This is a genomic window from Streptomyces sp. O3, assembly GCF_054788135.1.
This window is the reverse complement of the sequence record NZ_JBTVYK010000017.1, coordinates 55,443-103,451: the sequence shown is the minus strand read 5'-3', so window position 1 is coordinate 103,451 and position 48,009 is coordinate 55,443. Positions and strand designations below refer to the sequence as shown.

The window sequence follows — 48,009 nt, the reverse complement described above, 5'->3', positions numbered from 1 at the left end:
GTGCGGGGGGGGGGGGGGGGGGGGGGGGGGGGGGGGGGGGGTGTTTCACCGTGCCCCCCCCCCCCCCCCCCCCCCCCCCACCCCGATATCAGGCCTGCGCCGCCCACCACTCCTTGAGTGCGGCGACCGCCGCGTCGCGCTCCATGGGGCCGTTCTCCAAGCGCAGCTCCAGCAGGAACTTGTACGCCTGACCGATCACCGGCCCCGGCCCGACCCCGAGAATCTTCATGATCTCGTTGCCGTCCAGGTCAGGGCGGATCGAGTCCAGCTCCTCCTGCTCCTTCAGTCGGGCGATGCGCTCTTCCAGCCCGTCGTAGGCGCGGGACAGCGCACCGGCCTTCCGCTTGTTGCGGGTCGTGCAGTCGGAACGGGTGAGCTTGTGCAGCCGGTCCAGCAGCGGGCCCGCGTCCCGGACATAGCGCCGTACAGCGGAGTCCGTCCACTCACCGGTCCCGTAGCCGTGGAACCGCAGGTGGAGCTCGACCAGGCGCGAGACGTCCCGCACGAGCTCGTTGGAGTACTTGAGCGCGGTCATGCGCTTCTTGGTCATCTTCGCGCCCACCACCTCGTGATGGTGGAACGAGACCCGGCCGTCCTTCTCGAAGCGCCGCGTCCTCGGCTTGCCGATGTCATGGAGCAGCGCGGCGAGCCGCAGCGTCAGGTCGGGGCCGTCCTCTTCCAGGTCGATCGCCTGCGCCAGAACGGTCAGCGAGTGCTCGTAGACGTCCTTGTGCCGGTGGTGCTCGTCGCTCTCCAGGCGCAACGCCGGAAGCTCCGGCAGCACTCGGGCGGCCAGACCAGTGTCGACAAGGAGCGCGAGGCCCTTGCGCGGGTGGGCGGAGAGGATCAGCTTGTTCAGCTCGTCACGGACCCGCTCGGCCGAGACGATGTCGATCCGCTCGGCCATCTCCTTCATGGCGGCGATCACGTCCGGAGCGGGCTCGAAGCCGAGCTGCGCGCCGAAGCGCGCGGCCCGCATCATGCGCAGTGGGTCGTCCGAGAAGGACTCCTCGGGGGTGCTGGGTGTCCGCAGGACCCCCGCCTCGAGGTCCCCGAGGCCGCCGTGCGGATCGATGAAGCGCTTCTGAGGAAGCGCGACGGCCATCGCGTTGACCGTGAAGTCCCGCCGGACGAGATCGTCCTCGATGGAGTCGCCGTAGGACACCTCGGGCTTGCGCGAGGTCCGGTCGTACGCCTCCGAGCGGTACGTCGTCACCTCGAGCAAGTAGCCGTCCTTCTGGCAGCCGACCGTGCCGAAGGCGATCCCGACCTCCCATACCGCGTCCGCCCACGGCCGGACGATCTTCAGTACGTCCTCGGGGCGGGCATCGGTGGTGAAGTCCAGGTCGTTGCCGAGTCGGCCGAGCAACGCGTCCCTGACGGAGCCGCCGACCAGGGCGAGAGAGAACCCGGCCTCCTGGAAGTGGCGGGCGAGGTCGTCGGCGACAGGGGACACGCGCAGCAGTTCGCTCACCGCTCGGCTCTGCACCTGGTTCAGGGCGCTGGGATTGTCTTCGTTGGCGTTCGGCACAACAGAAAAGGGTACGTGCCCACAGCCGCCCGAGCTTCCTCGTTTCCCGGCGGTCATGTGGCGCAGTCCGCGGCACTTCGCTCCTGCGGGGATCGTTACCATGCGAGGACGCGAAGATAGCGACCACTCACGACGACCACTGACGGCAAGGGACGAACGCGTGGCCGAGGCGCCAGACTTTCCGGGGATGGCTCCCTCGGCTGCCCGCCGACGGCTGCTGCGCTCGGCGGCACTGCTCGTCGGAGCCCCCCTGCTGGCCGCTCTGCTGCAGATTCCGGCCGAGGCCCCGGCGCACGCCGCTGGCGCCAGTGCCCAGACCGCCCATGGCACCGTCGACGTGTCCGTGGACTCGCTCAGCCCCAGCGTTCCCACCGAGGGCGACACCCTCACCATCTCCGGCCGGATCACCAACGAGGGCCAGCAGGACGTCATCGACGCCGAGGCCGCCCTGCAGGTGGGGCCGATCATGGCGGCCCGCAGCGCCATCGACCAGACCGCGAAGAACAGCGACTCCCCCCGGCAGACCACCGGCAGGAAGATCGACGGCGAGTACGTCGAGAAGATCGACAAGCTCGCCCCCGGCGTCTCGCGGAACTTCTCCCTCTCGATCCCCGTCGACGAGCTGGAACTCGGCGCCGACGGCGTCTACCAGGTCAGCGTCGCGCTCTCCGGCAGGCCCACGGGTCAGCGGTACGACCAGGTGCTGGGGATCGAGCGGACGTTCCTCCCCTGGCAGCCGGAGGCCCCGGCTGAGAAGACCAGGACGACCTACCTCTGGCCGCTCATCTCCCAGACCCACCTCACCGCGGAGACGGGTCCCGGTGAAGAGCAGGCCCCGGTCTTCGCGGACAACACGCTGGCCAAGGAGATCTCTCCCGGCGGACGGCTCGAACGGCTCCTCGCTCTGGGGCGGGACCTTCCCGTCACCTGGGTCATCGACCCGGATCTCATCGCATCCGTCGATGCGATGAGGGAGGACTACCAGGTCATCGGCCCCGACGGCACCCCGGTCGCGGGCAAGGACCAGGCCGTGGCCAAGCGGTGGCTGAACACCCTCGAAAAGGCCGTGCAGGACAAGCAGGTCGTGGCGCTGCCCTTCGCCGATCCCGATCTCGCGTCGCTGGCCCACCAGGGCAAGCGGGTCTCGGGATCGCTCAGCCATCTCAAGGACGCCACCGACGCGGCCGCGATCACCGTGGAGACGGTGCTGCACGTCGAGGCGAGCACGGACTTCGCGTGGCCCGTGGACGGCGCGATCGACCCCTCGATCATCGACGTCGCCACCTCAGCCGGTGCGCATACCGTGATCGCCCGCAGCGACAGCCTGCGGGAGACCGGCAACCTGCCGTACACGCCCACAGCCGCCCGCCCGATCGGCGGCGGTACCACGGCCGTGGTCGCCGACACCCGGCTGTCGACCGCGTTCCAGGGCGATATGACCACCGCCGAGAACTCCACGCTCGTCGTGCAGAAGTTCCTGGCCCAGAGCCAGATGATCAACCTTCAGGACCCGGAGAAGCAGCGCAGCATCGTCGTCGCCCCTCAGCGCATGCCGACCGTCAGCCAGGCCCAGTCCATGGCCAAGGCCGTACGCGCGCTTGAGGACGGCGGCTGGTCGCAGGCCGACGACCTGGTCTCGGCGGCCAAGGCCAAGCCGGACCCCCGCGCCACGACCCAGGTGCCCGCCGCCCGCTCCTACCCCTCCAAGCTGCGCAAGCAGGAGCTGCCGGAGGACGCGTTCCTCGCGGTCCAGAGCACCGGGAAGACGCTCGACAGGTTCAAGGTCATCCTCAGCAGGCCGGAGCGTGTGGTCACGCCCTTCGGCCGGGCTATCGACCGGGAGATGTCCACGTCCTGGCGCGGACGGCCCGAGCAGGGCGACGCCTATCGCGCTGGTGTACAGGATTACCTCGTCGGGCTGACCGCACAGGTGAAGCTGATCGAGAAGTCGGAGGCGAAGCTCTCCGGGCGCAGCGCGACCATCCCGGTAACGGTGCAGAACAACCTGGTGCAGGATGTCGAGCACCTGGTGCTGCGGCTCACCTCGACCAAGCCGAACCGCCTCAAGATCGGTGACAGCCCCTACGCGGAACAGCAGATCAAGGTCTCCGGGGAGCACAGCCAGTCGGTGAAGTTCACGACGACGGCTAACGCCAACGGCCCGGTGCCGGTCATCGCCCAGCTCTACACCGCGGACGGCGAGCCCTACGGCCGGGAAATCCGCTTCGATGTGAACGTCACCGAGGTGACCGCCGAGGTCATGCTGGTCATCGCGGGCGGAGTGCTGCTGCTCGTCCTCGCCGGATTCAGGATGTACACCCAGCGCAAGCGCGCGGCTGCCCGGCAGGCCGCCGAAGAGGCGGCCGGGGACGGCCCAGACGGCGGGGACGGCGGGAACACGACGCCGGACACCGCTCCGGAAAACACCGACCCGTCGGGCACGGGTGAGAGAGTGGACCGTTGAGCGACGACTTGGCCGGTGGGCCGTGGGACCCGATGAGGTGGGGTAAGCATGAACGCGCCGTACGACGGTGACCGCGGCCAGGGCGCGACCCGCGGCGACCCGGCGGGGCAGCAGGTACCGCCGCAGCAGCCGACCCCGGATATGTACCTCCAGGACGCCTACGACCAGGATCCGTACCGCGCCCAGGACCTCACCGCCCAGGACCCGGTGACCGAGGCCCTCTACGACCGCGCCGCGCACCCACCGCCGCCTCCTGGCGCCTACGGGGAGCCCCAGCCGGCCTACGGCCAGCCGCCCGCGCCGCCGCACGCGCCCGACCCACGGCTGTGGGCCCAGACCCCGCCGCCCGAGCCCGACGGCCCGTCCCGCCATCTGCCGTACGGCGACGACGCCCGCACCACCCAGTTCGTCGGCGTGGACGACCTGGTCACCCAGGCCAGCGAGGAGCGCCACGAGCCGGACGCGTTCGCGCACCTCTTCCGGGACCAGCAGGGCAACGGCACTCGCCCGCCCAGCGAGCCTCCGGCCGTGCCCGCGCCGTCCCCGCCACCGCCGCCGCCCGCCCCGAAGCGTTCGGGCGGCCGCGCCTCCAGCCTGCTGAAGTCCAGTGCGGTGATGGCGGCGGGCACCATGGTCTCCCGCGTCACCGGCTTCATCCGCTCGGCGTTGATCGTCGCGGCGCTCGGCCTCGGTCTCCTCGGCGACAGCTTCCAGATCGCCTACACGCTGCCGACGATGATCTACATCCTGACCGTCGGCGGCGGGCTGAACTCGGTCTTCGTTCCGCAGCTCGTCCGTGCCATGAAAGAGGACAGCGACGGCGGCCAGGCCTACGCCAACCGGCTGCTGACGGTGGTCATGGTGGTGCTCGGCGCGATCACGGTGGCGGGAATGTTCGCCGCGCCGCTGTTCGTCCGCATGCTGTCCATGCCGGTCGCGAACAACCCGGCGGCCAACGAGGTCGCGATCACGTTCATCCGCTACTTCCTGCCGTCGATCTTCTTCATGGGCGTCCATGTGGTGATGGGGCAGATCCTGAACGCCCGCGGGTCGTTCGGCCCGATGATGTGGACCCCTGTCCTCAACAACATCGTCATCATCTTCACCCTCGGCACCTTCCTCTGGGTGTACGGCACCTACGAGACCACGCAGATGACCGCCGAGACCATGCCGCCGGAGGCCGAACGGCTGCTCGGCGTCGGCGTCCTGCTCGGCATCGTCGTGCAGGGCCTGGCGATGATCCCCTACCTGCGGGAGTCCGGGTTCACGATCCGGCTGCGCTTCGACTGGCGGGGCCACGGCCTCGGCAAGGCGGCGAAGCTCGCCAAGTGGACCGTGCTCTTCGTCCTCGCCAACCAGGCGGGCGTCCTCTTCGTCACCCAGCTCTCCACCGCCGCGGTCGTGGACTCGAACGTCAAGGGCACCGGCTACGCCGCCTACGCCAACGCCCAGCTCATCTGGATGCTGCCGCAGGCCATCATCACCGTGTCGCTGATGGCCGCCCTGCTGCCCCGGCTGTCCCGCTCGGCGCACGACGGCGACACGGGAGCGGTCCGCGACGACATCTCCCAGGGGCTGCGCAACACGGCCGTCGCCATCGTCCCGATCTCCTTCGGGTTCATCGCGCTCGGCGTCCCGATGTGCACCCTGATCTTCGGCGGCTCGGGCGCCGACAGCGCCACCAACATGGGCTACATGCTGATGGCCTTCAGCCTCGGCCTGATCCCGTACTCCGTGCAGTACGTCGTCCTCCGCGCCTTCTACGCGTACGAGGACACCCGCACCCCCTTCTACAACACGGTCATCGTCGCCGCCGTGAACGCCGCCGCCGCCGTGGCCTGCTACTACCTGCTCCCGGCCCGCTGGGCCGTGGCCGGGATGGCCGCGTGCTACGGCCTCGCCTACGCGATCGGCGTGGGCGTCGCCTGGCGGCGGCTGAGCAGGCGGCTGGACGGCAGCCTGGACGGCGCACACGTCCTGCGCACCTACGCCCGGCTCGCCATCGCCTCGCTCCCCGCCGCACTCCTCAGCGGTGGCGTCGCGTACGCGATCACCCAGGGGCTCGGCCAGGGAGTGCTGGGCTCGCTCACCGCTCTGGTCATCGGAGGGATCGTGCTGCTCGGCGTCTTCTTCGTCGCCGCGCGGCGGATGCGGATCGAGGAGATGAACGCCTTGGTCGGTATGGTCCGCGGACGTCTCGGCCGCTGAACGACGCGGCGATCCGGCCGAGTCAGCGCAACCATCACCGGCCTCCGCGTGTCGTGCATACCGGCAGAGTGTGGGCACAATTGGCTTTGGCGTCGTACAGAGCGCAACGGATGGGGAGGCAGGAACGACGGTGGCGGAACGGAGCACGGCTGCCGTCGACGTGGCAGCAGGGAGCAATGGTGAGTCACTGACCGCCAAGGCGGACCAGCCCACGGCCGACGGGGCGCCCCAGAGCCGGGAAACGGCGACGGGCCAAGGGGACCAGCAGTCCGACGACGGTACGGAGAAGAGCAGGCCACACGCCCAGCCGCCCGAACTGCACAGCGGCCACAAACTCGCCAGACGCTACCGGCTCGAGGAGTGCGTCACCCGGCTGGACGGATTCAGCAGCTGGCGCGCCGTGGACGAGAAGCTCCGCCGGGCCGTGGGCGTCCATCTCCTGCCCGCCGACCACCCGCGCGCCCGCTCGGTGCTCGCCGCCGCCCGCTCCTCCGCCCTGCTCGGCGATCCTCGCTTCGTCCAGGTCCTCGACGCCGTCGAGGAGAACGACCTGGTCTATGTGGTGCACGAGTGGCTGCCCGACGCCACGGAACTGACGGCCGTGCTCGCCTCGGGCCCGCTCGAGCCGCATGACGCGTATCAGCTCGTCAGCCAGGTGTCGCAGGCCATGGCGGCCGCGCACCGTGAGGGTCTGGCCCATCTGCGGCTCACCCCCAGCGCCGTACTGCGCACCTCGTCCGGGCAGTACCGCATCCGCGGCCTGGCCGTGAACGCCGCCCTGCGCGGCATCAGCTCCGACACCCCGCAGCGCGCCGACACCGAGGCGATCGGCGCACTGCTGTACGCCTCGCTGACCCAGCGTTGGCCATATCAGGACGACGCGTACGGCATGACCGGGCTCCCCAAGGACATCGGTCTGATCGCCCCCGACCAGGTACGCGCGGGGGTTCACCGCGGGCTGTCCGAGCTCACCATGCGCGCGCTGGTCAACGACGGCGCCACGGCCTCCCGGCAGGAACCTCCGTGCACCACTCCGGAGGAGCTGGCCAGGGCCGTCGGGGAGCTGCCCCGGATCCGCCGCCCGGAGCCCGCGTTCACGGCGCCGCCCGAGTACCAGCACACCACATACCAGCAGGGGACCTACCGACGTCAGCCGGTGCCCCCTGAGGTGACCCAGCCGGTGCCGCCCGTCCCGCTCCAGGGCCGTACCGGCAAGGCGCTCAAGTGGGCCGTGTCCGCCCTGCTGATCGTGGCGCTCGGCCTGGGCAGCTGGCAGCTGGCCGATGCCCTCATGGACCGCGACAAGCCCAGCGACGACCCCGGCACCAGCACCCCGCCGAACAAGGGCGACGAGGGCACGGAAGGCGACGGCAAGTCCGACAACGGAGGCAAGGGCGACACCCCGCAGCCGCTCGCCATCAAGACCGCCCAGGAGTACGCACCGGACGGCCCCGCCCAGAACGCCGCCAACGTCGACAAGACCTACGACGACAGCGCCGACACCTTTTGGCGCACCAAGAGCTTCCTGGAAGGCCCGAAGCTCGCGCCCTACAAGGCGGGCGTCGGCATCGTCTACGACCTTGGCTCCGAACAGGACGTCTCGGCCGCGTCGATAGCGCTGCGCTACGGCGGCGACCGCACCACGGTCTCGCTCTACGCCGCGGACTCGCTGTCGCCGCCCTCGTCGGTGGCGTCGATGCGGCAGATCGGGACCGTCACGACCTCCGCCACGACGGCGGACATCACGGCCGAGGAAGCGGTCGCCACACGCTATGTCGTGGTCTGGCTGACCGAGGTGCCGCTGTCCCCCAAGGATCAGTTCAGCAGTGCGGGGTACAAGCAGGCCATCACGGACGTGACGTTCAAGGGCTGATCGGCTCACCGGGGGAGGGCGCGCGACGGTGGACCACGCCGGACACGACGGGAGAAGCGACCAGGATCTCCTGGCAGACCATGTCGCCGGGGCCCCGGACGCCTTCAGCGAGCTGGTACGGCGCCACCGGGACCGGCTGTGGGCGGTGGCCCTGCGCACGCTGGGGGACCGGGAAGAGGCCGCGGACGCGGTGCAGGACGCGCTTGTCTCCGCGTACCGGGCCGCCCACACTTTCCGCGGGCAGTCCGCCGTCACCACCTGGCTGCACCGGATCACCGTCAACGCCTGCCTCGACCGGGCCCGCAAGGCCGCCTCTCGGAAGACCTCGCCAGTCGACGACCCGGAGCGGCTTGAGCAGCTCCTGGAGCCGCATGAGTCGGCGTCCGCTCCGGCCGAGCGTCACGACCTGCATCGGGAGCTGATCGAGGCGCTGAGTACCCTGCCAGCCGATCAGCGGGCCGCCCTCGTTCTGGTGGACATGCAGGGCTATCCCGTGGCCGAGGCCGCCCGTGTGCTCGATGTCCCCACCGGAACCGTGAAGAGCCGCTGTGCTCGCGGCAGAGCCCGGCTGCTGCCGCTCCTGCGCCACCTGCGTCCGGACAGTAACGAGGGCAAACCAGACCGTAGTGAGAACAACCAGGGCGGTGCGGGCGTAAGCGGATCAGGCACGGGAAGGAACCGGACGCAGGGGACATCCGTCCCACCTGCAGCGGGCCCGCGTGATACCGGGCCACAAGACACCGGACCAGGCGATTCAACTGCCGTGAAAGACGGAGGTGGGCGAGCGTGACAGCCACGCCCGACGCGGCCGAGCACCCCGAGGTATCGGAAATCTCCGACCTCACCGAGGATCTGCTCTCCCCCTCCCGTGCCGTCGATGTGCGGCATCATCTCGACGGCTGCGCGCTGTGTGCCGATGTCCACAGTTCACTGGAGGAGATCCGTGGCCTACTCGGTACGCTTCCCGGTCCGCCGCGGATGCCCGCCGAGATCGCCGGTCGTATCGACGCCGCCCTGGCCGCAGAGGCGTTGCTGGACGCCACAGCGCCACAGGCCGCGGCCCCTCAGTCCGCGACACCAGCGGCCCCGTCCCCGGATTCCGCACACGCCGTCGAGCGGACCGCGGGCGGTGTTTCACGTGAAACAGCACCCGTGCCGCCCCTTCCGGCCTCGGCCACCGCGGCGTCAGACGACGGCCCACCGAACCGCCCCGCAGGACACCCCCGAGCCGCCACCGGCCCCGGTCGCCCGAGCCCTGGGCCGCGCCGACGCCGCCGCGGTGCGGCCGTCGCTGTGCTGGGAGCGGCCGCCACGGTGGCGGCCGTGGGACTGGGCGCACTGCTGATCCAGTCGGGCGGCGGCAGCGACACACGGGACGGCGCTGGCGCCCAGAAAGCGAAGCAGGAGGAGTCGGCAGCGGACGCGGACACGTTCTCCGGCGACGGTCTGGACGATCAGGTGGCGGCTCTGCTCGCCAAGGGTGTCGATGAGAAGGTGGACTCCACACCCTCCACCGCGTTCGGCCCCGACACTGAATCCCATCCCCGCACTCCGCACTCGCCCCTGCTCACGTCCGAGCCCGAGGTACCGGAGTGTGTCCGGCGCGGTATCGACCGGGCGGCACCTCCCCTCGCCGCCGAGCTGGGCACCTACCAGGGCACCAGGGCCTATCTCGTCGTGCTGCCGCACACGTCCGACGGCTCACGTGTCTCGGCCTATGTCGTGGACGCTTCCTGTGCCGATCAGGGCTCCTCGGGCACGGGTGATGTCCTGCTGACCCGCTCCTACCCTCGCCGCTGACCAGTCCGGGAATGCACGCCCCGTAGTATCCGTTGGGTGGGGTGAGAGTCCTGAGACGGGGCTCCTCCCGAGGCAGTAGGCAGTCCGCAGAGACGAGGAATCAACCCGTGAGCGACGTCCGTAACGTGATCATCATCGGCTCCGGGCCGGCCGGCTACACGGCGGCGCTGTACACCGCGCGCGCGTCGCTGAAGCCGCTGGTGTTCGAGGGTGCGGTGACCGCCGGCGGTGCGCTGATGAACACCACCGACGTGGAGAACTTCCCCGGCTTCCAGGATGGCGTGATGGGCCCCGAGCTCATGGACAACATGCGCGCCCAGGCCGAGCGTTTCGGCGCCGAGCTGGTCCCCGATGATGTGATCTCGGTCGACCTCTCCGGTGACATCAAGACGGTCACCGACACCGCGGGCACGGTGCACCGCGCCAAGTCCGTGATCGTCACCACCGGGTCCCAGCACCGCAAGCTCGGTCTGCCCAACGAGGACGCCCTGTCCGGACGCGGTGTCTCCTGGTGCGCGACCTGCGACGGGTTCTTCTTCAAGGACCAGGACATCGCCGTGGTCGGCGGCGGTGACACAGCGATGGAGGAGGCCACCTTCCTCTCCCGCTTCGCCAAGTCCGTGACGATCGTGCACCGTCGGGACAGCCTGCGCGCCTCCCAGGCAATGCAGGACCGCGCCTTCGCCGACCCGAAGATCAAGTTCGTCTGGGACAGCGAGGTCGCCGAGATCCACGGCGAGCAGAAGCTCACGGGTCTGACCCTCCGCAACACCAAGACGAGCGAGACCTCCGAACTGGCGGTCACCGGCCTGTTCATCGCCGTGGGACACGACCCGCGTACGGAGCTCTTCAAGGGCCAGCTCGAACTGGACGACGAGGGCTACCTCCAGGTCGACGCGCCTTCGACCCGGACGAACCTCACCGGGGTCTTCGGCGCCGGTGACGTCGTGGACCACACCTATCGGCAGGCCATCACCGCGGCAGGCACCGGCTGCTCCGCCGCCTTGGACGCCGAGCGCTTCCTCGCCGCCCTGACCGACGGCGAGACCGCCGCCGCGGCCACGGCCTGACTGCCCCCGTCTCCCCCTCTCTGATCCCCGTTTAGTTCTGAAGGAGAAAACCATGGCCGGTGCCACGATCACTGTGACGGACGCCAACTTCGACGAGCTGGTCCTCAAGAGCGACAAGCCTGTGCTCGTTGACTTCTGGGCCGCCTGGTGCGGGCCGTGCCGCCAGATCGCCCCCTCGCTGGAGGCGATCGCGGCCGAGCACGACGAGATCGTCGTCGCCAAGCTCAACATCGACGAGAATCCGGGCATCGCTGCCAAGTACGGCGTGATGTCGATCCCGACGCTGAACGTGTACCAGGGTGGCGAGGTCGCCAAGACCATCGTGGGTGCCAAGCCGAAGGCCGCGATCGTCAAGGAACTCGACGGCTTCGTCGCCAAGTAAGCGCACCACAAGCTCCACAGCGCGCGGATGCGCGAGCACTGTTTCACGTGAAACGGGCCCGCTCCCCTCAGGGGGGATCGGGCCCGTTCTCGTATGTGCCCTTGGCCGTCCCGCCCACTAGAGCGGCCGCGGCACCGGCTCCTTCTGTACCGCTCCCAGCAGCCGGTCGATCGCCAACTCGACGTCCTCCTTCCAGGAGAGCGCCGTACGCAACTCAAGCCGGAGCCGCGGATAGACCGGATGCGGGCGGACCGTCTTGAAGCCCACCGCCAGCAGGTGGTCGGCGGGCAGCACACACGCCGGTTCTTTCCAGCGGGCGTTCCCGAAGGCCTCCATCGCCTTGAAGCCTCTCCGGAGCAGATCCTTCGCGACGGTCTGCACGATCACGCGCCCCAGCCCCTGTCCCTGATACTCCGGGTCGATCCATGCCGTCATCAGGTGCACCGCGTCCGGAGCGATCGGACTGGTGGGGAAGGCCAGGGAGCGGGGCACATAGGCCGGGGGCGCGTACAGCACATAGCCGACCGGGATCCCGTCGACATAGACGACGCGGCCGCACGATCCCCAGTCCAGCAGCACCCCGGAGATCCAGGCTTCCTTTTCCAGTTCCGGGGTGCCCGCCCCTATCGCCGCCTGTCCGCTGACCGGATCGAGTTCCCAGAAGACGCACGCACGGCAGCGCTGGGGGAGGTCCGGGAGATTGTCCAGCGTGAGCGGTACGAGCCGACGCCCCATGTAGGCGGTTCCTCACTTCCTTCGCCCGCCGCACCACGGGCGGCGGCCAGAGCGCCCCGTTCCCTGATCAGGCTGCCGACGAACCCGCCGACTGCCCCCAGCCCCAGACCCGCGGTCACCAACCCGGTGCGGCTCACCGATCGCATGACCCCCGCCTCCCTCACATGAGGTGTTGTCAGGTGGATGCGCCATACCCGAACGCATCGTATCCATCCTGCGATTCCCTCGATACCGCCAAAAAGCAAAGAGCGGGCTGTTTTCCGGCATACACCGGACACAGCCCGCTCTCCCCGCCGCTTGCGGCTCAGTTCTCCTGGTCCGCGGCGTCCGTTGTGTCTCCGGTGTCCCCGGCGAGGCCCTGTTCCAGGACCGGCCCCTCACCCGGCGCCAGGCTGTCCAGGATGCGTTCCAGGTCATCCATCGAGGCGAACTCGACGACGATCTTCCCCTTCTTCTGTCCCAGATCGACCTTCACCCGCGTCTCGAAGCGATCCGAGAGACGCGAGGCCAGATCCGTCAGGGCAGGAGAGACCCGCGCGCCCGCGCGAGGACCCTTACTCTTCGGCGGACTCCCCGGACGCGACCCCATCAGGGTCACGATCTCCTCGACGGCCCGCACCGACAGCCCTTCGGCGACGATGCGGTGCGCCAGGCGCTCCTGCTCCTCCGAGTCCTCCACCGAAAGCAGAGCCCGCGCATGACCGGCGGAAAGCACCCCAGCGGCAACCCGACGCTGAACCGCCGGGGACAGCTTGAGCAGCCGCAGGGTGTTGGAGACCTGCGGGCGGGAACGGCCGATCCGGTCCGCCAGCTGATCGTGGGTGCAGTTGAAGTCCTTCAGCAACTGGTCGTAGGCCGCGGCCTCTTCCAGAGGGTTCAGCTGAGCGCGGTGCAGGTTTTCCAGCAGCGCGTCCAGGAGGAGTTTCTCGTCCTCGGTGGCCCGCACGATCGCGGGGATACGCTCCAGGCCCGCTTCCCGGCACGCACGCCAACGGCGCTCGCCCATGATGAGCTCATACCGGGAGGCCTCCACCTGCCGTACGACGACCGGCTGGAGCAGTCCCACCTCCTTGATGGAGACGACAAGCTCGGCCAGCGCGTCCTCGTCAAAGACGGCACGCGGCTGCTGCGGGTTGGGAGTGATCAGGTCCAGAGGCAGCTCGGCGAAGTGCGCCCCGTCAGGGCTCTTCAGCTCGTCGACCGCTACGGCGGCCTCCCCTGTCGGCTCATCCGTTTCACGTGAAACGGTGCCCGCTCCCAGATTGGCCACCTTCGCGGCCGCTACTCCCCGCTCGCCGGTGAGAACCGGCACGGCACCCGGGGAAGTCGTAGCACCCCCCACGGTGGTCTGGTCTCCGGTCGGGGCAGCGGGGATCAGCGCACCGAGTCCGCGCCCCAGCCCTCTACGTCGCTCGCTCACTGCATGCCCTCCGCCATGTTCCGCTGATCGTTCTGGGTCACCGCCGGGGCATGCTGCGCCTCATAGCGCACACCGACACCGCGCAGCGCCATCTCACGCGCCGCCTCGAAGTACGAGAGCGCACCGCTCGATCCGGGATCGTAGGTCAGTACGGTCTGCCCATAGCTGGGAGCCTCGGAGATGCGCACCGAGCGGGGAATGCTCGTCCGCAGGACCTCGTCGCCGAAGTGGCTCCGCACCTCGTCCGCCACCTGTGAGGCCAGCCGGGTCCGGCCGTCGTACATGGTGAGCAGGATGGTCGACACATGCAGGGCCGGATTGAGGTGACCGCGCACCAGGTCGACATTGCGCAGCAGCTGCCCCAGGCCTTCGAGCGCGTAGTACTCACACTGGATGGGGATGAGCACCTCGGCGCCCGCGACCAGCGCGTTGACAGTAAGCAGCCCCAGCGAGGGCGGGCAGTCGATCAGGACATAGTCCAGCGGCTGCTCATAGGCCTGGAGGGCACGCTGCAGCCTGCTCTCCCGCGCTACCAGAGACACCAGCTCAATCTCCGCACCGGCGAGATCGATGGTGGCGGGCGCGCAGAAGAGCCCCTCGACATCGGGGACCGGCTGGACGACCTCGGCGAGCGGCTTGCTCTCTACCAGGACGTCATAGATCGAAGGGACTTCGGCGTGATGATCGATCCCCAGCGCCGTGGAAGCGTTGCCCTGGGGGTCGAGGTCGACCACCAGGACGCGCGCACCGTGCAAGGCCAGAGAGGCGGCCAGGTTGACCGTGGTGGTGGTCTTGCCGACCCCGCCCTTCTGGTTGGCGACCACCATGATCCGGGTCTGTTCGGGTCGCGGCAGCCCCTCGCCCGTACGGCCTAGGGCGTCCACCGCAAGTTGGGCCGCGCGACCGATAGGGGTGTCATCCATCGGGGTCGATGTTTCACGTGAAACATCTTCTCCCGCCGATTCGGTACGGGGACCGGGGACCGGATCGGTCATCGGCCCCGCGATGTTGGCGTCGGACCGCACGGGTTCACCCTCCTCGACTTCAGGCTCACAATGAACAGAGCCTCCCATGTCTTCGGGGTCGTGAACCAGCGAGGCCCGGTCTTCTGTGGACGAATCCGCCTCTGTGGACAACTCTGTCCCCCTCACGGGGGATGTGCGATCACGCGGAGCCGCTGCGCGTCCGCGACTGATGATCCCTTGCAGCAGTGAGCGACGTTTCACGTGAAACACGATGCATAGCCGTCATGGCTGGAACGCTCCGACACTCCGCGTGCGTAGGTCGGACAGCTTGTGTGGCCTACGGCTAGGGCCTGTCCGGCGGAACAGGCCCCAGGCCAGCGGGACGGATCAGCGGCGTCGACGGGCCCGTCCCGCTCGGGCGGCCTTGGCGCGCTTGGCCGCGAACCGCACGCCGCCGGGGCTCTCCCCGACCTCGACGCGCACCACGGTCGAGAGCGGGTCCACCACTCCCTCGCCGACATGCAGGACAGAGGTTTCCACGGCGCCCAGCTTGTGCAGCGCGGCAGTGGCCGCCTTGACCTCTTCCTCGGCCGTATCTCCCTTGAGCGCCAGCATCTCCCCGTACGGGCGCAGCAGCGGCACCCCCCATCCCGCGAGCCGGTCCAGCGGAGCCACAGCCCGCGCGGTGACCACATGGACGGGTGTCAGCGTGCCCAAGACCTCCTCAGCACGGCCGCGCACCACCGTCACGTGGTCCAGGCCGAGCAGTTCGACCACTTCAGTGAGGAAGGTGGTGCGCCTCAGCAGCGGCTCCAGAAGGGTGATCTTCAGGTCTGGCCGTACTAGTGCCAGCGGAATGCCGGGCAGCCCGGCGCCGGAGCCGACATCGCACACCGTCACGCCCTCGGGCACGACCTCGGAGAGCACCGCGCAGTTCAACAGATGCCGCTCCCACAGCCGAGGGACCTCGCGGGGGCCGATCAGGCCGCGCTTGACTCCCGCGTCGGCCAGCAGCTCCGCGTACCGGACCGCGTCCGCGAAGCGTTCGCCGAATACCGCTCGGGCCTGTTCCGGCGCCGAGGGAAGCTCTACTGCCTCCGTCACGGGGACCGTCCTTCCATACCGCACTCAGTGCTGCCTATCAGGCTGACAAAGACCGGCCCCGCCTGCGCACAGACGGGGCCGGGAAGAGTACCTGTCGTTCAGGCGGGGAGCACGACGACGAAGCGCTGCGGCTCCTCGCCTTCGGACTCGCTGCGCAGGCCCGCGCTCTTGATCGCGTCATGCACGACCTTGCGCTCGAAGGGCGTCATCGGCTGGAGCTTCATCGGCTCACCGGAGCTCTTGACCTCGGCTGCGGCCTTGGCGCCCAGTTCGGAGAGTTCCTGGCGCTTCTTGGCACGGTAACCGGCGATGTCCAGCATCAGTCGGCTGCGGTCGCCGGTCTCCCGGTGCACCGCGAGCCGTGTGAGCTCCTGAAGCGCCTCGAGCACCTCGCCATCGCGACCGACCAGCTTCTGCAGATCACGACTGCCCGAGTCGCTGATGATCGAGACAGCTGCCCGGTCGGCCTCGACATCCATGTCGATGTCGCCGTCCAGGTCGGCGATGTCCAGCAGACCCTCAAGGTAGTCCGCCGCGATCTCACCCTCCTGCTCAAGGCTGGTCAGGGTGTCGCCGGCCTCGGCGGCGGCCGAGGGGGTGGTGCCTTCCTTCACGGGATGGACTCCTTCTTACTTCTTGGACGGGTGCTTGGGCCGCTGCTGGCCCTTGCGCTGTCCGGACTTGGCTTGGCGTGCGGAGCCGGAGGCGGACTTGCCGCCCGTGGACTTGCCGCTGGCAGGCTTGTCCTGCTGCTCAGCGTCCGGCGAGGCGCCTTCCGGCTTCTCCTTCTCCAGGGAAGTCTTCTCCGCCCCGCTCTTGTCAGCGGACTGAGAGGACTGCGCCCCGGACTGGGCACCGCCGCCGGAGTGGCGCCGGGCCTTGCTCTGGCGCTTGGGCTGCTGGCGCTTGGGAGCACCTCCGGCCGAGCCGTCGCCCGCGTCCTCGGTCTCGGGCGCCTCGCCCTTCGCCACCGAGCCGTCGGTCTGGGCCACGAGCCCCGCCTTGGTCAGGGTGGTGATGAACTTCCGCTCGTTGTCGTTGCGGTCGCGGCCCTTGGCGACGATCGCCTTCACGTTGTTGCGCTGGCCGCGGGTCAGCCTGCCGCCCTCGTGCCGTACGAGCTTGGCGCCCAGCCGCTCCAGGAACGCGCCCTGCGCCTTGCTGCCCGGAGTGGGGTTCTGGCGGATGACGTACATCTGCTGACCCATGGTCCAGACGTTCGTGGTCAGCCAGTAGACGAGGACACCGACGGGGAAGTTGATGCCGAAGACGGCGAAGATGACCGGGAAGACGTACATCAGCATCTTCTGCTGCTGCATGAACGGCGTCTTCACGGTGGTGTCGACGTTCTTCGTCATCAGCTGGCGCTGCGTGTAGAACTGCGACAGCGACATCAGGATGATCATGACCGCGGTGACGACGCGGACATCGGTCAGCGAGGAGCCGAGAGCTTCGAGCTTGTCCGCGCTGTCCGTGAACTTCGCGGCCAGCGGGGCGCCGAAGATATGTGCCTTACGGGCGCTCTCCAGGAGCGGCCCGTCGATGGAGCCGATCTCCTTGCCCGTGGCGATGCTGTTCAGCACGTGGTACAGGGCGAAGAAGAACGGTGACTGCGCCAGGATCGGAAGGCACGAGGAGAGCGGGTTGGTGCCCGTCTCCTTGTACAGCTTCATCATCTCTTCGGACTGGCGCTGCTTGTCGTTCTTGTAGCGCTCCTGGATCTTCTTCATCTCGGGCTGCAGCGTCTGCATGCCCCGTGTCGCCTTGATCTGCTTCACGAAGAGCGGGATCAGGCAGATCCGGATCAGGATCACCAGCGAGACGATGGACAGTCCCCAGGCCCAGCCCGTATCCGGGCCGAAGATCGCGCCGTACAGCTTGTGGAACTGGACGATGATCCAGGAGACAGGTGTGGTGATAAAAGCGAAGAGACTGGCAATCGTGTCCACTAATCAGGCTCCTTGAGCATGGGGCGAGGTCTCGGCGGCCGGGCTGGACTGCTTGTCCTCAGCAGCGGAGGGCCCGCCCTTGTTGCGCCAGGCGTCGCGCAGCATTTCGTGCCACCGCGGACGCTTGCGCGGCGGTACGTGATCGACACCGCCGTGCGACCACGGGTTGCACCGCAGAATGCGCCAGGCGGTGAGCGCCGTCCCCTTGATCGCACCATGCCGGTCGATGGCCTGGAAGCCGTAGTGGGAACACGACGGGTAGTACTTGCACACCGGCCCCAGCAAGGGGCTGACGGTCCACTGGTACAGCTTGATCAGAGCCAGCAGCGGGTACTTCATCGCGCGCCCCCTCCCAGCAGCCGCCGCAGGGCGGCGTCCAGGTCTCGGGCCAGCTGTGCATGGTCAGCGCCGCCCGCACCGGGCAGCGCTCGTACGACTACCAGGCTACCGGGGGGCAGCAGGGCCAGCCGCTCTCGCATCAAGTGACGCAGTCTGCGCTTCACCGTGTTGCGTACGACCGCTACGCCGACGGCCTTGCTCACGACGAAACCCGCACGCGTCGGGGGAACGCTCTCCCCAGGCGCGTGCGGGTCCGTTTCACCGCTGCGTAGATGGACCACGAGGAGCGGGCGGCCTGCCCGGCGTCCTCGTCGTACCGCGGTCGCGAAGTCTTCGCGCCGCCTCAGCCGGTTCTCGGTAGGCAGCACGACGTCATGACCTGTTTACGGTCAGGCAGACAGGCGGGCGCGACCCTTGCCACGGCGGGACGCCAGGATGGCGCGGCCGGCACGGGTGCGCATGCGCAGCCGGAAGCCGTGGGTCTTCGCGCGACGACGGTTGTTCGGCTGGAAGGTGCGCTTGCTCACTCGGGGGCTCCAGAAATGATGTGTGTGGTGGCGGGACATCGTCTGGCTGTCACCGTGCGCCCACGAGTAGCTCGCAACGCCCGAGTGCACCGCTTCCAGATCGTGTGATCCATGCCCATCGGAGGCAGGCGGCAGCAGCCATCGACAACTCGACCTGGTCACGGTACGCGCCGCTACGCCATCCGGTCAAACCGACCTGAGCCGAGGAGACACTGTGCACAGCCTGTGGACAACAACTTGAACCGCGGCGGTCGCCCTGACTACCGTGGCCGAACTCCGATTCGTTACCTTCCCGCCCCTTCCGCGGCGTCATCCGACTTCCCGTCGCGCCCCGTCCCGACCCGTCCCGAGAACCACACCTTCGTGGGACCCATGAGAGAGCGTGCCCTGTGGCTGACGTACCTGCCGATCTTGCCGCAGTGTGGCCACGAGTGCTGGAACAACTCCTCGGTGAGGGGCGCGGCCAGGGGGTCGAGGCGAAGGACGAGCACTGGATCAGGCGCTGCCAGCCGCTGGCCCTGGTCGCCGACACCGCGCTGCTCGCCGTGCCGAACGAATTCGCCAAGGGTGTTCTGGAGGGGCGTCTCGCGCCGATCGTCAGCGACACCCTGAGCCGGGAGTGCGGCCGCCCGATCCGGATCGCCATCACCGTCGACGACTCCGCGGCCGAGCCCTCGATGCCCTCGACGCCCGCTCCGCAGTCCCCTGAGCCGTACCAGGACCAGCAGCCGTACGAGGAGGCCGAGCCCCCGCAACGGGAGCAGCTCCCGACCGCGCGCCCGGCCTACCCCGACTACCAGCGCCCGGAGCCCGGTGCCTGGCCCCGTCCGGCGGAGGGCGAGTACGGCTGGCAGCAGCAGCGGCTCGGCTTCCCCGAACGCGACCCGTACGCGTCCCCCGCTCCACAGCCGTCGCACGAGTACCGGCAGCAGCAGTCGGAGCACCCGCAGTACGAACAGTCCCCGTACGAGCAGCCGGAGCGCCCCCCGTACGAGCAGCGCACCGAGCACCGGGAGCACCGGGAGCACCGGGAACGCCCGGAGCCCCCAGCGGGCCACGGCGCCTATGGCGCGCACACCAGCGGCCCCGGCGGCCCCGGCAGCCCCGCGCTGCCCGCCGCCAGCGGCGCACCGAGCCCGCTGGCCGCGCAGCCCGCGCCCGCGACAGGACCCGGCGAGCCGACCGCCCGCCTGAACCCCAAGTACCTCTTCGACACGTTCGTCATCGGTGCGTCGAACCGCTTCGCGCACGCCGCGGCGGTCGCGGTCGCCGAAGCGCCCGCGAAGGCATACAACCCGCTGTTCATCTACGGCGAGTCGGGCCTCGGCAAGACCCACTTGCTGCACGCGATCGGGCACTACGCGCGCAGCCTCTATCCGGGCACGCGGGTGCGCTATGTGAGCTCCGAGGAGTTCACCAACGAGTTCATCAACTCCATCCGCGACGGCAAGGGCGACAGCTTCCGCAAGCGCTACCGCGAGATGGACATCCTGCTCGTCGACGACATCCAGTTCCTGGCGGACAAGGAGTCGACGCAGGAGGAGTTCTTCCACACCTTCAACACGCTGCACAACGCGAACAAGCAGATCGTGCTGTCGTCGGACCGGCCGCCCAAGCAGCTGGTGACGCTGGAGGACCGGCTGCGGAACCGCTTCGAGTGGGGCCTGATCACCGACGTCCAGCCGCCCGAGCTGGAGACCCGGATCGCGATCCTCCGGAAGAAGGCGGTGCAGGAGCAGCTCAACGCGCCCCCGGAGGTACTGGAGTTCATCGCCTCCCGGATCTCGCGCAACATCCGTGAGCTCGAGGGCGCGCTGATCCGGGTCACGGCCTTCGCGTCGCTCAACCGGCAGCCGGTGGACCTGGGGTTGACCGAGATCGTCCTCAAGGACCTGATTCCGGGGGGCGAGGACGCGGCCCCGGAGATCACCGCGCCCGCCATCATGGCCGCGACGGCCGACTACTTCGGACTCACCGTGGACGACCTGTGCGGATCCTCGCGCAGCCGGGTGCTCGTGACGGCCCGACAGATCGCGATGTACCTCTGCCGGGAGCTCACGGACCTCTCCCTGCCCAAGATCGGCGCGCAGTTCGGCGGCCGCGACCATACGACGGTGATGCACGCCGACCGCAAGATCCGCGCGCTGATGGCCGAGCGGCGCTCCATCTACAACCAGGTCACCGAGCTCACCAACCGCATCAAGAACGGCTGACGGAGCACCACCGACAGAGGCCGGCCGCACGCACCCGCCGCACCCGCTGTACCCGCTGTACGCACCCGAAGGCGCCCCCGGTCCCCTCCGCGGGGCGCCTTTCGCGCGCCCGCGGCCCTCGCGGCGTTCTCGTACGGGACGACACGGCCCGCTGACGGCGCGCGCACTGTTCGAATACGCCCTGGTCACATCCCGTTTTCCACAGATCTGTGACCAACTCGCCGTCCACACCCTGGGGACTGGGAAGTTGTCCAGACTGTGTCCACAGGAGACCCTGAGGATCAACCATCAACCCAGCTCAAGGGGTTGTGGATTAGTGGATAACCGTTGTCCACAGATTGTGGACAACGGGCGGGCCCGCAAAGCGCTCATCGAGTTGTCCACCGGCCGCCCACAGGCTGAGGCCGGTTGTCCCCAGCTTTACCCTGCTTCTCCACATCGCCGTCCACTGTTCGGCAACGCAACGCGCCCACTCACCGAGTCGAGTGAAAGGCGTCACACCAAGATGCCCGGTTGGCCTGTGGGGAACCTGGGTAAAGCTGGGGACAGACCTGGGGAGAACTCCCCCTGCCCTGTGCACGGCCTGTGCACAACTTTCCCGTGTCCACAGACGACCGGAGTTATCCACCGTCTCCGCCCACAGGCACGGTGGATAAAAAACGTGCTCTGACCTGCGGATACGGAGTTATCCACGGTTTCCACAGGCCCTACTACTACCCCTACACAGAGAGAGCAGGGGATTCGTTCAGAAGACGGGGCTGTGCATAACTCGCGGTGCGTTGCCATCGGACCGACCGACCCGACTTGACCCCGAGCCGCACCGAGTGTCAGTGCCGTACGTCAGACTGGTCTCCGACGTTCTCCCCACCCTGGGGAGCAACCAAGCCCGAAGACGAAGAGCGAAGAGCTCGACAGCGCGAGCAGGGCGAGCAGTCAGCAACAGCAGGAGGCGGCGTACGGTGAAGATCCGGGTGGAGCGCGATGTACTCGCGGAGGCAGTGGCCTGGGCGGCCCGCAGCCTTCCGGCACGCCCGCCGGCGCCGGTCCTGGCGGGCCTGCTGCTGAAGGCGGAGGACGGCGCACTGAGCCTGTCCGGTTTCGACTACGAGGTGTCGGCGAGGGTCTCCGTGGAGGCCGAGGTCGAGGAGGACGGCAGCGTGCTGGTCTCCGGCCGTCTGCTCGCGGACATCTGCCGCGCCCTCCCCAACCGTCCGGTGGAGATTTCCACAGACGGTGTACGGGCGACGGTGGTCTGTGGATCGTCGCGGTTCACGCTGCACACCCTGCCGGTGGAGGAGTACCCGGCCCTGCCGCAGATGCCGACCGCGACCGGCACCGTCCCCGGCGAGGTCTTCGCCGCCGCCGCCGAGCAGGTGGCCATCGCGGCCGGACGCGACGACACCCTGCCGGTGCTCACCGGTGTCCGGGTCGAGATCGAGGGCGACACCGTCACGCTGGCCTCCACCGACCGCTATCGCTTCGCGGTCCGCGAGTTCCTGTGGAAGCCCGAGGTGCCGGACGTCTCCGCGGTCGCCCTGGTGCCCGCGAAGACCCTCCAGGACACGGCCAAGTCGCTGACCAGCGGCGACAGCGTGACGATCGCGCTGTCCAGCTCGGGTGCGGGCGAGGGTCTGATCGGCTTCGAGGGAGCCGGGCGGCGTACCACCACGCGGCTGCTCGAAGGCGACCTGCCGAAGTACCGCACGCTCTTCCCGACCGAGTTCAACTCGGTGGCCGTGATCGAGCGCGCGCCGTTTGAAGAGGCGGTCAAGCGCGTGGCCCTGGTGGCCGAGCGGAACACCCCGGTCCGGCTGAGCTTCGAGCAGGGCGTGCTGATCCTGGAGGCCGGTTCCAGCGACGACGCACAGGCTGTGGAAAGGGTCGACGCCCAGCTGGAGGGCGACGACATCTCGATCGCCTTCAACCCGACGTTCCTGCTGGACGGACTCAAGGCGATCGACTCGCCGGTCGCGCAGCTCTCCTTCACGACCTCCACCAAGCCCGCGCTGCTCAGCGGCAAGCCCGCCGTGGACGCCGAGGCGGACGACGCGTACAAGTACCTGATCATGCCGGTCCGGCTCAGCGGCTGAGGAACCCGCGGAACCCGCCGAACCCGCCGAACGCGCGGCGGGGCGCACGGGGGAGGTACACAGGCCGCTGTCCGGGTCCCGGCGTAGGCTCGGGCCCTGGGTACGACCACCCCCTGAGGGTCAGGCCGGGGCGCCCCCGCGGCACCCGGCCTCACCGCCGCACAGCCTCACCAAGCACGAAGGAACAGCACAGATGGAGCTCGGTCTCGTCGGCCTCGGCAAGATGGGCGGCAACATGCGCGAGCGCATCCGCCGCGCAGGCCACACCGTCATCGGATACGACCGCAACCCGGACCTCGCGGATGTCCACAGCCTCTCGGAGCTTGTGGGCAAGCTGAAGGGCCCGCGGGTCGTCTGGGTGATGGTCCCGGCGGGCGACGCCACCCAGTCGACCATCGACGAGCTGGCCGCGCTGCTGTCCCCCGGCGATGTCGTCGTGGACGGCGGGAACTCGCGCTGGACGGATGACGAGAAGCACGCGGCGGAGCTGGCGGCCAAGGGCATCGGCTTCGTCGACTGCGGAGTCTCCGGCGGTGTCTGGGGCCTGGAGAACGGCTACGCGCTGATGTACGGCGGCGACAAGGAGCACGTCGACCGGGTGCGCCCGATCTTCGACGCGCTCAAGCCGGAGGGCGACTTCGGCTCCGTACACGCGGGCAAGGTCGGCGCGGGGCACTTCGCCAAGATGGTCCACAACGGCATCGAGTACGCGATGATGCAGGCCTACGCCGAGGGCTGGGAACTGCTGGAGGCGGCGGACTCGGTCACCGACGTCCGCGAGGTGTTCCGCAGCTGGCAGGAGGGCACGGTCATCCGCTCCTGGCTGCTCGACCTGGCCGTCAACGCCTTGGACGACGACGAGCACCTGGATCGGCTCCGCGGCTACGCCCAGGACTCCGGCGAGGGCCGCTGGACGGTGGAGGCCGCCATCGACCACGCTGTACCGCTGCCCGCGATCACCGCGTCGCTCTTCGCGCGCTTCGCGTCCCGGCAGGAGGACTCGCCGCAGATGAAGATGATCGCGGCGCTCCGTAACCAGTTCGGCGGCCACGCGGTCGAGAAGAAGTAGCGAAGAAGCAGCACGACCAGAAGAAGCAGTACGACGACCAGCTGCGGTAGCAGCAGAAGAAGCAGTACACGCGAGCAGCAGCCGGGGGAGGTCGGCGTCACCCATGCACGTCACGCATCTGTCGCTGGCCGACTTCCGCTCCTACGCCCGGATCGAGGTCCCGCTCGATCCGGGCGTCACCGCGTTCGTGGGGCCGAACGGCCAGGGCAAGACCAATCTGGTCGAGGCCGTCGGCTATCTCGCGACCCTCGGCAGCCACCGGGTCTCAGCGGACGCGCCGCTGGTGCGGATGGGCGCCGACCGCGCGATCGTCCGGGCCGCCGTCCGCGAGGGCGAGCGGCAGCAGCTGATCGAGCTCGAACTCAATCCGGGCCGCGCCAACCGCGCCCGCGTCAACCGCTCCTCGCAGGTCAGGCCGCGGGACGTGCTGGGCATCGTCCGTACGATCCTGTTCGCGCCCGAGGACCTGGCCCTGGTCAAGGGCGACCCCGGAGAGCGCCGCCGCTTCCTCGACGAACTGATCACCGCGCGTTCCCCGCGCATGGCGGGCGTGCGCTCCGACTACGAGCGCGTACTCAAGCAGCGCAACACCCTGCTCAAGTCCGCGGCGATGGCCCGCAGACACGGCGGCCGCTCGATGGACATGTCCACGCTTGACGTCTGGGACCAGCATCTGGCGCGCGCGGGGGCCGAACTGCTCGCCCAGCGCCTCGACCTGATCGCGACGCTGCGGCCGCTGGCCGACAAGGCGTACGAACAGGTGGCCCCCGGCGGCGGCCCGCTGGGGCTCGAGTACCGGGCGTCGGCGCCGGGCCAGGGGCAGACCCGCGAAGAGCTGTACGAGCAGGTGCTGGCGGCGCTCGCGGACACCCGCAAGCAGGAGATCGAGCGCGGCGTGACCCTGGTCGGGCCGCACCGCGACGACCTGCGGCTGCTGCTCGGCGACCTGCCCGCGAAGGGGTACGCGAGCCACGGCGAGTCCTGGTCGTACGCGCTGGCGCTGCGCCTGGCGTCGTACGAGCTGCTGAAGACGGAGGGGCCCGAGCCCGTGCTGGTGCTGGACGACGTCTTCGCCGAGCTGGACACCCGGCGCAGGGAGCGCCTCGCGGAGCTGGTGGCCGGGGGCGAGCAGGTCCTGGTGACCGCCGCGGTGGAGGACGACGTACCGGAGGTGCTGCACGGCACGCGGTACGCGGTGGCCGCGGGCGAGGTGACGCGCGCGTGACCGAGCCCCCCGCCGGACCCGCACCCGAGCCATCCTCCGCGCAGCCGGGCCGGTCAGCCCGGTCAGCTCAGCCGGCCCAGCCGGCTCAGCTCGCCAAGAAGTCCCCCGAGCCCACCGGCGTGGACCTCGCGCGGGTGGCCCTGCGCGCCGCGAAGGAGCAGGCACGCGCGCGGGGCGCCGCGGCCCAGCAGAAGAAGCAGGCCAAGCGCGGCGGCCTGCGCTCCGGCGCGCGCGCCGACGGCCGTGACCCGCTGCCGCTCGGCGCCGCCATCAACCGGCTGATCACCGAGCGCGGCTGGGAGACCCCGGCCGCCGTGGGCGGCGTGATGGGCCGCTGGCCGCAGATCGTCGGCGACGACCTGGCCAAGCACTGCGTCCCGCAGAGGTACGACGAGGACGACCGGGTGCTGACCGTGCGGTGCGACGCCACGGTCTGGGCGACCCAGCTGCGGCTGCTCGCCCCGCAGCTGGTGGGGCGTCTCAACCAGGACCTCGGCCACGGCACCGTGCGCATGATCAAGGTCCAGGGCCCTGGCGGCCCGGCCCACCGCTACGGCCCGCTGCGCGCGCCGGGCAGCACGGGCCCGGGCGACACGTACGGCTGAGCCCGCTGAGCCTGGGGCGCCCGCTGAGCCTGGGGTGCCCGTACCGGCGCCCGTACAGGCGCCCGTACCGGCCGCCGGATCGGCGCGCGTACAGGCCTCGGATCGGTGCCCGTACAGGCCCCCGGAGAGGGTACGGATCAGGGCGTCTCGCACCGTAGCGGATGGTTGACAGCCCGAAGCGCTGAGTGCCGCTGTGAGCCCTTTGGGGGCCGGGTCTGCATATCGGGACTCGGGCGAGTCCGGTTCAGGGCGGCACATGCGGACTCAGGTACCGGCAAACCCCCATCACTGTCAGCGCTACCGGTAGACTGGAAGGTAATCAGCGCTCCCGACGTGGGAGCGCTGATCGAGACACGGCTTACCGCACAGAATCCCGTCCCACCCGCTGATCGATCGTCGACCAACGCTGAACGACGCAGCCGCTCCGGACCCCACCGGAGCTTGGCTTGTGCTGTGCCAGAAAGGGCGCTTCGTGGCCGATTCCGGCAACCCCAACGAGAACACCCCGTCCACCGCCGCTGGCGAGACCGGTACGACCGGTACGACCGGCGAGGCCCCGGCTTCGGCCCCGGCCTCGTACGACGCCAGCGCGATCACCGTCCTCGAGGGTCTGGACGCGGTCCGCAAGCGACCGGGCATGTACATCGGCTCGACCGGTGAGCGCGGCCTGCACCACCTCGTGTACGAGGTGGTCGACAACTCCGTCGACGAGGCGCTGGCCGGGCACGCCGACACGATCGACGTCACGATCCTCCCCGACGGGGGCGTGCGCGTCGTCGACAACGGCCGTGGCATCCCGGTGGGCCTCCACCCCGTCGAGAAGAAGCCCGCCGTCGAGGTCGTGCTCACGGTGCTGCACGCGGGCGGCAAGTTCGGCGGTGGCGGGTACGCCGTCTCCGGCGGTCTGCACGGCGTCGGCGTCTCCGTCGTGAACGCGCTCTCGACCAAGCTCGCCGTGGAGATCAAGACCGACGGTTACCGCTGGACGCAGGACTACAAGGGGGGCGCCCCGACCGCGCCGCTCGAGCGGCACGAGGCCACCGACGAGACCGGAACCTCGGTCACCTTCTGGGCCGACGGGGACATCTTCGAGACCACCGACTACTCCTTCGAGACGCTCTCGCGGCGCTTCCAGGAGATGGCCTTCCTCAACAAGGGCCTGACGATCTCGCTCACCGACGAGCGCGAGTCGGCCAAGGCCACGTCCGGCGCGGACGAGGCGGGCGCGGACGAGACCCCGGAGGTCAGGTCCGTCACGTACCACTACGAGGGCGGCATCGTCGACTTCGTGAAGTACCTCAACTCCCGCAAGGGCGAGGTCATTCACCCGACGGTGATCGACATCGAGGCCGAGGACAGCGAGCGGATGCTCTCGGTCGAGGTCGCGATGCAGTGGAACTCGCAGTACACCGAGGGCGTGTACTCCTTCGCGAACACCATCCACACCCACGAGGGCGGCACCCACGAAGAGGGCTTCCGCAGCGCTCTGACGGGCCTGATCAACCGGTACGCGCGCGACAAGAAGCTGCTGCGCGAGAAGGACGACAACCTCACCGGTGACGACATCCGCGAGGGTCTGACCGCGATCATCTCGGTCAAGCTGGGCGAGCCTCAGTTCGAGGGCCAGACCAAGACCAAGCTGGGCAACACCGAGGCGAAGACCTTCGTCCAGAAGGTCGTGCACGAGCACCTCACGGACTGGCTCGACCGCAACCCCAACGAGGCCGCGGACATCGTCCGCAAGTCGATCCAGGCGGCCACCGCGCGCGTGGCGGCCCGCAAGGCGCGCGACCTGACCCGCCGCAAGGGCCTGCTGGAGACCGCGTCGCTGCCCGGCAAGCTCAGCGACTGCCAGTCCAACGACCCGACGAAGTGCGAGATCTTCATCGTCGAGGGCGACTCCGCCGGCGGTTCGGCCAAGTCCGGCCGTAACCCGCAGTACCAGGCGATCCTGCCCATCCGCGGCAAGATCCTCAACGTGGAGAAGGCCAGGGTCGACAAGATCCTGCAGAACACCGAGGTGCAGGCGCTGATCTCGGCCTTCGGCACCGGAGTCCACGAGGACTTCGACATCGAGAAGCTCCGCTACCACAAGATCATCCTGATGGCGGACGCCGACGTCGACGGCCAGCACATCAACACCCTGCTGCTGACCTTCCTGTTCCGCTTCATGCGCCCGCTGGTCGAGGCCGGACACGTCTTCCTCTCCCGGCCGCCGCTGTACAAGATCAAGTGGGGTCGTGAGGACTTCGAGTACGCGTACTCGGACCGCGAGCGCGACTCCCTGATCGAACTGGGCAAGCAGAACGGCAAGCGCATCCGCGACGACTCCGTACAGCGCTTCAAGGGTCTCGGTGAGATGAACGCCGAGGAGCTGCGCGTCACCACGATGGACGTCGAGCACCGCGTCCTGGGCCAGGTCACCCTGGACGACGCCGCCCAGGCCGACGACCTCTTCTCGGTGCTGATGGGCGAGGACGTCGAGGCACGCCGCTCGTTCATCCAGCGCAACGCCAAGGACGTCCGCTTCCTCGACATCTGAGTCGGTCTCAGCTGACCGCACCGAAAGGACTGAAGACCAGCAATGGCCGACGAGATCACGCCCGATTCCTCCGCGTCCCCCACCGCACCCGTTCCGCCGGGAGCTCCCGGCGCTCCCGACGAAGAGGGCCCGATGCTGCGCATCGACCCCGTGGGGCTCGAGACGGAGATGCAGCGCTCCTACCTCGACTACGCGATGTCCGTCATCGTGTCCCGCGCGCTGCCCGACGTACGGGACGGCCTCAAGCCCGTACACCGCCGCGTCCTGTACGCGATGTACGACGGCGGCTACCGTCCCGAGAAGGGCTTCTACAAGTGCGCCCGCGTCGTCGGCGACGTCATGGGCAACTACCACCCGCACGGCGACTCCTCGATCTACGACGCGCTGGTCCGCCTGGCGCAGCCGTGGTCGATGCGGATGCCGCTGGTGGACTCCAACGGGAACTTCGGCTCTCCGGGCAACGACCCCGCGGCCGCCATGCGCTACACCGAGTGCAAGATGGCGCCGCTGTCCATGGAGATGGTCCGGGACATCGACGAGGAGACCGTCGACTTCACGGACAACTACGACGGCCGCTCCCAGGAGCCGACCGTCCTGCCGTCCCGCTTCCCCAACCTGCTGATCAACGGCTCGGCGGGCATCGCGGTCGGCATGGCCACCAACATCCCGCCGCACAACCTGCGCGAGGTCGCCTCGGGCGCCCAGTGGTACCTGGAGCACCCGGAGGCCTCGCACGAGGAGCTCCTGGACGCGCTGATCGAGCGCATCAAGGGCCCGGACTTCCCGACCGGCGCCCTGGTGGTCGGCCGCAAGGGCATCGAGGAGGCGTACCGCACCGGGCGCGGCTCCATCACCATGCGCGCGGTGGTCGAGGTCGAGGAGATCCAGAACCGCCAGTGCCTGGTGGTCACCGAACTCCCGTACCAGGTCAACCCGGACAACCTCGCGCAGAAGATCGCCGACCTGGTCAAGGACGGCAAGGTCGGCGGCATCGCCGACGTGCGCGACGAGACCTCGTCGCGCACCGGCCAGCGCCTGGTCATCGTCCTCAAGCGGGACGCGGTCGCCAAGGTCGTCCTGAACAACCTCTACAAGCACACCGACCTGCAGACGAACTTCGGCGCCAACATGCTGGCGCTGGTCGACGGAGTGCCGCGCACCCTCTCGCTCGACGCGTTCATCCGGCACTGGGTGGCCCACCAGCTCGAGGTCATCGTCCGGCGTACGAAGTTCCGGCTCCGCAAGGCCGAGGAGCGCGCCCACATCCTGCGCGGCCTGCTCAAGGCGCTGGACGCGATCGACGAGGTCATCGCGCTCATCCGGGCCAGCCAGACGGTCGATATCGCGCGCGAGGGCCTGATGGGCCTGCTGGAGATCGACGAGATCCAGGCCAACGCGATCCTCGAGATGCAGCTGCGCCGCCTGGCCGCCCTGGAGCACCAGAAGATCACCGCCGAGCACGACGAACTCCAGGCGAAGATCAGCGAGTACAACGCGATCCTGGCGTCGCCGGACCGGCAGCGCGCCATCATCAGTGAAGAACTCGCGGCGATCGTCGACAAGTTCGGTGACGACCGGCGGTCCAAGCTGGTGCCCTTCGAGGGTGACATGTCCATCGAGGACCTGATCGCCGAGGAGGACATCGTCGTCACGATCACCCGTGGCGGCTACGTCAAGCGCACCAAGACGGACGACTACCGCTCGCAGAAGCGCGGCGGCAAGGGCGTACGCGGCACGAAGCTCAAGGAAGACGACATCGTCGACCACTTCTTCGTGTCGACCACGCACCACTGGCTGCTGTTCTTCACCAACAAGGGCCGGGTGTACCGCGCGAAGGCGTACGAGCTGCCCGACGCCGGACGCGACGCGCGCGGCCAGCACGTGGCGAATCTGCTGGCCTTCCAGCCGGACGAGAAGATCGCCGAGATCCTCGCGATCCGGGACTACGAGGCAGTGCCCTACCTGGTGCTCGCCACCAAGGCGGGACTGGTCAAGAAGACCCCGCTGAAGGACTACGACTCCCCGCGCTCGGGCGGTGTCATCGCGATCAACCTCCGGGAGACGGACGACGGTTCGGACGACGAGCTGATCGGCGCCGAACTGGTGTCGTCCGAGGACGATCTGCTGCTGATCAGCAAGAAGGCCCAGTCGATCCGGTTCACGGCGACGGACGAGGCGCTGCGCCCGATGGGCCGTGCGACCTCGGGCGTCAAGGGCATGAGCTTCCGTGAGGGCGACGAGCTGCTCTCGATGAATGTCGTCCGGCCAGGTACGTTCGTCTTCACCGCAACCGATGGCGGGTACGCGAAGCGGACCCCCGTCGACGAGTACCGCGTCCAGGGGCGCGGCGGCCTCGGCATCAAGGCCGCCAAGATCGTGGAGGATCGGGGCTCGCTGGTCGGCGCGTTGGTGGTCGAGGAGGACGACGAGATCCTCGCCATCACGCTCGGGGGCGGGGTCATTCGTACGCGCGTCAACGGTGTCCGGGAGACAGGCCGTGACACCATGGGCGTTCAACTGATCAACCTGGGCAAGCGCGATGCCGTGGTCGGTATCGCTCGTAACGCCGAGGCCGGTCGCGAAGCCGAGGAAGTCGACTCAGACGTCGACGAGTCGGCCGACGGCGAGGCGGCGGTCGGCACGGACGAGGGCACAGCGCCCGCGGCCGAGTAGCGCGAGGAGTGTAGGTCGTGAGTGGAGCCACGGGCGCCGGAGCAAGCAAAACCGGAGGGGACGGCGGCCGTGGCCCCACGGGGGACCCACGGGGGACGCAGGGGCCGCAGGGGGGAACGACGGTGACGGACACCAGGCCGCAGTCGAAGAGGCAGGCGAAGAAGCAGGCCAAGGCACAGGCGAACGGCGACGGCTACAGGGCTGGCGCGGGCGCTGGCGCTGGTGTGGACACGGGCGCGCTGCCGGGCGAGCGTACGGCGGCCGAGCAGTCGGCTCAGCCGTACCACCCGCCGCAGGCGTACCCCGAGCCGTCCCAGAACGGCACGGCCGCCCGCAAGCCTCGTACGGGCGCGGCGGCGGGCCCGCACACGACGCCGCGCACCCGCAAGGCGCGGCTGCGGGTGGCCAAGGCCGACCCGTGGTCGGTGATGAAGGTCAGCTTCCTGCTCTCCATCGCGCTGGGCATCTGCACCATCGTGGCGGCGGCGGTGCTGTGGATGGTCATGGACGCGATGGGGGTCTTCTCCACGGTCGGCGGCACGATCTCCGAGGCCACCGGCTCGAACGAGTCCAACGGCTTCGACCTCCAGTCCTTCCTGTCGCTGCCCCGCGTCCTGACCTTCACGTCGATCATCGCGGTGATCGATGTGATCCTGGCCACCGCGCTGGCCACGCTGGGGGCCTTCATCTACAACCTCTCGGCCGGATTCGTGGGCGGCGTCGAGCTCACGCTCGCCGAGGACGAGTGACGCCGGACCCATCGATTTTGGGACTGGCCGCGTCGTGCGCTAATCTTCAGAGGTCGGCGCGCGAGCGCGAGGGGCTATAGCTCAGTTGGTTAGAGCGCATCCCTGATAAGGATGAGGCCACAGGTTCAAATCCTGTTAGCCCCACAGAAGCGGTACTGACCGAGAGGGCGTCTCCCCAGGTGGGAGACGCCCTCTCGGCGTATTCGCCCCCTGCCGGGGTTGCCGTCCGCGTTGCTCTGCCGCGGCCCGCCTGCGAGCGCCACAGCTTGATCGTCTCCCAGCTCCCCCAGCTCCCCCAGCTCCCCCAGCTCCCCCGGATCTCTCCCAGCTCCTCCCCGAGCGGTCCGGTCTCTCTGCTCGGCGCGCCAGAGCGAGGTGGCCAGTTCTCCAGGTGCATGACATCAGTGAGAGACCGTGAACCCTTCATCGAAGGATGACGGTACGTACGGCTGGCTCACGGATCTGGACCTCGGCCGCGTCGACCGCCGAGCCCTTCGCCGGACGCTGGTACTTCGGCGGCCGGTCCGTGGCCAGAGCCCGCTTCACGGTGTTCTTCGAGATGCCCAGATGCCGCGCGATCGCCCGGATCGGCATCTGCTCGGCCCGGTGCAGCCGCCGGATCTCTGCCCAGCCCTCCACAAGGATCACCCTCTCCTCCCGATCTCCGATCAAGATCAGGTTGGTACAGGGACCACACAGTGGGTCAGCTTTGATCCGCCGTCAGAGGGTCACGGTTCACCCGGCGTCGACACTTTCCGGCCGAGAGCCGTAGTAGACGGGACCCCGCAACTCGCCTCAACTCCAAGGCCGCTCCCGCGGCGAAGAAGGCGAGAGCCGCAGCCGCAGCCAGGAGAGAAGCACTCTCATGCAGTGGCCACGCCCAGGGGTACGGCTTCTGGCCAGGTCCCAAGCCGACGAGGGCGCAGCACACAGGGACAGTTGCGACGGCCAGCGGGCCGTACATCGAGCCGACGAAGTGCTGAACGATCAAGCCCAGCCCGAGGTACCCAACGAGATTTCGTGACACACCGAGGCCCAGATCGAAGTCGAGCCACTGTGCCTCGCACGCTCCCGCATCCTGCTCATCGCCCTGCTCGGAGAGCAGATCGCCCGTAAGCATCCCCAGTCGGAGGGGGCGGCGGCGCACTGGCGCCGCTCGGCGTCCGGCTCCCGCATCTTCTATCCGGCCGTCCACGGCAGGTACCGACCAGAGGAAGGAAAGGAAGGACAGGCTCGGGGTGTTTGTGCCGGTCCAGGCAGACCCTTGGATGCCAGGCACCCGGTCCAGAGACGCAAGGCCGCGGCGCGGGCCACGGCTTGCTGGCTGCCGATCGCCAAAGGACTCACGGTGCACGGTTAGCGGCACTCGCACAACATGCACATGGAGGGGCTGGGCGCGCCCAAAGTCCTGATGGACGAGCGGATGGGGCGCATCGACGGCTCGGTCTCGGCTCGCTGCTCACATGTGTCGGACGGGGTGAGACTCAGGCCTCTGGAGGGCCTGGGCCGCAACTGGTACGAGGTGTCGGACGCCTGGTTGGCCATGAGGCCACGGTCGTCGGTGGCGGTGCTGGACGTGCTGCAGAGAGCACGGGCGGCTTAGACGGGGTGCGAGGAGGGCTAGGTTTTCTCCCAGACGATCACTGCATAGTCGGATGAACAGCCTTTGCCATACGCAAATTCCTCACAAAAGTGGCAGACGGTCATTTGAGGCGGCTTTGACTGTCGGCTGTTGCGGTGTTCGGTACTGCGGCGTTCGGGCTTTGTCTTAGTGGCTGTTCGCGGGTGGTGCGTTGTTCACTGCCGCCTGCTCGTCTGCCAGGGCGTGGGGGCCGGGGCCTGTTCGCTGGCCGCGAGGTTCACGCGTGCGGTTTCGTGGGAGTCGCTGACGGCGGCGCTTCCGCGGGCGCTGGGTGAGGAGCCGTGGGCCTCGGCGTGGATGCGCTGCTTCATCGTGGGGGGCTTGGCCGGTGCGTACGGCCGTGGGGCGGCCCACGGGGCGGCGGCGACGGCGGCGGTGGCCGCGGCCGTGTGGCCCGTGCTGTTGCGGGAGGTGTCCTGCTGCGGTACGGCGGGCGCGGCGGTGGCGGTGGTGACGAGTCCCAGCGCCGTGAAGAACGCCAGCAGGGCGGTGACGAGGACGGACCACATGCGGGTGACCTTGTTGGCAGCCACGAGCTCTCCCCTTTCGGGTCGGACGATTTGCGTACTTTCCTCATGATGTGTACGGGTGCCGTGAAGCACGGGATCCGCGTCCGCGATTCGCCGATCTTCGGATGAACACCACTCGGATGGCGGCACGCGCCCGAGAGCGTCGAAGATCACAGTCCGTCCGGGTGGCCGGTGCTGCCCAGGAGCATGATCCGATTGCGCTGTTCCAGGCGGGAGTTGGGCCGGAAGCAGGTCACTGGTCGGTATCGGGCGGTGTGTATAGTCGGGCGCCAGAAGGTCCCCTACGTCAAGGAAAGACGAGGTAGCGCGGTGAAGAAGCTTCTCCTGGTCGCACTGGCCGCCATCGGCGGGCTCCTCGTGTACCGCCAGATCCAGGCGGATCGCGCCGAGCAGGATCTGTGGACGGAGGCGACTGACTCCGTGCCCGCAGGTTCGTGAGCATCGACAGTCCTTTCACTGGCCCCGGTCGCTGATAGCGGCCGGGGCTTTGTGCTGTCTTTCGCGAGTGTGAAGACCTTGGTTGCTTAGGCGAGTGTTGCGGGTGACGGGGAGGGGCGTGGCGGTGCGGCGCGGCGGAGCGCGGGTGTCGGCGGTCGTGGCAGCGGTCGTGGCGGCGGTGTGCGCGGCGGCGGCGCTGCCCGGCGAGGCGGCGGCGGCCGAGCCGAACCCCTATGCGTTCGTGCCGGGCGCGCGACAGGTCAAGGGCGCGTCGAGCGGCGCCGACGCGGCCGTGCTCGAGGCCGGGGCGACGTACCGCAGCTCGATCGGGCCGAATGACGGCAAGCGCTACTACCGCGTCAGGCTCGACGCGGAGTCCGCCGCGTATGTCTCCGCCGTCGTCGTCCCCCGGCTCGGTACGCGGGTGACGTACCGCGACGGGCTCTCGGCGCGGCTGCTGGACGACAGGGGCCGCAGCTGCGGCCGGGGCTCCGGTACGGCCGGATTCCGCAGCGCCGCCTATCCGCGGCCGATCGTGGCGTCCGCCGAGCGGCTGGTGCGGCCGGGCGGCGGATGGTGCCAGGCGGCCGGTACGTACGACTTCGTCATCGAGCGCAAGAGCGCGACGGCCGACCACGGCGGCGTCGCCGCGGACGGCGACTCCTGGGACCTGGAGCTGACCTTCGTCGAGGAACCCCGCCTGTCCTCCGGCGGCGGGGCGACGCACGCGCCGCGGGCCTGGGACTCCACCGCGCCCCGGCTCCCCGCCGGAGCGGCGCGGGACCGGACGGGCGGTACGAGCTTCCATACCGCTGCGGAGCTGTCCGGCGGGGTGTGGAAGGACCGGGTCAGGCCTGGCCAGACCCGCTTCTACCGGGTTCCGGTGGACTGGGGGCAGCGGGTGGCCGCCGAGGCGACGCTGTCCCGTACGACCGGCGACGGCGGCGCTGGCGGCAGCGGCGGCGCCGTGCCCAACGCGCTCCGGCTGACGCTGCACAACCCGGCCCGGATCAAGGTGACCGCGCGGGGCAGGCTCTTCCAGGGCGAGCCCGCGTCGGCGGCTCTGGACCCGCTGCCGCCGGTGGCGTACGAGAACCGGTACGGCACGGTCGGCAAGGTACGGGAGACACGCTTTCCCGGCTGGTACTACCTGAAGGTGAGCCTCAGCCCGGCGCTGCGCGAGCGCTACGGCGACCAGGGGCTCGGTGTGACGCTGCGGGTCGCGGTCACCGGCGAGGCGCGGCGCGGTATCGCGTACGCCGGTGATCCGGGGGTCTTCCAGGTCGGCGCGGCGGGCCGGGGCGGGGCGGGCGGCGCGTCCGACGGCGCGTCCGGCGGGGCGTACGACAGGTCCACGATGCGGGTCGTCGCGGTCGCGGGGATCGGTACGGGCACCGTGCTGGTGCTCGGCCTCGGGGTGTGGGCCGTGGTGGCGCGGCGGAGGGCGGCCCGGTAGTCCGGGGGCGGCGACTGGTCCGGGGAGCGGCGGATCACGTCTGTGCCAGCGCCCAGAAGCCCACCGCGAAGCAGGCGAGCGCGAGCAGCAGCACCGGGACCGCCACCAGCGGGGGCGGCCCCGGCCGCTTGCGCCGCGCGTGCTGCGCGCGGGCCGCCGGTGCGCGTTGCGCGGTGTGGGGACGCGTAGCACCGCCGGGATACGACTGCCGTCGCCCCTCGGCGGTAGGGGCCTGATCAGGCGCGGTGGCGGCGGTGGCGGCGGTGGGGAAGGACGAGGGCTGGGGCTGGGACCGGGGGTGAGAGGCCCAGGTTCGTGGCGGGCCGGGGGCCGGGGTGGATGGCGAGGTGGGAGTGGGAGCGGGAGTGAGGGTGGCTGCTGCGGGCGGTGGCGCAGGGGCGGTCCGGTGGGGGCGAGGCCGGGGCTGAGGCTCGGGAGGCGTCGTTGGCGGGGCCGGGGTTGACGTCGGCTGCGAGGGTGGCTGCGGGGGCGATGCCGTGGTCGGCGTCGGCGTCGGATGCGAGGGCGGGGCTGGCGAGGGCACTGGGGCTGAAGCAAATCCGACTGCCGGGGCCGGGGACGGGGACGGATCCGTGGTCGGAGCCGGGGTCGGGGCTGGGGTCGGGGCTGGATCCGTGGCCGGGGATGAGGCCGTGGTCGGGATCGGGATCGGGATCGGGGGCGTGGACGGAGTCGGAGCCGGTGTCGGGGGCGGAGCCGATGCCGGAGCCGATGCCGATGCCGAGGACGGGGTCGGGGCCGATGCCGAGGACGGATCCGGAGCCGGTGTCGGCGATGAGGCCGGGGGTGGCGGTGGGCTGTGTGGTGGCGGGGCGGGGGTGCTGGGTGTGTCCGTAGGACGACCGGCGGCGGCACGGCTCACCGGGCCCGGCGGTGGCGCGGTGGGGAACCCGTGCGGCCGGGGCGGCGTCTGAGGCGGCCGCACCGGGGCCGGGGGCCCGGCCGGTTGCGGCCCGTCCGGGCCGAAGCCCGGAGGGAGCGGGCCGAGCTGGTCGAACACCTCCACCGGTTCGTCGGGCGGCCCGGAATCGGGCAGCAGCGCGGCGGCCTCGGCCAGGGCCTCGCGCGCGCCCGCCGCGGTGGCGAACCGGGCTTCCGGGTCGGGCTGCAGCAGCGTGGCGACGACCTGCCACAGCGGCTCCGGCACGCCCTGCGGCGCGCCCGGAGTGCCCTCTTCGGTGAAGCGCTCGACCAGCGCATCGGAATCCGGTTTGGCACCTTGCAGCAGATAGAGCGCGACCAGGCCCGCGGCGAACAGATCGGCGGTGGAGTGCGGCTCCGCGCCCTCCAATTGCTCGGGGGCGAAGTACCCCGGCGTGCCCATCACATAGTCGGTCTGGGTGAGCCGCGGCTCACCCCGGCGCATCGCGATGCCGAAGTCGGACAGCCGCAGGTGCGGACGCCCGGTGCCGGTCGCTTCGAGCAGGATGTTGGCCGGTTTGATGTCGCGGTGCACGACGCCTTCCGCGTGCACCGCGCTGAGCCCGGAAAGCAGTTGGTCCAGCAGCGTGCACACATAGCGCGGCGGCAGCGGTCCGTAGTCCCCGATCAGATGGACCAGCGAGCCGCCCGCGACCAGGTCCATGGTGAACAGCACCTGGTCGTCGTCGGCCGCCCAGCTGGCCGGGGCCAGCAGATGCGGATGGTCGATCCGCAGCGCCTGCTCGCGCACGAAGCGCAACAGGGAGTGCGCGTCGCGCTGCCGCAGCACCTTGGCGGCCACATACCGGCACCGCCGCCGGTCCCACACCCGCCATACGGCGCCGGCCCCCCCGCTGCCGATCGGATCGACCAGCTCGTACCGCCCGGCGAACACCTCACCCATGGCACCGGCCCCCCGGCCGCGTCAGTTCTGATGAGCCTCGTAGTGGGCGACGGCGTCCGATGTGCGCCCGGCACCGTACACCTTGAGGAACTCTGCCAGCTCGGGGTGGGTCGGGGCGAGTGTGTCCGCGGCCTCGATGATGTCGCCCGCGGCCGAAACGGAACGCAGCAGGGACTGGATCTCGCGGACCACCCGCTTGACGGTCGGCGCGCCAGAGGTGCTCGGCGTCTGGATGGCGCTGGTCAGGACCGAGCCGCCCTGGGACTTCTTGATCTCTTCCATGCGCTCGGTGGCCTCGGCGGCGCTCACGCTGCCGTCCGAGACCTGCCCCGCCAATTCCTGCAGCTGCTGCACGCGCTGCACCACGGCCGGGTTGCCGATCTTGGCGCGCTGGCCGCTCATCAGCTGCGAGAGCATGGGCGCGGACAGGCCGAGCACCGCGGCCAGCCGGGCCTGGTTCAGGCCCAGGTCGTCGATCAGGCGACGGAAGAGGGCTCCCAGCGGCTCCCCGTACCAGCTTCGCTGCAGCTCCCGTGCTCTCGCGGTCGCTTCCTGCTGTGCTGCGTCCATGGCGTCTCCCCTTCGCTGGTGCGAACCTCCTCAGGCATCTTACGGAGAGTGCTGGTGAACCGGGACCCCCAATCCTTTTGTGAGAACCAGGGGGATACCCGGTACTCTGGTCTGCGGCGGTCATCCGGCAGGATGCGGGAGGCCGGTGATCCGCCGATTCCAGGGGCCTTAGCTCAGTTGGTAGAGCGCTGTCTTTGCATGGCAGATGTCAGGAGTTCGACTCTCCTAGGCTCCACTCCAGGTCAGAGGGCCCCTGCGGGCACAACGCAGGGGCCCTTTCAAGATCAAAGCCCGCATAGAGGCCACATTCCGTCCACCTTCCCCAGCGATCTTCCTCGCTTGCGGGTCGTGCACTGCCACGGCTTTGCGTCACGGTGTCAGCGCTGTCGGACAGGGTTCCTTCCGTCCCGTGGCCGGCGGTGGCCCAGGGAGGTGGGGAGCCGCCCGGACTCGGGGCCACCTCGGGACCATCTCGGGACCACCTCGGGACCACTGGGGAGACAACAGGCCTGTACCGCACAGGACTTCAGCGGGATGGGCGCGTGCGGCCCGCCGGTGTGCGGGTGGATCACTGGATATGCTGTCAACAGGGGGATGACGCTTGTCCGGTCGTGTCACCGGGGGCCGTTGCCCTGATCCGCCGTGGTGTCAGCGAAGGGGCGCGAGGAAGCATGTTCGGTGAACTGCACGATCGCTCCCCGCGGCAGATCGGCCCGTACCGGGTTCTCGCCCGCCTCGGCGCGGGCGGCATGGGCGAGGTTTATCTGGGCGCCGATCTGCGCCCCCGCCCGGCGGGAACCAGCCCCCAGCTCGCGGCGGTCAAGATCGTACGAGCGGAGCTGAGCGGGGCCCCCGCCTTCCGGGACCGGTTCCGACGGGAGATCGAGACGGCCCGGTCGGTGCGGAGCCGCTTCACCGCACGACTCCTGTCCGGCGACGCGGACGCCGCCGAGCCCTGGCTGGCCACCGAGTACGTGGCGGGCCCCACGCTGGAGCGCGCCGTGCGCGACACGGGACCGCTGCCCGTGGAGACGGTACGGAGCCTCGGCCTCGGTCTGGCGAGAGCCGTACGGGGAATCCACCACGCGCACGTTCAGCACCGCGACCTGAAGCCCGCCAACGTGCTGCTCGGCGCGGACGGCCCGCGGGTCATCGACTTCGGCATCGCCCGTGACTTCGGCGCCGGCACGCTGACGGAAACGGGCGCGATGTTCGGCTCACCGGGCCATATGTCACCCGAGCACGTGCTGGGCGGGCGGCATGTCGTCGCCGCGTCCGACGTCTTCTGCCTGGCCTCCCTGTTGTGTTTCGCGGCGACGGGTGAAAGCCCGTTCGGCGGCGGCCCGGTGGCCGCCGTGCTCTACCGGATCTCCCAGGCGGAGGCGGATCTCACCGCCGTACCGGCCCAGGTGCGTGACCTGATCGAGGACTGTCTGAGCCTCGACCCGGCTTCCCGCCCTGACGCCGCCGAGTTGGAGTCCCGCTTCAGGGAAGGGAGAGGAGAAGGAAGAGGGGGAGGAGGAGGGGGAGGAGGGGGAGAGGGGCTCGGATCGACGTCCGATGAGGACGTCGTCGCCTGGCCGCCCGCCGTGCGCACTCTGGTGACGCGGTACGAGGACGAACTGGACCGGGTCGTAGCGGCGGCGGGTCCGCTCGCGTCCCCGGTGCCGACGATGCCGGGCGCGTCCCCGGTGCACAGCGCGGAGACGGTGACCGCCCCGCCCCCGACGCCGCCCGGCGAGACCGGCCCACCGCCCACGTCCGCCAGCCAGGAACCCCGCACCCGCCCCTCTCGACGCACGGTGCTCGTGGTGCTCGCGGCGGCGCTCGCGGTGGGGGTGCTGGGCGCGTTCGGGCTGCGGGCGCTGGACGATGACCCGCCGCCCGCCGAGGCGTCCAGGACCGGCGGCGGCAGCCCTTCGCCGTCCGCCTCCCCGGAGCCGACGGCTGTGCAGCCCCCCGTCGGTCTCGGTGAGCACGGCAAGGACGGCAGCCGGTACTTCCCCGCCGATCCCGCCGCCCGTCCGGCCGGCTGGAAGCCGTGGATCACCCAGCTGTCGAGCCGTCCCATGGACTGTGTGCTGCACCCCGAGGTCCTGGTGTGCCGCACGTCGGACGGGGCGCTGGAAGCGCTGGGCGCGGCAGACGGCGAGACCCGCTGGAAGGCGCCGTCCGCCGATCCGGGAAGGCAGGTGAGCGAGACGCCTCAGGGTGTTCTGCTCATGCCCGGAGGCGCCACCAACCCCGTACTCCAGGGCGACACGGTGGTCTCGTTCGAGGGCGGCAAGGCACGGGGGCGGTCCGTATCGGACGGCACGGTCCGGTGGGAGCAGCCCGTGGAGAACATGTCGCCGAGGGCGCGGGTGGTCGTGGGCGGCGGTGCCGCGTACTTCACGACCTACGACGAGGGCGTGGTCGTCGAGGCCCTGGACGTGGCCACGGGCAAGCGGTTGTGGAAGCGGACGGTGTCCACCCGTACCGGGGTCTCGTCGATCGGCTCGCACTACACCGCGACGGGCTTCGCGGGCGGGCGGGTCATCGTCACCAGCGACCGCGGTCTGGTCGGCTTCGCGGCGCGTACCGGCAAGGTGACCCGGTACTCCACGGAGAACGGCGGTGACTGCGGGGTCGTCCGTATCTCGCCGGGGCACGTGCTGTGCGGGCAATGGGAGAAGCGCGGCGTCACCCTGGACGAGAAGACGCTCAAGCCGGTCGCCGACCCCGCCTGGGACTCCCTCCCCGACGGGACGGCCTTCGACGGACATGTGGCCGCAGGGGCCCCGATCACGGTGGGGGACACCGCCTACTGGCTGGGATGGGCCGACGACGGCACCCGGATCGCCCTCCAGAAGGAGGGCGCCGACGCGCCCCGTACGGTCGGCAGCTATCGCCGCGGAAAGGAACGCGAGTTCCGCCGTTCCGTGGCGTCGATCGTCGGAGACACCGCGGTCGTGGCGGACAACGAGTTCCTCAACACCCTGCCCGTGAACGGCGGGGATCGGCAGCGCTTCCGGATCAAGGGATCTCCCGGCAACGATTACCGGGTCTCCGGCGCGGGTCTGAACCTGGAGGTCTGGGCGCCCGAGCTCATCTCGCTCGGCGGGGTGCTGTTCCTCGCCTACCACGACGGAACCGTCCGTTCCCTGGAACTCCCCACGCCCTGAGAACCGCCTCGCGATCCGGAGCCCTCCGCTGTGCTGCGCCCACTCGACGCCCATGCCCCGTACGACGTCGGCCCGTACCGTCTCCTCGGCGGTCTCGGCTCCGGCGGCATGGGCAGCGTGCATCTGGCGCTGCCTCCCGACGGCGGCCCGGACGACCTGGTCGCGCTGAAGACGGTCCGCCCCGACCTGGAACTCCGGCCGGACTTCCGGCTGCGGTTCCGGCGGGAGGCCGAGGCGGCCCGAGCGGTCCGCAGTCCGTACGTCTCCGCGCTCGTGGCCGCCGATCCGGACGCCGAACGGCCGTGGCTGGCGACCGAGTACGTGGTCGGCCCCTCGCTCGACGAGGCGGTGACCCGTGCGGGCGCGCTGCCGGTGCCGGTCGTCAGGGAGCTGGGCGCGGACCTGGCCCGCGGTCTCGCCGCCGTGCACGGCGCCCGGCTGGTGCACCGTGACCTGAAGCCCGCGAACGTCGTACTCGGCGCTCGCGGCCCGCGGCTCATCGACTTCGGCATCGCCCAGGCCTATGACGCGACGGCGCTCACCGCGACGGGGATCATGGTCGGCTCACCCGGCTTCATGTCGCCCGAACACGTCGCGGGCGACCGCTCGGTGACGGCCGCGTCGGATGTGTTCTGCCTCGGCGCGGTCCTGTGTTTCGCGGCGACCGGGCAGGGGCCCTTCCAGGACAGCGAGCTCGCCGCGATCGTGCACCGTATCGTGCGGGGCCGTCCCGACCTGTCCGGGGTGCCCGACGACCTGCGGGAACTGATCGCTTCCTGTCTGCATCAGGAACCCGGACGACGCCCCACTCCGGGGCAGGTGATCCGTGCGCTGGCCTCGCCGGGCGACGCCGCCCGGCCCGGCGTGGCGCCCCGGCCGCGCTCCCAGGCCTTCCCCTGGCCGGACGGCGTCGCACGGGTGATCGGTGAGTACGAGGTCGCGGTGGCCAAGTCCCTGCTCGCGCCCCCGTCGCCGCAACGGGCCCCGGCGCGCGTCCCCGTGCCTCCAGCGCCCGCGGCGGAGCCCCCTCCCGAGCCCCACCCTGAGCCCGCGTCCGGGCCCGCGTCCGGGTCCGCGTCCGGCGGGCGTCGGAGCCCCCGGCTGCGCTGGACGCTCGGCGCCGGCGCCGTCCTGCTGGTCGCCGTGCTGGCGGCGATCCTGCTGCCCGCGCTCAGCGGCGGTGGACAAAGCGAGGACACCAGCGCGGACGGAAACGGGAGCCAGCGCGGGGTGACCGCACCGCCCGCCACCGACGGAACCGTGGTCACCAGCGAGATGAGCGACTTCGGACCGGGAGCACTGGACCACGAGAGGCTCTCCGACGGCTGGTCCCCGTGGACCGCCTCCTTCGACGGCGACGGCAAGCCGCTCGGCTGCGCGCTCAGCGGTACGGCCCTGGTCTGCCAGCTCGCTGAGGACCCCGACCGGAGCTGGCTGGAGGCGCGGAACGCGGACGACGGCACCCCGCTGTGGCGCTATCCGGCGAAGGACACGGCCGCCGACGACAGCCGGGTGAGCGGACTCGCCCTGGACGGCGGCTACGCCTACGCCGCGTCGGCGCGAAGCGGCCGAGTCGCCGTGCTCCGGCTCACGGACGGCTCGCCCGTCGCCGCGCTGGACGCGGCCGCGGCCGGATACACCCCGCGGAAGGTCCGGGTGCACAAGGGCCGCCTGTTCGTCTCCTCTCAGGGAAGCGCGGGCGATGTGCTCGTCCGCGCCTTCTCCACCCAAGGCGAGCGACGGCAGGTGTGGGACCGGACCATCGGCGAAGCGGACGCCGCGTCCCTGGACATCGTGGGGGACCGCGTGCACATCAACGGCGGCGCCGAGTCCCTCAACCTGAGTCCGTCCACCGGCGAGACCGTCGCGAAGGCTCCGGAGCCCTGCACGGTGGTGGCCCGCTTCGGACCGTACCTCTCCTGCGAGTCAGGTATCCGCGACAGCGTGACCCTGAAGAAGGTGGCCGGCGCGCCGCCGATGGCCCGGCCGCTCGCACTGAGCCGCGACGGCACGGTTTTCACCGGCGCCGGCGAAGAAGGGGGCGCGTCCAGGAAGCTCGTCGCCCGTGACCTCGTCAACGGCCGCGAGCTGTGGGCGGAGACGTGGCATCACGCCGGAGTCGTGCGGGTGGCCGGGGAGCGGGTCCTCGCGCTGGGCGAGGGCGGGATCAGTGTCTTCCGGCTCGCGGACGGCTCGTTCGGCAGAACGGAGTACGACGGCTGGTCCGGAGCCCTGCCCACCAGCGTGCTGATCTCCGACGGGGCGTGCTACCTCACCTTCGACGACGGCACCGTGCTCTCCGCGTTCGCGCCCTGATCCCCTCGGCCGCCTGGGTTCGCACCCCGATCCCCTCGGCCGTCCGGGTGACGACGTCCGCGCGGGGCCGTGGCGGCGCGGAACCAAACCGCCGGGGCGTCGTTGTCGCTGGGATGGGCCGTCGGCCGGGAGCCGCGGGCCCGTTCCAGTGCGACCCAAGACCGCGGGAGTGTCTGTGAAGGTCACCTGTGTCGGCGGCGGACCCGCCGCGCTGTACTTCTCCATTCTGCTGAAACGGCACGCGCCGTCCCACGACATCACCGTCTACGAGCGCAACCCGGCCGGAGCCACCTACGGCTGGGGGGTGACCTACTGGCCCGACATGCTTCAGGCGCTGCGCCAGCACGACCCCGAGTCCGCGGCCGCCATCGAGGACGGCTCGGTGCGCTGGCGGGACGGCGTGGCCCAGGTGGGCGGCGTGACCACCGTCCACCGCGGGGACGAGGGCTTCGCCATCGGACGGCACCGCCTCCTGGACCTGCTCGCCGAGCGCGCCGCCGCCCTCGGCGTCCGCGTCGAGTACGGCCGGGAGGTCGCCCGCAGGGACCAGGCGCCCGACAGCGACCTGATCGTGGCCGCGGACGGCGCGGGCAGCAGGCTGCGCGAGGCCGACGCCCAGCACTTCGGCACCCGGATCGTCAGCGGACGCAACGTCTATCTCTGGCTCGGCACGAGCCGGGTGTTCACCTCCTTCACCTTCTCCTTCGTCGAGACCGACCACGGCTGGATCTGGGCTTACGCCTACGGGTTCAGCGCCGAGCAGAGCACCTGCGTCGTCGAGTGCTCCCCCGAGACCTGGTCCGGGCTCGGCCTCGACGCACGGGGACAGGACGACGGGCTGCGCCTGCTGGAGAAGCTGTTCGCCGAACTGCTCGACGGCCATCCGCTGATCGGCCGCACCGATGTCGCGGGCCGGGCGGCGTGGGGCCCCTTCCGCACCCTCACCAACCAGCGCTGGTCGCACGGAAACCTGGTCCTGCTCGGCGACGCCGCGCACACCACGCACTACTCCATCGGCGCCGGAACCACCCTCGCCATGCGGGACGCCATGACCCTGGCCCGCGTACTCCACGAGGAACCGGACCTCAAGGCCGCGCTCGCCCGGTACGAGGCGGAGCGCAAGGCCGCGCTGCTGTCCGCGCAGAGCGCCGCCCGGCTCAGCGCGCAGTGGTACGAGAACCTGACCCGCTATATCGGGCTCGCGCCGCCGACGATGTTCGCGCTGCTCGGCCAGCGCCATTCGCCGCTGCTCCCCTATGTGCCGCCGCAGCTGTACTACCGGATCGACCGGGCCGCCAGCCAGCTGACGGTGCTGCGCGGGCTGAAGCAGTGGCTGGGCCCCCGCGTCGCCCGCGCGGTCCAGAGCCGTTCCCGGTCCGGGCGGTGAGCGCGTACGGGCGAGTCGGGGCGGTCCTAGCCCTCCTGGGTGGGTGACCGGCGGTGGCCGTATCCCCGAGGGGCCGCGGGCCGTTGCTGATGACATGATCTCCACTCGACGTGTTCTCGCCGCCGTAGCGCTCACCGCCGGTGCGTCCGCCCTCGCCATGCCCGCGGCGAACGCCGCCGCGCTGCCCACCCCGGTGCCCCTCTCGGAGGACGACAAGCTGTCCGCGACGTCCACCGTCGACACCCTCTCCACGATGGCCCTGCCGCCTGAGGAGCGGGCCCAGATCCCGCCGGTGACCAGCCAGCTCGGTGGGCTCAGCCAGCTGGACAAGCTGCACCAGGTCACCGACCTGGCCGCGCCGGTGATGGGGTTCGTGCCCGCCATCGAGTAGGCAGCTGACGCGACGACAGGACTGAGGGGCAGCCGCTCGAAGCGGCTGCCCCTCAGTCGTACGCCTCAGTCGTACGTCGTACGCGGTCGTACGCGTCGTACGCGGCTGTCAGCTGTTGCCGGCGCCGTTGCCGGACAGCACCGCCCAGTCGTCCAGGATGTGCGACAGCGGCTCGTCGCCCTTGGCCTGGGTGGAGTTCTCGACGCACTGCTGGTTCTGCGGCGAGGACAGGACGTTGATGTCCTGGACGGTGACCGGCACCACGCCCACGATCGAACCGAGGTTCAGCTTGGCGGGCAGGCCCAGACAGGGCTTGTTGAGCGAGCCCTGGATCGCCCCGATCTGCGGGCTCATGTCGCCGTACGTCTCGGCGTTGCCGAACGCCTGCTTGGCGCCGTTGCCGCTGGCGGACGTGGTGCCGCCGTCGTCACTGATGGCCATGGCCTGGGGCGCGGTGACCGCGGCCATACCGGCGGCGGCGAGGGTCGCGGTTGCCCACAGCTTCTTCATACGTGTTCCCTTCAACGAGCTCAACGAGCGGGCTCCGGTCACGGAGCTGCGACTGGTCAACTGGGCAGAGCGCACGCGGTTGCGGACTGCAACCCGATTGGCCTAGCGCCCCGTCCGGATGGCGGGCCGGGTCACGAGCCGCCGTCCGCGGCGCAGGTGAGTGTGTTGCCGCGCACCGGGTACTGGACCTCCAGCTGGGGCGGATCGAGCGGCCTGGCCGTGGAGTTCACGGGGGTCAGGGCCTGGTCCCGGTTGATCCTGGCGAACATCTCCGCGGCCCTGGGCCCGTCCCACCGCAGGGTCGACCCGACGCCCTCGATCAGATCGTGGAACCCGGCGATCGGCACGACGGCGAACTCGGTCCTGGACGGCGGGAGCGCGCTCAGCTTCCTGGTGAGCGAGACGAGTTCGCCGACCGAGAAGCCCTGGTCGACCCAGGTCGCGCCGAGCACCTTCCGCGCCAGGTCGTGCGCCCGCACCGGGTCGGCCAGCAGCTGCCCGCCGCCGAGCCTGCTCAACACGCCGACCAGGAACTTCTGCTGCCGCTGCACCCGCCCGAGGTCCGCGCTCGCGTCGACCTTGCGGGACCGTACGTACTGGAGCGCGGGCCCGCCCCCGAGGCGATGGGTGCCGGGGCTCAGATCGAGCTTGGTCGAGGGGTCGTTGAGCCGCCGCGGCGTGCAGACGTCCACTCCCCCGACGGCGTCGACGCTGTCGATGAAGCGCCGGAAGTCGATCTGCAGATAGTGATCGATCCGTACCCCGGTCATCTCCTCCACCGTACGGACGGACAGCGCGGGCCCGCCCTCCGCGTACGCCGCGTTGATCTTGGCGGGGTGTCCGGGGCGGTACCGCCCGGTGTGCTTGTCGAGGTGCGCCGGGATGTCCGCGTACGAGTCACGGGGGAGGCCGACGACGCTGACATGGTCCCGGCGCTCGGACACATGGATCAGCATCAGGGTGTCCGAGCAGTCGCAGGCCCGGCCGCCCGCGTAGAACGTCGCCTTCTCCTCGCGGGTGATGGTGTCCCGGCTGTCGGTGCCCATGAGGAGGATGTTCGTTCCCGGCGCGTCGGCCGGGCGGTGCCGCGGGGCGCCCGCTCCCTCGAACACGTCGACACGCTGGACCTGGTACGGCAGCGCCGTCGCCGCATGGCCCGCCAACGCGGCGGACACCAGCACGGCGCCCAGCGCGGCCGAATACCGGGTGGCTTTTCGGCGGCTGAGCCGTCGGCGACGTACGCGGGAGAGGCGGCGGAAACAGGAGAGCCGGGAGAGTACGGTTTTCGGCATGGGCGCGCTCCGCTGCGAGGGGACGTTTCCGCCGAGAAGATAAGCCCGCTGATTCGCCTGGCCGGACCGTCAACTCAGACCGCTCTCGGTATGGCGTGCGAGAACAACTCTTTCGCGTTAAACCGCTCCGCAAACGGTGCCCGCGAAACACGCCCGCCCCGGCGACCGGCTCGGTACGACCGGCATCGGTTCGCTGGGGCGGGCGGTGGGGGCGGCGGGGCCGGTCACCCGGCGGCCGACGGCTCAGTCGTTGGCGACGCCGTTGCCGGACAGCAGCGCGATGTCGTCCAGGATGTGCGACAGCGGCTCGTCGCCCTTGGCCTGGGTGGAGTTCTCGACGCACTGCTGGTTCTGCGGCGAGGACAGCACCTGGATGTCCTGCACGGTGACCGGGACCACACCCACGATCGAACCGGCGTTGATCTTGGCGGGCAGGCCGATGCAGGGCTTGTTCAGCGAGCCCTGGATGAGCGCCATCTGCGGGCTCATGTCGCCGTACGTGGAGGAGTTCCCGTACGCCTGCTTGGCGTGGTTCCCGCTGTCCGAGGTCGTGCCGCCGTCGTTGCTGATGGCCAGCGCGGGTGCGGCGGCGGCAGCCGACAGACCGGCAACGGAAGCGGTGACCGCGGCAGCCGCCAAGGCCTTCTTCATCATGAGAGATTTCCCTTTCGTTGGACTCCCTCCTGGGAGCTCCCTGCATAACTTCGCACCGGTGGTTTGGTTGCTGGGTTCACCCGGACGGGGCGTTTCGCGTTGCTGCGTCCGGGTGAAGGGCCGGAACTATTCGCCGTGTCGCCAGTTGCCCAGATGGCAGTAAACGGCGTGACGTCAGAAAAGGAATGAAAATGCTCAAGAAGGCAATGGCAACGGCAGCAGTCGCCGCGTCTGTCGTCGGCGCTTCGGCCGCGGCCGCCGCCCCGGCGCTGGCCATCAG

At 70.0% G+C, this 48,009-nt stretch carries 39 protein-coding genes, 2 tRNA genes and 1 pseudogene (1 of these 42 cut by a window edge); 25 read left to right on the top strand and 17 right to left on the bottom strand.

Going from position 1 to position 48,009, the window contains the following annotated elements; genetic code table 11:
• Nucleotides 1–88: 88 nt before the first annotated feature.
• Entirely contained in the window at nt 89–1,531 is a 1,443-nt protein-coding gene (locus tag ACX6XY_RS11395; protein WP_460328861.1) for a CCA tRNA nucleotidyltransferase, read from the bottom strand.
• Nucleotides 1,532–1,691: 160 nt separating this feature from the next.
• On the opposite strand from ACX6XY_RS11395, the gene ACX6XY_RS11390 reads away from it, so the two are divergent.
• From ACX6XY_RS11390 to trxA, 7 genes are all read left to right on the top strand, one after another.
• On the top strand, nt 1,692–3,995 hold the full coding sequence (locus ACX6XY_RS11390; protein WP_460328859.1) for a DUF6049 family protein: 2,304 nt from the start codon (nt 1,692–1,694) through the stop codon (nt 3,993–3,995).
• Between the two features lie 48 nt (nt 3,996–4,043).
• Complete coding sequence (murJ, locus tag ACX6XY_RS11385) at nt 4,044–6,203, top strand: murein biosynthesis integral membrane protein MurJ (protein WP_460328857.1); 2,160 nt, start codon at nt 4,044–4,046, stop codon at nt 6,201–6,203.
• 130 nt (nt 6,204–6,333) lie between these two features.
• Nucleotides 6,334–8,076: a protein kinase family protein gene (locus ACX6XY_RS11380; protein ID WP_460328855.1), complete on the top strand. Its 1,743-nt coding sequence runs from the start codon at nt 6,334–6,336 to the stop codon at nt 8,074–8,076.
• Between the two features lie 28 nt (nt 8,077–8,104).
• Nucleotides 8,105–8,866 carry an RNA polymerase sigma factor SigM gene (gene sigM, locus ACX6XY_RS11375; protein WP_460328853.1) on the top strand — a complete coding sequence of 254 codons (762 nt, stop codon included), beginning with the start codon at nt 8,105–8,107 and terminating at the stop codon, nt 8,864–8,866.
• Entirely contained in the window at nt 8,863–9,876 is a 1,014-nt protein-coding gene (locus ACX6XY_RS11370) for a hypothetical protein (RefSeq protein WP_460328851.1), read from the top strand. Before sigM ends, ACX6XY_RS11370 begins: the two co-directional genes overlap by 4 nt.
• A gap of 107 nt (nt 9,877–9,983) precedes the next feature.
• Nucleotides 9,984–10,946: a thioredoxin-disulfide reductase gene (trxB, locus tag ACX6XY_RS11365; RefSeq protein ID WP_460328849.1), complete on the top strand. Its 963-nt coding sequence runs from the start codon at nt 9,984–9,986 to the stop codon at nt 10,944–10,946.
• Between the two features lie 52 nt (nt 10,947–10,998).
• Nucleotides 10,999–11,328: a thioredoxin gene (gene trxA, locus ACX6XY_RS11360; RefSeq protein WP_460328847.1), complete on the top strand. Its 330-nt coding sequence runs from the start codon at nt 10,999–11,001 to the stop codon at nt 11,326–11,328.
• Nucleotides 11,329–11,445: 117 nt separating this feature from the next.
• Here the strand turns inward: trxA and ACX6XY_RS11355 are convergent, their stop codons facing one another.
• The 9 genes from ACX6XY_RS11355 to rpmH all read right to left on the bottom strand — a co-directional run bounded on the left by ACX6XY_RS11355 (nt 11,446) and on the right by rpmH (nt 18,367).
• Entirely contained in the window at nt 11,446–12,063 is a 618-nt protein-coding gene (locus tag ACX6XY_RS11355) for a GNAT family N-acetyltransferase (protein WP_460328845.1), read from the bottom strand.
• 304 nt (nt 12,064–12,367) lie between these two features.
• Nucleotides 12,368–13,483: a ParB/RepB/Spo0J family partition protein gene (locus ACX6XY_RS11350; RefSeq protein ID WP_460328843.1), complete on the bottom strand. Its 1,116-nt coding sequence runs from the start codon at nt 13,481–13,483 to the stop codon at nt 12,368–12,370.
• On the bottom strand, nt 13,480–14,556 hold the full coding sequence (locus ACX6XY_RS11345) for a ParA family protein (protein ID WP_460328875.1): 1,077 nt from the start codon (nt 14,554–14,556) through the stop codon (nt 13,480–13,482). Before ACX6XY_RS11345 ends, ACX6XY_RS11350 begins: the two co-directional genes overlap by 4 nt.
• 279 nt (nt 14,557–14,835) lie before the next feature.
• Nucleotides 14,836–15,552 (bottom strand): 16S rRNA (guanine(527)-N(7))-methyltransferase RsmG, encoded by a 717-nt coding sequence (rsmG, locus tag ACX6XY_RS11340; RefSeq protein WP_460328841.1) that lies wholly within the window; start codon nt 15,550–15,552, stop codon nt 14,836–14,838.
• A 98-nt stretch (nt 15,553–15,650) separates the two neighbouring features.
• Complete coding sequence (locus tag ACX6XY_RS11335) at nt 15,651–16,166, bottom strand: Jag family protein (protein WP_460328839.1); 516 nt, start codon at nt 16,164–16,166, stop codon at nt 15,651–15,653.
• Nucleotides 16,167–16,181: 15 nt separating this feature from the next.
• Nucleotides 16,182–17,501 carry a membrane protein insertase YidC gene (gene yidC, locus ACX6XY_RS11330; protein ID WP_460328837.1) on the bottom strand — a complete coding sequence of 440 codons (1,320 nt, stop codon included), beginning with the start codon at nt 17,499–17,501 and terminating at the stop codon, nt 16,182–16,184.
• A 3-nt stretch (nt 17,502–17,504) separates the two neighbouring features.
• Nucleotides 17,505–17,840, bottom strand: coding sequence for a membrane protein insertion efficiency factor YidD (gene yidD, locus ACX6XY_RS11325; protein WP_460328835.1), 336 nt, complete (start codon nt 17,838–17,840; stop codon nt 17,505–17,507).
• Nucleotides 17,837–18,208, bottom strand: a complete 372-nt coding sequence (rnpA, locus tag ACX6XY_RS11320; protein ID WP_460328832.1) for a ribonuclease P protein component — start codon at nt 18,206–18,208, stop codon at nt 17,837–17,839. Before rnpA ends, yidD begins: the two co-directional genes overlap by 4 nt.
• 21 nt (nt 18,209–18,229) lie before the next feature.
• A complete protein-coding gene (gene rpmH / locus ACX6XY_RS11315; protein WP_003949374.1) occupies nt 18,230–18,367 on the bottom strand; it encodes a 50S ribosomal protein L34 in 138 nt (45 codons plus the stop codon).
• 389 nt (nt 18,368–18,756) lie between these two features.
• Between rpmH and dnaA the strand changes: the two genes are divergently transcribed.
• The 9 genes from dnaA (at nt 18,757) to ACX6XY_RS11270 (ending at nt 31,677) form a co-directional block, all read left to right on the top strand.
• Entirely contained in the window at nt 18,757–20,580 is a 1,824-nt protein-coding gene (dnaA, locus tag ACX6XY_RS11310; RefSeq protein ID WP_460328829.1) for a chromosomal replication initiator protein DnaA, read from the top strand.
• Nucleotides 20,581–21,539: 959 nt separating this feature from the next.
• Nucleotides 21,540–22,670 carry a DNA polymerase III subunit beta gene (dnaN, locus tag ACX6XY_RS11305; RefSeq protein ID WP_460328827.1) on the top strand — a complete coding sequence of 377 codons (1,131 nt, stop codon included), beginning with the start codon at nt 21,540–21,542 and terminating at the stop codon, nt 22,668–22,670.
• A 193-nt stretch (nt 22,671–22,863) separates the two neighbouring features.
• Nucleotides 22,864–23,739 carry a phosphogluconate dehydrogenase (NAD(+)-dependent, decarboxylating) gene (gene gnd / locus ACX6XY_RS11300; RefSeq protein WP_460328826.1) on the top strand — a complete coding sequence of 292 codons (876 nt, stop codon included), beginning with the start codon at nt 22,864–22,866 and terminating at the stop codon, nt 23,737–23,739.
• A 103-nt stretch (nt 23,740–23,842) separates the two neighbouring features.
• A complete protein-coding gene (gene recF / locus ACX6XY_RS11295; protein WP_460328824.1) occupies nt 23,843–24,964 on the top strand; it encodes a DNA replication/repair protein RecF in 1,122 nt (373 codons plus the stop codon).
• Nucleotides 24,965–25,083: 119 nt separating this feature from the next.
• A complete protein-coding gene (locus ACX6XY_RS11290; protein ID WP_460328873.1) occupies nt 25,084–25,569 on the top strand; it encodes a DciA family protein in 486 nt (161 codons plus the stop codon).
• A gap of 448 nt (nt 25,570–26,017) precedes the next feature.
• The gene (gene gyrB, locus ACX6XY_RS11285; RefSeq protein ID WP_460328822.1) at nt 26,018–28,111 is read left to right on the top strand and encodes a DNA topoisomerase (ATP-hydrolyzing) subunit B; all 2,094 of its coding nucleotides are present in this window, start codon (nt 26,018–26,020) and stop codon (nt 28,109–28,111) included.
• 42 nt (nt 28,112–28,153) lie between these two features.
• Nucleotides 28,154–30,784 (top strand): DNA gyrase subunit A, encoded by a 2,631-nt coding sequence (gyrA, locus tag ACX6XY_RS11280; RefSeq protein ID WP_460328820.1) that lies wholly within the window; start codon nt 28,154–28,156, stop codon nt 30,782–30,784.
• A 17-nt stretch (nt 30,785–30,801) separates the two neighbouring features.
• Nucleotides 30,802–31,533 (top strand): DUF3566 domain-containing protein, encoded by a 732-nt coding sequence (locus ACX6XY_RS11275; RefSeq protein WP_460328818.1) that lies wholly within the window; start codon nt 30,802–30,804, stop codon nt 31,531–31,533.
• A 70-nt stretch (nt 31,534–31,603) separates the two neighbouring features.
• Nucleotides 31,604–31,677 (top strand) — tRNA-Ile (locus tag ACX6XY_RS11270).
• A gap of 309 nt (nt 31,678–31,986) precedes the next feature.
• Here the strand turns inward: ACX6XY_RS11270 and ACX6XY_RS11265 are convergent.
• Nucleotides 31,987–32,181: pseudogene (locus tag ACX6XY_RS11265) on the bottom strand (helix-turn-helix domain-containing protein); the annotation flags it as partial.
• 727 nt (nt 32,182–32,908) lie between these two features.
• Here ACX6XY_RS11265 and ACX6XY_RS11260 point away from each other — a divergent pair.
• Nucleotides 32,909–33,136, top strand: coding sequence for a hypothetical protein (locus ACX6XY_RS11260; RefSeq protein WP_460328816.1), 228 nt, complete (start codon nt 32,909–32,911; stop codon nt 33,134–33,136).
• Between the two features lie 194 nt (nt 33,137–33,330).
• Here ACX6XY_RS11260 and ACX6XY_RS11255 read toward each other — a convergent pair whose 3' ends face one another.
• On the bottom strand, nt 33,331–33,708 hold the full coding sequence (locus ACX6XY_RS11255; protein ID WP_460328814.1) for a DUF6344 domain-containing protein: 378 nt from the start codon (nt 33,706–33,708) through the stop codon (nt 33,331–33,333).
• Nucleotides 33,709–34,014: 306 nt separating this feature from the next.
• On the opposite strand from ACX6XY_RS11255, the gene ACX6XY_RS11250 reads away from it, so the two are divergent.
• Together ACX6XY_RS11250 and ACX6XY_RS11245 are read left to right on the top strand one after the other, a co-directional pair.
• Complete coding sequence (locus ACX6XY_RS11250; protein ID WP_010467770.1) at nt 34,015–34,143, top strand: DLW-39 family protein; 129 nt, start codon at nt 34,015–34,017, stop codon at nt 34,141–34,143.
• Nucleotides 34,144–34,261: 118 nt separating this feature from the next.
• On the top strand, nt 34,262–35,599 hold the full coding sequence (locus tag ACX6XY_RS11245; RefSeq protein WP_460328810.1) for a hypothetical protein: 1,338 nt from the start codon (nt 34,262–34,264) through the stop codon (nt 35,597–35,599).
• A gap of 34 nt (nt 35,600–35,633) precedes the next feature.
• Here the strand turns inward: ACX6XY_RS11245 and ACX6XY_RS11240 are convergent, their stop codons facing one another.
• Complete coding sequence (locus ACX6XY_RS11240) at nt 35,634–37,445, bottom strand: serine/threonine-protein kinase (RefSeq protein WP_460328808.1); 1,812 nt, start codon at nt 37,443–37,445, stop codon at nt 35,634–35,636.
• Nucleotides 37,446–37,466: 21 nt separating this feature from the next.
• Complete coding sequence (locus ACX6XY_RS11235) at nt 37,467–38,015, bottom strand: helix-turn-helix domain-containing protein (protein WP_460328807.1); 549 nt, start codon at nt 38,013–38,015, stop codon at nt 37,467–37,469.
• A 162-nt stretch (nt 38,016–38,177) separates the two neighbouring features.
• Here ACX6XY_RS11235 and ACX6XY_RS11230 point away from each other — a divergent pair.
• The 5 genes from ACX6XY_RS11230 (at nt 38,178) to ACX6XY_RS11210 (ending at nt 45,273) form a co-directional block, all read left to right on the top strand.
• Nucleotides 38,178–38,250 (top strand) — tRNA-Ala (locus ACX6XY_RS11230).
• Nucleotides 38,251–38,686: 436 nt separating this feature from the next.
• Complete coding sequence (locus tag ACX6XY_RS11225) at nt 38,687–41,179, top strand: protein kinase domain-containing protein (protein ID WP_460328805.1); 2,493 nt, start codon at nt 38,687–38,689, stop codon at nt 41,177–41,179.
• Nucleotides 41,180–41,209: 30 nt separating this feature from the next.
• Complete coding sequence (locus tag ACX6XY_RS11220) at nt 41,210–43,495, top strand: serine/threonine-protein kinase (RefSeq protein ID WP_460328803.1); 2,286 nt, start codon at nt 41,210–41,212, stop codon at nt 43,493–43,495.
• 175 nt (nt 43,496–43,670) lie between these two features.
• A complete protein-coding gene (locus ACX6XY_RS11215) occupies nt 43,671–44,882 on the top strand; it encodes an FAD-dependent monooxygenase (protein WP_460328801.1) in 1,212 nt (403 codons plus the stop codon).
• Nucleotides 44,883–44,976: 94 nt separating this feature from the next.
• The gene (locus tag ACX6XY_RS11210; protein WP_460328800.1) at nt 44,977–45,273 is read left to right on the top strand and encodes a hypothetical protein; all 297 of its coding nucleotides are present in this window, start codon (nt 44,977–44,979) and stop codon (nt 45,271–45,273) included.
• 108 nt (nt 45,274–45,381) lie between these two features.
• On the opposite strand, the gene ACX6XY_RS11205 is transcribed toward ACX6XY_RS11210, so the two are convergent.
• The 3 genes from ACX6XY_RS11205 to ACX6XY_RS11195 all read right to left on the bottom strand — a co-directional run bounded on the left by ACX6XY_RS11205 (nt 45,382) and on the right by ACX6XY_RS11195 (nt 47,729).
• Nucleotides 45,382–45,783 carry a rodlin gene (locus ACX6XY_RS11205; RefSeq protein ID WP_460328798.1) on the bottom strand — a complete coding sequence of 134 codons (402 nt, stop codon included), beginning with the start codon at nt 45,781–45,783 and terminating at the stop codon, nt 45,382–45,384.
• Between the two features lie 131 nt (nt 45,784–45,914).
• The gene (locus tag ACX6XY_RS11200) at nt 45,915–47,075 is read right to left on the bottom strand and encodes an LCP family protein (RefSeq protein ID WP_460328795.1); all 1,161 of its coding nucleotides are present in this window, start codon (nt 47,073–47,075) and stop codon (nt 45,915–45,917) included.
• Between the two features lie 243 nt (nt 47,076–47,318).
• Entirely contained in the window at nt 47,319–47,729 is a 411-nt protein-coding gene (locus ACX6XY_RS11195) for a rodlin (protein WP_460328793.1), read from the bottom strand.
• A 191-nt stretch (nt 47,730–47,920) separates the two neighbouring features.
• Between ACX6XY_RS11195 and ACX6XY_RS11190 the strand changes: the two genes are divergently transcribed.
• Nucleotides 47,921–48,009, top strand: partial view of a rodlin gene (locus ACX6XY_RS11190; RefSeq protein ID WP_460328791.1) — the beginning only. 322 nt of this gene lie beyond the right edge of the window; 89 of the gene's 411 nt are visible here — the first part of the coding sequence; the start codon lies at nt 47,921–47,923; the stop codon falls past the right edge of the window.

Coding starts and splice junctions, on each gene's coding strand:
- murJ (WP_460328857.1), top strand. CDS start 4,044: ATGAACGCGCCGTACGACGGTGACCGCGGCCAGGGCGCGACCCGCGGC.
- trxA (WP_460328847.1), top strand. CDS start 10,999: ATGGCCGGTGCCACGATCACTGTGACGGACGCCAACTTCGACGAGCTG.
- ACX6XY_RS11355 (WP_460328845.1), bottom strand. CDS start 12,063: ATGGGGCGTCGGCTCGTACCGCTCACGCTGGACAATCTCCCGGACCTC.
- ACX6XY_RS11345 (WP_460328875.1), bottom strand. CDS start 14,556: ATGGGAGGCTCTGTTCATTGTGAGCCTGAAGTCGAGGAGGGTGAACCC.
- yidD (WP_460328835.1), bottom strand. CDS start 17,840: ATGAAGTACCCGCTGCTGGCTCTGATCAAGCTGTACCAGTGGACCGTC.
- gnd (WP_460328826.1), top strand. CDS start 22,864: ATGGAGCTCGGTCTCGTCGGCCTCGGCAAGATGGGCGGCAACATGCGC.
- recF (WP_460328824.1), top strand. CDS start 23,843: ATGCACGTCACGCATCTGTCGCTGGCCGACTTCCGCTCCTACGCCCGG.
- gyrA (WP_460328820.1), top strand. CDS start 28,154: ATGGCCGACGAGATCACGCCCGATTCCTCCGCGTCCCCCACCGCACCC.
- ACX6XY_RS11260 (WP_460328816.1), top strand. CDS start 32,909: ATGCACATGGAGGGGCTGGGCGCGCCCAAAGTCCTGATGGACGAGCGG.
- ACX6XY_RS11240 (WP_460328808.1), bottom strand. CDS start 37,445: ATGGGTGAGGTGTTCGCCGGGCGGTACGAGCTGGTCGATCCGATCGGC.
- ACX6XY_RS11235 (WP_460328807.1), bottom strand. CDS start 38,015: ATGGACGCAGCACAGCAGGAAGCGACCGCGAGAGCACGGGAGCTGCAG.
- ACX6XY_RS11225 (WP_460328805.1), top strand. CDS start 38,687: ATGTTCGGTGAACTGCACGATCGCTCCCCGCGGCAGATCGGCCCGTAC.
- ACX6XY_RS11210 (WP_460328800.1), top strand. CDS start 44,977: ATGATCTCCACTCGACGTGTTCTCGCCGCCGTAGCGCTCACCGCCGGT.
- ACX6XY_RS11205 (WP_460328798.1), bottom strand. CDS start 45,783: ATGAAGAAGCTGTGGGCAACCGCGACCCTCGCCGCCGCCGGTATGGCC.
- ACX6XY_RS11200 (WP_460328795.1), bottom strand. CDS start 47,075: ATGCCGAAAACCGTACTCTCCCGGCTCTCCTGTTTCCGCCGCCTCTCC.
- ACX6XY_RS11195 (WP_460328793.1), bottom strand. CDS start 47,729: ATGATGAAGAAGGCCTTGGCGGCTGCCGCGGTCACCGCTTCCGTTGCC.